The organism is Micromonospora sp. S-DT3-3-22, assembly GCF_015354745.1.
Classification (GTDB): domain Bacteria; phylum Actinomycetota; class Actinomycetes; order Mycobacteriales; family Micromonosporaceae; genus Micromonospora; species Micromonospora wenchangensis.
Genome location: NZ_JACGMO010000006.1, coordinates 1 through 57,671 on the forward strand (window position 1 = coordinate 1; position 57,671 = coordinate 57,671).

Annotated in this window: 50 protein-coding genes (1 of these 50 running past the window's edge); 11 read left to right on the top strand and 39 right to left on the bottom strand. The window is 73.5% G+C overall.

The features are described from left to right. Nucleotides 1-133: 133 nt before the first annotated feature. Entirely contained in the window at nucleotides 134-1,603 is a 1,470-nt protein-coding gene (locus H1A17_RS02730) for an aldehyde dehydrogenase (RefSeq protein ID WP_194820985.1), read from the bottom strand. Nucleotides 1,604-1,675: 72 nt separating this feature from the next. Here H1A17_RS02730 and H1A17_RS02735 point away from each other — a divergent pair, with 72 nt between their 5' ends. Further along, a complete protein-coding gene (locus H1A17_RS02735) occupies nucleotides 1,676-2,758 on the top strand; it encodes an NAD(P)-dependent alcohol dehydrogenase (RefSeq protein ID WP_145919451.1) in 1,083 nt (360 codons plus the stop codon). Nucleotides 2,759-2,934: 176 nt separating this feature from the next. After that, a complete protein-coding gene (locus H1A17_RS02740) occupies nucleotides 2,935-5,196 on the top strand; it encodes a cytochrome P450 (RefSeq protein ID WP_145919450.1) in 2,262 nt (753 codons plus the stop codon). A 67-nt stretch (nucleotides 5,197-5,263) separates the two neighbouring features. Here the strand turns inward: H1A17_RS02740 and H1A17_RS02745 are convergent, their stop codons facing one another. Beyond that, on the bottom strand, nucleotides 5,264-5,908 hold the full coding sequence (locus H1A17_RS02745; protein ID WP_145919449.1) for a TetR/AcrR family transcriptional regulator: 645 nt from the start codon (nucleotides 5,906-5,908) through the stop codon (nucleotides 5,264-5,266). A gap of 94 nt (nucleotides 5,909-6,002) precedes the next feature. Here H1A17_RS02745 and H1A17_RS02750 point away from each other — a divergent pair, with 94 nt between their 5' ends. After that, nucleotides 6,003-7,286 carry a DUF4386 family protein gene (locus tag H1A17_RS02750; protein WP_194820986.1) on the top strand — a complete coding sequence of 428 codons (1,284 nt, stop codon included), beginning with the start codon at nucleotides 6,003-6,005 and terminating at the stop codon, nucleotides 7,284-7,286. A 90-nt stretch (nucleotides 7,287-7,376) separates the two neighbouring features. Here H1A17_RS02750 and H1A17_RS02755 read toward each other — a convergent pair whose 3' ends face one another. From H1A17_RS02755 to H1A17_RS02805, 11 genes are all read right to left on the bottom strand, one after another. Beyond that, nucleotides 7,377-8,444, bottom strand: coding sequence for a TauD/TfdA family dioxygenase (locus H1A17_RS02755; RefSeq protein ID WP_145919447.1), 1,068 nt, complete (start codon nucleotides 8,442-8,444; stop codon nucleotides 7,377-7,379). 421 nt (nucleotides 8,445-8,865) lie between these two features. Continuing rightward, complete coding sequence (locus H1A17_RS02760; protein ID WP_194820987.1) at nucleotides 8,866-10,113, bottom strand: MFS transporter; 1,248 nt, start codon at nucleotides 10,111-10,113, stop codon at nucleotides 8,866-8,868. Nucleotides 10,114-10,216: 103 nt separating this feature from the next. Continuing rightward, entirely contained in the window at nucleotides 10,217-11,362 is a 1,146-nt protein-coding gene (locus H1A17_RS02765; RefSeq protein WP_194820988.1) for an RNA polymerase sigma factor, read from the bottom strand. A 2-nt stretch (nucleotides 11,363-11,364) separates the two neighbouring features. Further along, entirely contained in the window at nucleotides 11,365-11,772 is a 408-nt protein-coding gene (locus H1A17_RS02770; protein WP_194820989.1) for a YciI family protein, read from the bottom strand. A 129-nt stretch (nucleotides 11,773-11,901) separates the two neighbouring features. Further along, complete coding sequence (locus H1A17_RS02775) at nucleotides 11,902-13,182, bottom strand: HAMP domain-containing sensor histidine kinase (protein WP_145919443.1); 1,281 nt, start codon at nucleotides 13,180-13,182, stop codon at nucleotides 11,902-11,904. Further along, nucleotides 13,182-13,829, bottom strand: a complete 648-nt coding sequence (locus H1A17_RS02780; protein WP_228542815.1) for a response regulator transcription factor — start codon at nucleotides 13,827-13,829, stop codon at nucleotides 13,182-13,184. The genes H1A17_RS02775 and H1A17_RS02780 overlap by 1 nt, the downstream gene beginning before the upstream one ends. A 74-nt stretch (nucleotides 13,830-13,903) precedes the next feature. Further along, the gene (locus tag H1A17_RS02785; RefSeq protein ID WP_194820991.1) at nucleotides 13,904-15,169 is read right to left on the bottom strand and encodes a cation:proton antiporter; all 1,266 of its coding nucleotides are present in this window, start codon (nucleotides 15,167-15,169) and stop codon (nucleotides 13,904-13,906) included. Next, a complete protein-coding gene (locus H1A17_RS02790; protein ID WP_194820992.1) occupies nucleotides 15,166-16,503 on the bottom strand; it encodes a cytochrome P450 in 1,338 nt (445 codons plus the stop codon). Before H1A17_RS02790 ends, H1A17_RS02785 begins: the two co-directional genes overlap by 4 nt. Next, nucleotides 16,500-17,561 (bottom strand): alpha-hydroxy acid oxidase, encoded by a 1,062-nt coding sequence (locus H1A17_RS02795; RefSeq protein WP_309236684.1) that lies wholly within the window; start codon nucleotides 17,559-17,561, stop codon nucleotides 16,500-16,502. The genes H1A17_RS02790 and H1A17_RS02795 overlap by 4 nt, the downstream gene beginning before the upstream one ends. A 1-nt stretch (nucleotide 17,562) precedes the next feature. Further along, a complete protein-coding gene (locus H1A17_RS02800) occupies nucleotides 17,563-19,125 on the bottom strand; it encodes an NAD(P)-binding domain-containing protein (RefSeq protein WP_145919439.1) in 1,563 nt (520 codons plus the stop codon). Next, nucleotides 19,115-20,632, bottom strand: a complete 1,518-nt coding sequence (locus H1A17_RS02805; RefSeq protein WP_194820993.1) for an aromatic amino acid ammonia-lyase — start codon at nucleotides 20,630-20,632, stop codon at nucleotides 19,115-19,117. Before H1A17_RS02805 ends, H1A17_RS02800 begins: the two co-directional genes overlap by 11 nt. A 63-nt stretch (nucleotides 20,633-20,695) precedes the next feature. Here H1A17_RS02805 and H1A17_RS02810 point away from each other — a divergent pair, with 63 nt between their 5' ends. Both H1A17_RS02810 and H1A17_RS02815 read left to right on the top strand, forming a co-directional pair. Then, nucleotides 20,696-22,240, top strand: coding sequence for an NAD(P)-binding domain-containing protein (locus H1A17_RS02810; RefSeq protein WP_145919437.1), 1,545 nt, complete (start codon nucleotides 20,696-20,698; stop codon nucleotides 22,238-22,240). Further along, a complete protein-coding gene (locus tag H1A17_RS02815) occupies nucleotides 22,230-23,804 on the top strand; it encodes a class I adenylate-forming enzyme family protein (RefSeq protein WP_145919436.1) in 1,575 nt (524 codons plus the stop codon). The genes H1A17_RS02810 and H1A17_RS02815 overlap by 11 nt, the downstream gene beginning before the upstream one ends. A gap of 7 nt (nucleotides 23,805-23,811) precedes the next feature. Here H1A17_RS02815 and H1A17_RS02820 read toward each other — a convergent pair whose 3' ends face one another. The 17 genes from H1A17_RS02820 to H1A17_RS02900 all read right to left on the bottom strand — a co-directional run bounded on the left by H1A17_RS02820 (nucleotide 23,812) and on the right by H1A17_RS02900 (nucleotide 44,116). Further along, entirely contained in the window at nucleotides 23,812-24,483 is a 672-nt protein-coding gene (locus H1A17_RS02820) for a TRM11 family methyltransferase (protein WP_145919435.1), read from the bottom strand. Continuing rightward, nucleotides 24,483-25,868 carry an MFS transporter gene (locus tag H1A17_RS02825; protein WP_309236685.1) on the bottom strand — a complete coding sequence of 462 codons (1,386 nt, stop codon included), beginning with the start codon at nucleotides 25,866-25,868 and terminating at the stop codon, nucleotides 24,483-24,485. Before H1A17_RS02825 ends, H1A17_RS02820 begins: the two co-directional genes overlap by 1 nt. Next, nucleotides 25,865-27,127 (bottom strand): ATP-grasp domain-containing protein, encoded by a 1,263-nt coding sequence (locus tag H1A17_RS02830; protein ID WP_194820994.1) that lies wholly within the window; start codon nucleotides 27,125-27,127, stop codon nucleotides 25,865-25,867. Before H1A17_RS02830 ends, H1A17_RS02825 begins: the two co-directional genes overlap by 4 nt. Further along, on the bottom strand, nucleotides 27,128-28,417 hold the full coding sequence (locus tag H1A17_RS02835) for an ATP-grasp domain-containing protein (protein ID WP_145919433.1): 1,290 nt from the start codon (nucleotides 28,415-28,417) through the stop codon (nucleotides 27,128-27,130). It abuts the gene before it with no gap. 29 nt (nucleotides 28,418-28,446) lie between these two features. After that, nucleotides 28,447-29,409, bottom strand: coding sequence for a cysteine synthase A (cysK, locus tag H1A17_RS02840; protein WP_194820995.1), 963 nt, complete (start codon nucleotides 29,407-29,409; stop codon nucleotides 28,447-28,449). A gap of 32 nt (nucleotides 29,410-29,441) precedes the next feature. Then, on the bottom strand, nucleotides 29,442-29,666 hold the full coding sequence (locus H1A17_RS02845; protein ID WP_145919431.1) for a tautomerase family protein: 225 nt from the start codon (nucleotides 29,664-29,666) through the stop codon (nucleotides 29,442-29,444). Nucleotides 29,667-29,693: 27 nt separating this feature from the next. After that, nucleotides 29,694-30,752, bottom strand: coding sequence for a nitronate monooxygenase (locus H1A17_RS02850; protein WP_309236686.1), 1,059 nt, complete (start codon nucleotides 30,750-30,752; stop codon nucleotides 29,694-29,696). Next, complete coding sequence (pcaB, locus tag H1A17_RS02855; protein ID WP_194820997.1) at nucleotides 30,749-32,179, bottom strand: 3-carboxy-cis,cis-muconate cycloisomerase; 1,431 nt, start codon at nucleotides 32,177-32,179, stop codon at nucleotides 30,749-30,751. The genes H1A17_RS02850 and pcaB overlap by 4 nt, the downstream gene beginning before the upstream one ends. Beyond that, nucleotides 32,176-34,110, bottom strand: coding sequence for an FAD/NAD(P)-binding domain-containing protein (locus H1A17_RS02860; protein ID WP_194820998.1), 1,935 nt, complete (start codon nucleotides 34,108-34,110; stop codon nucleotides 32,176-32,178). The genes pcaB and H1A17_RS02860 overlap by 4 nt, the downstream gene beginning before the upstream one ends. Further along, a complete protein-coding gene (gene pabB, locus H1A17_RS02865) occupies nucleotides 34,097-36,178 on the bottom strand; it encodes an aminodeoxychorismate synthase component I (protein ID WP_145919428.1) in 2,082 nt (693 codons plus the stop codon). Before pabB ends, H1A17_RS02860 begins: the two co-directional genes overlap by 14 nt. Nucleotides 36,179-36,223: 45 nt before the next feature. Then, on the bottom strand, nucleotides 36,224-37,438 hold the full coding sequence (locus H1A17_RS02870; RefSeq protein ID WP_194820999.1) for a 3-deoxy-7-phosphoheptulonate synthase: 1,215 nt from the start codon (nucleotides 37,436-37,438) through the stop codon (nucleotides 36,224-36,226). A gap of 182 nt (nucleotides 37,439-37,620) precedes the next feature. Continuing rightward, complete coding sequence (locus H1A17_RS02875; RefSeq protein WP_145919426.1) at nucleotides 37,621-39,159, bottom strand: PLP-dependent aminotransferase family protein; 1,539 nt, start codon at nucleotides 39,157-39,159, stop codon at nucleotides 37,621-37,623. Between the two features lie 107 nt (nucleotides 39,160-39,266). Beyond that, nucleotides 39,267-40,109: a hypothetical protein gene (locus tag H1A17_RS02880; RefSeq protein WP_145919425.1), complete on the bottom strand. Its 843-nt coding sequence runs from the start codon at nucleotides 40,107-40,109 to the stop codon at nucleotides 39,267-39,269. Continuing rightward, nucleotides 40,096-41,469 (bottom strand): aldehyde dehydrogenase family protein, encoded by a 1,374-nt coding sequence (locus H1A17_RS02885; RefSeq protein WP_194821000.1) that lies wholly within the window; start codon nucleotides 41,467-41,469, stop codon nucleotides 40,096-40,098. The genes H1A17_RS02880 and H1A17_RS02885 overlap by 14 nt, the downstream gene beginning before the upstream one ends. Continuing rightward, nucleotides 41,470-42,549, bottom strand: a complete 1,080-nt coding sequence (locus tag H1A17_RS02890) for a hypothetical protein (RefSeq protein ID WP_228542816.1) — start codon at nucleotides 42,547-42,549, stop codon at nucleotides 41,470-41,472. A gap of 43 nt (nucleotides 42,550-42,592) precedes the next feature. Then, nucleotides 42,593-43,438, bottom strand: a complete 846-nt coding sequence (locus tag H1A17_RS02895) for an SDR family NAD(P)-dependent oxidoreductase (RefSeq protein WP_145919423.1) — start codon at nucleotides 43,436-43,438, stop codon at nucleotides 42,593-42,595. A 51-nt stretch (nucleotides 43,439-43,489) separates the two neighbouring features. After that, a complete protein-coding gene (locus H1A17_RS02900) occupies nucleotides 43,490-44,116 on the bottom strand; it encodes an FMN-dependent NADH-azoreductase (protein WP_168222463.1) in 627 nt (208 codons plus the stop codon). Between the two features lie 607 nt (nucleotides 44,117-44,723). Here H1A17_RS02900 and H1A17_RS02905 point away from each other — a divergent pair. Then, nucleotides 44,724-46,010 carry a cation:proton antiporter gene (locus tag H1A17_RS02905; RefSeq protein ID WP_145919421.1) on the top strand — a complete coding sequence of 429 codons (1,287 nt, stop codon included), beginning with the start codon at nucleotides 44,724-44,726 and terminating at the stop codon, nucleotides 46,008-46,010. Between the two features lie 63 nt (nucleotides 46,011-46,073). Here H1A17_RS02905 and H1A17_RS02910 read toward each other — a convergent pair whose 3' ends face one another. Next, complete coding sequence (locus tag H1A17_RS02910) at nucleotides 46,074-46,508, bottom strand: hypothetical protein (RefSeq protein ID WP_194821001.1); 435 nt, start codon at nucleotides 46,506-46,508, stop codon at nucleotides 46,074-46,076. A gap of 4 nt (nucleotides 46,509-46,512) precedes the next feature. Further along, nucleotides 46,513-46,872, bottom strand: coding sequence for an MmcQ/YjbR family DNA-binding protein (locus H1A17_RS02915; RefSeq protein WP_205789445.1), 360 nt, complete (start codon nucleotides 46,870-46,872; stop codon nucleotides 46,513-46,515). 402 nt (nucleotides 46,873-47,274) lie between these two features. Between H1A17_RS02915 and H1A17_RS02920 the strand changes: the two genes are divergently transcribed. Genes H1A17_RS02920 through H1A17_RS02940 form a run of 5 tightly spaced genes read left to right on the top strand, consistent with a single transcriptional unit; the run spans nucleotide 47,275 to nucleotide 51,795 of the window. After that, nucleotides 47,275-48,474 carry an ABC transporter substrate-binding protein gene (locus H1A17_RS02920; protein WP_168222462.1) on the top strand — a complete coding sequence of 400 codons (1,200 nt, stop codon included), beginning with the start codon at nucleotides 47,275-47,277 and terminating at the stop codon, nucleotides 48,472-48,474. 25 nt (nucleotides 48,475-48,499) lie between these two features. Continuing rightward, nucleotides 48,500-49,387, top strand: coding sequence for a branched-chain amino acid ABC transporter permease (locus H1A17_RS02925; RefSeq protein WP_145919418.1), 888 nt, complete (start codon nucleotides 48,500-48,502; stop codon nucleotides 49,385-49,387). After that, complete coding sequence (locus H1A17_RS02930; protein ID WP_145919417.1) at nucleotides 49,384-50,358, top strand: branched-chain amino acid ABC transporter permease; 975 nt, start codon at nucleotides 49,384-49,386, stop codon at nucleotides 50,356-50,358. Before H1A17_RS02925 ends, H1A17_RS02930 begins: the two co-directional genes overlap by 4 nt. Then, on the top strand, nucleotides 50,355-51,113 hold the full coding sequence (locus tag H1A17_RS02935; protein WP_194821016.1) for an ABC transporter ATP-binding protein: 759 nt from the start codon (nucleotides 50,355-50,357) through the stop codon (nucleotides 51,111-51,113). Before H1A17_RS02930 ends, H1A17_RS02935 begins: the two co-directional genes overlap by 4 nt. After that, nucleotides 51,094-51,795 carry an ABC transporter ATP-binding protein gene (locus H1A17_RS02940; protein ID WP_145919416.1) on the top strand — a complete coding sequence of 234 codons (702 nt, stop codon included), beginning with the start codon at nucleotides 51,094-51,096 and terminating at the stop codon, nucleotides 51,793-51,795. The genes H1A17_RS02935 and H1A17_RS02940 overlap by 20 nt, the downstream gene beginning before the upstream one ends. A 58-nt stretch (nucleotides 51,796-51,853) precedes the next feature. Here the strand turns inward: H1A17_RS02940 and H1A17_RS02945 are convergent, their stop codons facing one another. The 7 genes from H1A17_RS02945 to H1A17_RS02975 all read right to left on the bottom strand — a co-directional run. Further along, nucleotides 51,854-52,426 carry a DNA-3-methyladenine glycosylase I gene (locus H1A17_RS02945; protein ID WP_145919415.1) on the bottom strand — a complete coding sequence of 191 codons (573 nt, stop codon included), beginning with the start codon at nucleotides 52,424-52,426 and terminating at the stop codon, nucleotides 51,854-51,856. 25 nt (nucleotides 52,427-52,451) lie between these two features. Next, nucleotides 52,452-53,306, bottom strand: coding sequence for an arylamine N-acetyltransferase (locus H1A17_RS02950; RefSeq protein WP_145919414.1), 855 nt, complete (start codon nucleotides 53,304-53,306; stop codon nucleotides 52,452-52,454). A gap of 76 nt (nucleotides 53,307-53,382) precedes the next feature. Continuing rightward, a complete protein-coding gene (locus tag H1A17_RS02955) occupies nucleotides 53,383-53,985 on the bottom strand; it encodes a disulfide bond formation protein DsbA (RefSeq protein WP_145922746.1) in 603 nt (200 codons plus the stop codon). A 52-nt stretch (nucleotides 53,986-54,037) separates the two neighbouring features. After that, nucleotides 54,038-55,300: a sulfate adenylyltransferase subunit 1 gene (locus H1A17_RS02960; RefSeq protein WP_145919413.1), complete on the bottom strand. Its 1,263-nt coding sequence runs from the start codon at nucleotides 55,298-55,300 to the stop codon at nucleotides 54,038-54,040. Continuing rightward, nucleotides 55,300-56,232, bottom strand: coding sequence for a sulfate adenylyltransferase subunit CysD (gene cysD / locus H1A17_RS02965; RefSeq protein WP_145919412.1), 933 nt, complete (start codon nucleotides 56,230-56,232; stop codon nucleotides 55,300-55,302). Before cysD ends, H1A17_RS02960 begins: the two co-directional genes overlap by 1 nt. Before the next feature lie 38 nt (nucleotides 56,233-56,270). Continuing rightward, a complete protein-coding gene (locus H1A17_RS02970; RefSeq protein WP_168222461.1) occupies nucleotides 56,271-57,518 on the bottom strand; it encodes an ABC transporter substrate-binding protein in 1,248 nt (415 codons plus the stop codon). After that, nucleotides 57,515-57,671 carry the end of a sulfotransferase gene (locus H1A17_RS02975; protein ID WP_145919410.1) on the bottom strand. It continues 1,019 nt past the right edge of the window, so 157 of the gene's 1,176 nt are visible here — the last part of the coding sequence; the start codon falls outside the window, past its right edge; it ends in the stop codon at nucleotides 57,515-57,517. Before H1A17_RS02975 ends, H1A17_RS02970 begins: the two co-directional genes overlap by 4 nt.

The following is a 57,671-nucleotide window of genomic DNA, read 5'->3' on the forward strand; positions in this document are numbered from 1 at the left end:
ACCGCGGCCAGCAGTTCCGGCCAGCCGGCGCCGCCGAACGCGAGTTCGGCGAGCCACTGGGCGAACGCGGCCGGTGGGGGCGCGGCGGCGACGGCCAGCCGGGGGCGGGCCGCCGCCAGCTCACCCGATCGGCTCACGCCGACGGTCGGTCGAGCAGCCGGACCGCGACGGCCTTCTCCTGGGTGTACTCGCGCAGCGCCGCGTAGCCGCCGCCCCGGCTGAAGCCGCTCTCCTTCTGCATGTTGAACGGGAAGCCGATCACCCCGGCGTCGTGGAACTGGTTGACCGCGACCTGCCCGGCGCGGGCCTGCCCGGCCACCCGCAGCGCCCGCGACACGTCGGTGGTCCAGATGCAGGCCAGCAGGCCGAAGTCGGTGTCGTTCATCAGGGCCACCGCCTCGTCCACGCCCCGGAAGCCCTGCACCGCCAGCACCGGGCCGAAGACCTCCTCGCGGGCCAGCCGCATGTCCGATTCGACCTGGTCGAAGACGGTGGGGGCGACGTACCAGCCGTCGTCGAACGCGGCGGTGGCCGGCTCGCCGCCGACGACCAGCCGGGCCCCGGCGGCCGGGGCCTCGGCCAGGAAACCCCGGACCCGCTCGTACTGGGCCTGGCTGACCAGCGGGCCCATGTCCAGGTCCTGGTCCCAGGGGCCGGTCCGGACGGCCGCCATACCGGCGGCGACCCGCTCGACCACCTCGGCCCGGATGGATTCCTCGACCAGCAGCCGGGAGCCGGCGTAGCAGTTCTGCCCGGCGTTCTCGGTGATCGAGGCGATGATCGCCGGGATCGCCGCGTCCAGGTCGGCGTCGGCGAAGACCACGTTCGGGGACTTGCCGCCCAGCTCCAGCTTGACCGGGACGAGGTGCTGCGCGGCGGCGCGCATGACGGACCGGCCGGTCACCGTCGAGCCGACGAAGCTGATGTGGTCGATGTCGGCGTGGCCGGTGAGCGCCACCCCGGCCTCGGGACCGAGGCCGGTGACCACGTTGAGCACGCCCGGCGGCAGGCCGGCCCGGCGGCCCAGCTCGGCCAACGCGAACGGCGACAACGGCGCGACCTCGGAGGGCTTCAGCACCACCGTGTTGCCGGCGGCCAGCGCCGGGGCGACGTTGGCGGCGGTGAGCACGGCCGGCACGTTCCACGGGATGATCACCGCGCAGACGCCGTACGGCTCGGGCCGGGTGTAGCCGAAGTAGTCAGGCGTACGGGTGGGCAGGGTGACGCCGGTGAGCTTGTCGGCGGCCCCGGCGAAGTAGTCGACGATGCCCCGGGTGATGTACATGTTGAGCCGCCCGCCGGAGCGGGGTTTGCCCACGTCACGCGCCTCGTACGCGGCGAGTTCCTCGACGTGCTCGCCGATCAGCGCGGCCCAGCGCGAAAGGATCGCGCCGCGCTCGCTGGGCGAGGTGGCCGCCCAGCCGGGGGCGGCCCGGCGGGCGGCGGCGGCGGCGTGGTCGACGTCGACCGCGCGGGCGCGGGCCACCGACTGGATGGGCTCCCGGGTGGCGGGATCGAGCACCGGTAGCTCACCGCCGTCGGCGGCGGGGGTCCAGTCGCCGTCGACGAGCTGGCGGGCGGTGGGAATGTCCAGGTCAGCCATGTGCGAATCCTTGACCCTTCACGTTTCGCATGTCAAGATGCAATCTCGCTTTATGAGTCACTAGGAGGGCGCGTGCGGATCACAGCGGCGGTGCTGGAGAGCGCGGGAGGGCCGTTCACCCTCCAGCAGATCGACCTCGCCGACCCGGGACCGGACGAGGTGCTGGTCCGGGTGCACAGCGTCGGGATCTGCGCCACCGACCTGGAGTTCGCCAACTTCTTCCCCACCCCGGCGGTGCTCGGCCACGAGGGCAGCGGAGTGGTCGAGCAGGTCGGCGAGCGGGTCACCGGGATCTCCCCGGGCGACCATGTCGCGATGAGCTTCACCTCCTGCGGCGACTGCCCGCTGTGCCGGGGCGGAAACCCCGCCTACTGCCGCCAGTTCGACGCGGTCAACTTCACCGGCCGGCGACCGGACGGCAGCTCGGCGCTGTCCCGCGACGGGCAGCCGGTCAACGGCCACTTCCTGGGCCAGTCGTCGTTCGCCACTCACGTGGTCGCCCCGGCCCGCGCGGTGGTGCCGATCAGCAAGGAGATCGACCTGGGCGTGGTCGGCCCGTTCGGGTGCGGCTTCGGCACCGGCGCCGGCGCGGTGCTCAACGTGCTGCGCCCGGAGGTCGGCTCCTCGCTGGTGGTCTTCGGCGCGGGCGCGGTGGGCGTGGCGGCGATCCTGGCCGCCCGGGTGGCCGGCTGCGCCGTCGTCGCCGCCGTCGACGTCAACGCCGGCAAGCTGGACACGGCCCGGCTGCTCGGCGCGACCCACGGGGTGAACTCCACCGACGGCGACCCACGCGAACTGCTGACCGCGATCGCCCCGCACGGCTTCGACGTCGCGATCGACACCACCGGCCGGGAGGACGTGCTGCGGCTGGCCGTCGAGTCGCTCGGCCCGCTCGGCCGCTGCGGCGTGGTCGGGATCGGCCCGAGCGAGCAGATGAGCTTCGAGTGGCGCAGCGTGCTCAACGGCCGCAGCATCACCGGCATCATCGGCGGCAGCAGCCTGCCGCAGGTCTTCCTGCCCAAGCTGCTGGACCTGCACGCCGCCGGCAACTTCCCGGTGGACCGCCTGATCACCCGGTTCCCCTTCGCGCAGATCAACGAGGCGGTGGCGGCACTGCGCTCCGGCGAGGTCGGCAAGGCCGTGCTGACCCTCTGACCGGGGACGACGCCGGGTCCGGAGCATCCCGCCGGGCCACCCCATCGACATTTCTGTATCTCATCGCGAAACATTGTCTCGCAATGTGAGCGACATTACCCTTGGCGTCAGACCCACACCCAGTGGCGCGGCTGGGCAACACCGCGCAGCGTCCCGCACCTGTGGAGCACGTCCCGATGACCGAACAGCAGCGCACCGCCCCGGCCGCCACGCAGACCGCGACCGAAGACCGGCCCGCCGCGCCCTTCGACCACCACTCGGCCGAGTGCAACACCGACCCGGTGGGCTACTACCGCGAGTTCCGCCAGACCTGCCCGGTCGGTCGGACCGACGCGCACGGCGGATTCGTCTACACCACCCGGTACGCCGACGTGGTCCGGATCGCCCGCGACGACGACACCTTCTCCTCCGCCCGCGCCACCGCCGGCGGCGACGGCACCGCCATCGTCATCCCCCGGGGCCCCGGCCTGGAGCAGTACCCGATCGAGCTGGACCCGCCCGCCGCGACCGGCTACCGCGACCTGATCAACCCGCTGCTCACCCAGGACGCGGTCGCCGAGCTGGCCCCGATGGTCGCCCGGCACACCACCCGCGTGGTGGACGCGTTCATCGCCGAGGGGTCGGTGGACTTCGTCCGCGACCTGACCAACCCGCTGCCGGCCGCCGTCACCCTCGACTGGCTGGGATTCCCCGAATCCGACTGGGCCAAGCTGGCCGGCCCGATCCACGACATCTTCGCCGCGCTGCCCGGCAGCGAACGCGCCGTACGCGGGGCCGCCGGCCTGGCCTACCTCGACCAGCGCATCCGCGAACTGATCGTCGAGCGACGGGCCGCGCCGACCGGCGACGCGGTGAGCTACCTGGCCGCCCAGCGCCGCCCCGACGGGGAACTGTTCGCCGCCGACGAGCTGGTCTCGGTCATCGGGCTGCTGATCGCCGGCGGGGTGGACACCACCACCTCGCTGACCGGCTCCACCCTGGTGCACCTGAGCCGGCACCCCGAGGACCGGCAGCGCCTGATCGACTCCCCCGACCTGCTGCTCACCGCCACCGACGAGTTCCTGCGGGTGTTCGCCCCGTCGCAGTCGATGGCCCGTACCGTCCGGGCCGACACCGAGGTGGGCGGCTGCCCGGTCACCGCCGGCGAACGGGTGCTGATCCCCTGGGTCGCGGCCAACCACGACCCGGCGGTCTTCCCCGACCCCGAGCAGCTGCGGCTGGACCGCGACGCCGCCCGGCACCTGAGCTTCGGCATCGGCAGCCACCGCTGCGCCGGAGCGCACCTGGCCCGGCTGATGTTCCGCGAGATGATCACGCAGGTACTCACCCGGCTGCCCGACTTCCGGGTGGTGGAGGAGGGGCTCGTCGCCTACCCCACCCGGGGCAACCAGAGCGGTTGGGACGCGATCCCGGCCGTCTTCACCCCGGGTCCCCGCCGCGACGCCGACGCGGCGGGGACCCGGCCCACCGCCAGCCTGACCGGCGACCGGGAGCTGGTCATGGCGGCCACCGCCACCGCCACCGACGAGGTGCTGGAGCTCCGCCTGGCCGACCCGACCGGCGCGGAGCTGCCGCCCTGGGCGCCGGGCGCGCACCTGGAGGTGCGGCTGCCGTCCGGGCGGGTCCGGCAGTACTCGCTGTGCGGCGACCCGGACGACACCCGGCACTACCGGATCGCGGCCCTGCGCGAGCCCGCCGGCCGGGGCGGTTCGGTGGAGCTGCACGCGCTCGCCCGGGCGGGCGTCACCCTCTCGGTGCGCGGCCCGCGCAACCACTTCCCGCTCGTCGACGCCCCCGACTACCTCTTCCTCGCCGGGGGCATCGGGATCACCCCGATCCTGGCGATGGCCCGCGAGGCCGACCGCCGGGGCGTGCCGTTCCGGCTGGTGTACGGCGGTCGCAGCCGGGCCTCGATGGCCTTCGTCGACGAGGTGACCGCGCTCGCCGGTGACCGGGTGACCCTGCTGCCGCAGGACGAGGCCGGCCTGCCCGACCTGGAGGCGCTGCTCGACGCCACCGGGCCGGACACCGCCGTCTACTGCTGCGGGCCGACCGGCATGATCGACGCGCTGGAGCGGGTCTGCGCCGCGACCGGCCGGTCGGAGCGGCTGCACGTCGAGCGGTTCACCGCCGGGGACGACCTGGAGGTCGCCTTCGACCCGGCGACGAACACCGAGTTCGAGGTGCACCTGGCGCGTACCGGGGCGACCCTGCGGGTGCCGCCGGACCGGCGCATGATCGACGTGCTGCGCGAGGTCGTGCCGGGCCTGACCTACGACTGCGAGAAGGGCTACTGCGGAGCGTGCGAGACCCGGGTGCTCGCCGGCACGCCGGAGCACCGCGACTCACTGCTGACCGAGCAGGAGCGTACGGCCGGGCGCAGCATGATGATCTGCGTCGGGCGGTGCCGCTCGGAGCGGCTGGTGCTCGACCTGTAGGTCCTGTCCGGACGGGCCGGCCCGGGTCCCGGGGCCGGCCCGTCCGGACGTCCGTCCCCGGTGGTCGTCACGCCGCGTTCGCCAGCGCGTCGAGGATCAGGTCGAGGCCGAAGGTGAACTGCCCGCCGAAGTGGTAGCCGGGCTGGCCCACGTGCCGGGTGGCGAACTCGACCAGGTGCGGGTACTCCCCCGCCGCGAACCCCGCCATGATCGCGTCGGCGACCTCGGTGGCGGCGTCGCCGGTGTCGAACGGCAGCGACGCCTCCTGCAACACGAACCCGAAGACGTACGCGTCGACGATCGCGTACGCGTGGGCCGTCATCGGCAGCGAGAAGCCCCCGCCCCTTAGCACGCCCAGCATGGCGTCGTGGTGGCGCAGGGTGGCCGGGCCGGGGCTGGTCCGGGTCTCGATCAGGGTCAGCGCCCAGGGGTGCCGGGCGAGGACGGCACGGGCCGACAGGCACCGTCGGCGTACCTCGGCCCGCCAGTCGCCGCCCGGCACGGGCAGGTCGATCTCGGCGAACACCCCGTCGACGAGCGCGTCGAGCAGTTCCTCCTTGTTGCGGATGTAGTGGTAGAGCGACATCGGCTTGGCGTGCAGCGCGGCGGCGAGCGACCGCATGGTCAGCGCGCCGAGGCCGTCGGCGTCGGCGATGGCGACCGCCGCCCGCAGCACCCGTTCCCGGCTGAGCTGCCGCACCGGTTCGCCCACTGCGTCGCTCCCCTGACACTTCGTTGACCGCCTGCTCCGCCCACCGTACCGTACTAAGTAAGTCGTACTTAGTACGAAGATCCGGGAGGCGACGATGTCCCTGCGTGTGACCGGTCGGTGGGCCGGCGCGTTCTTCCTGTCGGCGTTCGTCGCCTACGGCGTCGGCAGCGCGCTCGCCGGGCGACCGGCCGGGGTGGCGCTGGTGCTGGCGAACTCCGTACTGGTGGCGGCCATCGGGGTGCTGGCCTTCCACGCGCTGCGCCGGCCGCACCCCGGCGTCGCCTGGCTCTACCTGGTGACCCGGGGCGCGGAGGCGTTCCTGCTCGCCGCCGGTCTCGTGCTGCGCGACCGGTACGGCGACGGCGCCGCCGACCTCGCCTACCAGCTCGCCATGCTGGCACTGGGACTGGGCAGCGTGCCGTTCTGCCTGGCGCTGGCCCGGCGGCGCTGGTTGCCCCGGTGGTTCGCCGGCTGGGGAACCGCCGGCTACGCGCTGCTCGCGGCCGGGGCGGTCGCCGCACTGGCCGGGGTGGAGGTAGGCGTCGCACCGGCCGTCCCGGGCGGGCTGTTCGAGGTCGCCTTCGGCGTGGTGCTGCTCGTCCGGGGCTTCGCGCCGGCCACCGCCGCCCCACCCGCCACCACCGGACCGGCCGTGGTGGGGCCGGACGACTCCCGCGCCCACCGGGCGGCGCTGGCCGCCGGGGCGGGGCTGCTGCTGATGGCGGTGCTCGCCGGGTGGGCCAACTTCGGCGTCGTGCAACCACTGCTCGCCACCGACGCGGCGGGCATCGTCACCCGGCTGCCGGCACAGCAGAGGGCGCTCACCCTGGCCGTCGTCGCCCTGTTCACGGTGGCCTGCCTGGACGTGCTGGTCGGCTGGGCGCTGGCCGCGCTCCTGCGCCGCACCCACCGTGCCGTCGCCCTGCTCGCGGCGTGGTGCCGCACCGGCTACGCGGTCATCCTCGCCGTGGCGGTCACCCACCTGACCGGTGTCGCCGGCCTGCTGCGCGACAGCGCCGGGGCCGACCGGCTCCGCGCCGACGGATACCCGGGGCTCGCCGACTTCCAGCAGGTCTGGGACCTGGGCCTGCTGCTCTTCGGCGGCCACCTGCTGCTGGTCGGCTGGCTGGCCTGGCGGTCGGACACCGTGCCGACCTGGGTGGCGGCGCTGGTGGCCGTCGCCGGCGCGGGCTACCTGGCCGACGCGGTCGGACCGCTGCTCTCCGCCGGATATCCGGTGCAGGTCTCCGGGGTCACCTTCGTCGGTGAGGTCGTCCTGATGGGCTGGCTGCTCGTCCACGCCGCCCGGCCCCGCCGGTCAGCAGCCCGCCGCATCGCTCCGGACGCCACCGCACGGCCACTCAGCGCCCTCCGGTGACCGGACGGCCGTGCGGGCGACCACACGCGGACGGCCCGCCGCGCCACGACACTGGGGCGCTGCGGGCCGTCCTGACGAGGGGCCGGTGGGTCAGTTGCCCCACTCGAAGTTGGGCTCGACCGCCTCGGCGATGCGGAACCGGCCGCCCGGCGCGATCTCGCTGCCGCGCTCGGTCACCACGTGCTTGCCGAACCCGCCGACCAGCGGCCGGCCGACGTCGCGCTTGAGCCACAGCCGCAGCAGGTGCCGGCGACGCTCCGGCTCCGGGAAGTCGACGTAACCGGTACGCGAGTGCAGGGCGGCGTAGTTCAGCAGCCACTGCACGTCACCGGGCTGGAAGTCCATGTCCAGGGCCAGGCCGGCGGACTGGGACACCTCGTCGTAGAGGTGCAGCAGCTCGATCTGCGCCTCGGTGAGGCGGGGCACCTCGGGGTAGTCCTGCGCCGAGAAGATCATCGAGCTGCCGGCGTAGGTGCTGAAGATGCCGTCGACGTAGCTGCAGATCGGCGAGGTGTAGGTGCGGGCCGGGGCGTCCGGGTCCTGCCGGTGCCAGTCCCAGTGCCACGGCTCGAACAGCAGCGGCGCGAGGTCCGGCCGGCGGCGCAGGATCTCGTTGTAGATCGTGGTGCCGCTGACCAGGCTGCTCGCCCCGCCGGCCTTGGCCGCCCGCAGGCACATCAGCGCGACCACGTCGGAGCTGTCGGAGTGGAACGGCAGCCGGTCGCGGACCCGCGACGGCAGGGCCGACGGGTCGTCGAGGGTCTTGTTGGAGGTGGCGATGACGTGGTCGAGCACGTCGCCCATCTGGTTCTGCCCCATCGGCACGCCGAGGTGCAGGCCCATCAGGTAGAAGATCGCCCCGGCGAGGGTGTCGCCGTACTCCTCCGTGCGCAGGCCCCGGACCAGGATGAAGCCGCGTCCGGAGTCGAGCTGGCGGGCGCACTCCTCGTTGAGGCCGGCGCAGGCCGGCAGCGGGTAGTCGGCGGCGGTCACCGTACGCAGGTCGGGGTTGTCGGCGACGAACCGGCGGCCGACGGTCTCCAGCTCGGCGCGCTCGGCGTCACTGAGCTGGTAGATCCACTCGGTCGAGGTACGCAGTTCGTCACCGCGCCAGGCGGACGGACCGGAGATGGGGGCGAGATCGATTGCGGTGGTCATGATGATGCGCTCCGAGGTTCGGTTCTGCGGAAAAGGTCGGCGTGCCGGGCGGGCGGTGTCGCCCACCGGGCTGATCAACGACGTGGGCACTCGCCGTGTCCGGGTCGGGAGACGGCGGGCCGATCCATCAGAACGGGGTCTGCGGGTCCCCGGCGGCGGTCCCGGGGCGCATGCCCTCCCGCGGCGGGTGGACCCGCAGCGGCTCCTCGTAACCGCGCACCAGCAATCCAGAGCCTTGCGGAACTCGGATCATGGCGTTCTCCTGCGGCTGGCGATGATCGGTCCAGGCTAACCAACCCCCACCGCAACGTCAACAGAGACACCGTCTCGCAATACGACCTGAGGGTATTCCCGGGGCGGGCGCTCCGTCCGGTCAGCGGACCCCCTCGACGTGAACCCCGGGGTCACCGCGTCCGCTCGGTCACCGGCCCACCATCCTCCCGGTTGCGGCGGCACCTGCCGGACCCGCCACCGGGGTGGCCCGCCGCGCCCCGCCGCCCCGGGCGATCAGCGGCTCGGCCAGCAGGACGACAAGCGCCGCCACGGCCACCAGGCCACCCGCCAACGCCGTGGCGCGCACCCCGAACCCGGACAGCACCACCGCGCCGAGCAGCGACCCGCCGGCGATGCCGACGTTGAAGGCGGCGGAGTTGCCGGCCGCCGCCAGGTCGGCGCTGCCCGGGGCCACCTCCAGCACCCGGTTCTGCACCGCGGGGGTCAGCGCGCCCATGGCGAACCCGGACACGGCCAGCAGCACCCCGGTCGCCACCGGCGACGCGGCCAGCAGGAACATCCCGAGCAGGGCCACCACCAGCAGCAGCACCGGGGTCACCATCGCCACCCGCTGGTGACGGTCGCTCGCGATCCCCCCGGCGGTGATGCCGGCGAAGTCCGCGAGGCCCCGGACCAGCAGCAGCAGCCCGAGGGCGCCCGGGGCGAACCCGGAGACGTCGGTCAGGAACACGGCGGTGTAGGTGAACGCCGTGAACAGGCCCCCCACCGACAGCGCGGTCGCCACCACGACGACCGCGTACCGGCGGGCGTCCGGGGCGGTGCCGGTCGACGCGTGCGTCGCCCCGACCGGCACCGGTGGCATCAGCGTCACGACCGCCACGAACGCGGCCAGCGCCAGGGCGGCCAGGGCCAGGAACGCCACCCGCCAGCCCCACTGCTGGCCGAGCCAGGTGCCCGCCGGCACACCGAGCATCGGCCCGAGCGACGCCCCGGCGAACACGACGGAGGTGACCCGTCCGCGTACCCGGACCGGGAACATGCCGGCGGCGGTCGGCGCGACCACCGCCCAGAACAGCGCCTGGGTGAGCGCGACGACCACCCGGGTCCCGAGCAGCACCTGGTAGTCGCGGGCGGCGGCCGACACCAGCGTGGCGAGCACCAGCACGCCCAGCAGGACACCGAGCAGCCGACGGCGCGGCACCCGCCGGGTGACGTGGGTCAGCGGCACCGAGACGACAGCGACGGTGATCGCGTAGCCGGTGACGAGCAGCCCCACGTGCGACACGGACACGTCCAGGTCGGTGGCGACCAGGGGCAGGATGCCGACCGGCAACGTCTCCACGGCGACGTAGCAGAACGCCGAGACGGACAGCGCGACCAGCGCCGCGACCGCCCGGGGCGCAACGGTCACCGCCGGGGTTCGACGGTCAGTCATCGCCCGGCCCCCGTCCCTGCGCCACCCGCACGGAGGCGGCCACCACGACAGGAGTCAAGAATAGCGATGCATCGAATCCCGGCCCGGCGGGCGCGCGCCGCGGTCAGCCAGGCTGGCGGGCGTTGAGGCGGGCGGCCTGACGGATCAGATGGTCGCGTTCGGCGAGGTGGGCGGCCCGGTGGGCGGCCTCGGCGTACCACCGGGCCGCCGTCGCCAGGTCGCCGGCCCGCTCGTGCAGGTACGCCGTCACCGCCGCGTGGCGGGGCACCGCCGGGTCCACCGCCGCCAGGGCCGCCAGCCCGGCCCGCGCCCCGTCGGCCTCCCCGACGGCCACCGCCCGGTTGAGCCGGACCACCGGGCTGTCGGTCAGCCGCACGAGTTCGTCGTACCACTCGACGATCTGCACCCAGTCGGTCTCGGCGGCGACGGGCGCGTCGGCGTGCAACGCCGCGATGGCGGCCTGGGCCTGGAACTCGCCCAGCCGGTCCCGGGCCAGCGCCGCCTGGAGGATGCCGACCCCCTCGACGATCGCGGCGGTGTCCCACCGGCTGCGGTCCTGCGCCGCGAGAGGCACCAGGCTGCCGTCGGGCGTGGTGCGGGCCGCGCGGCGGGCGTGGTGCAGCAGCATCAGGGCGAGCAGCCCGGCCACCTCGGGGTGGTCGACCATCGCGGCGAGCTGCCGGGTGAGCCGGACCGCCTCGGCCACGAGGTCCACATCGCCGGAGTAGCCCTCGTTGAAGACCAGGTAGAGCACCCGCAGCACGGTGGCGACGTCGCCGGGCCGGTCGAGGCGCACGCCGGCCACCGTGCGCTTGGCCCGGCTGATCCGCTGCGCCATGGTCGCCTCCGGCACCAGGTAGGCCCGGGCGATCTGGCGGGTGGTCAGCCCGCCGACGGCGCGCAGGGTCAACGCGACCGCCGACGACGGGCTCAGCGACGGGTGGGCGCACAGGAAGTACAGCCGGAGCGTGTCGTCCACCCCGGACGCCGGGCCGGACGCCGGTTCCTCGACGACGAGGTCCTCGCGCCGACGACGGGCGGCGTCCGCCCGGCCCGCGTCGAGGAACCGGTGCCAGGCCACGGTGACCAGCCAGCCCTTCGGGTCGCGGGGCGGGTCGGCCGGCCAGACGTCCAGCGCCCGGACCAGCGCGTCCTGCACGGCGTCCTCGGCCGCCGCGAAGTCGGCCCCGCGCCGGACGAGCACCCCGAGCACCTCCGGGATGAGCCGGCGCAGCAGGTCACCGTCCACCGTCAGTCCGTGACGGTCGGCGGGGCGGTCAGGAACGGACGCAGCTCCAGCCACTCGTGGATCGGCCGCCCGCCCGCCCCCGGCGCGGCCGACAGCTCACCGGCCAGCTCGACGGCGCGCTCGTAGCTGTCCACGTCGATCACCATCCAGCCGGCGACGAGGTCCTTGGTCTCGGCGAACGGCCCGTCGGTGACCGGCGGACGCCCCGGCCCGTCGTACCGGACGAACGTCCCCTCGGGGGCGAGGGCCTGACCGTCGACGAACTCGCCGGTGCCCTCCAGCCGGGCCGCGAAGTCGTGCATGTACCGCATGTGGGCGGTGATCTCCTCGGGCGTCCACTGGTCCATCGGGACGTCGTTGACCGCGGGTGGGGCACCCCGGTAGTGCTTGAGCAGCAGGTACTTCGCCATCGGGTCTCTCCTCGGTGCCGGCGCGACCCCCATTCTGGCCGCGTTCACCCGGGGGACGGAGCCGGCCTGCCGTTCTCGACATCGGTGGCGGAACTTTTTCTCCGGCCGGGTGTCGCGGCCCGGCGCGGCTCACCTGTCGACGAGTTGCCGGACCCGCAGGCGGCGGATACCCGAGGCCCGCTCCGGCACCTCGGGTGCCCGGGTGGCGGGCAGCCGGACGGTGAAGACCGCCCCCCGGTGCGGCCGGCCCTCGGCCTCGATCGTGCCCCGGTGGCTCGTCACGACCTCCTGGAGCAGGGCCAGCCCCAGCCCGAACCGGTGCTCCCCGGAGCCCCCGCCCTGGTGGAACCGGTCGAAGATGCGCCGCGCGTCGGCCTGGTCGAACCCGACCCCGGTGTCGGCGACCACGAACTCGACGTAGTCGCCGCCGGACCGCAGCGACACGTCGATCCGGCCGCCGGGCGGTGTGTGGGCGAGCGCGTTCGCCAACAGTTCGCCGGCCACCCGGCGCAGCGCCGATGCGACCCCCGGCACCGGCAGCGACCCGTCGGGCAGGTCGGCGGCGAGGGTGACCTGCCGTTCGGCGGCCCGTTCCGTCTCGGCGGCGACGGCCGCCCCGACGAGCGCGGTCAGGTCGACCGGAGGGTACGGCCGGCGGTCGGCGGGAGCGGCGGCGAGCTGGGCGGAGAGCAGCAGGTCGTCGACGATCTCGCCCAGCCGGCGGGTGCCGCCGATCAGCCGGTCGAGATCCTCCAGGCTGGTGGTGCTGCCCCCGGTCCGCGCCCGCCGCGCCATCAACTGGGCGCGGATGTGCACCTGGGCGATCGGGGTCCGCAGCTCGTGGCTGGCGTCGGCGATGAACCGCCGTTGCCGGGTCAGCGCCTCGGCCAGCGGCGCGACGGCCTGCCGCCCGACCAGCGCGCCGGTCAGCACGGCGACGAACAGCCCGACCGTCGCGGCGAGGCTGAACGCCAGCAGCAGGTGCCGGCGGTCGGACAGTTGGAACCGCGCGTCGAACACCGCCTGGACGACCATCCCGTCGCTGCGCGACTCGGTGCGGACGTGGTAGGTGGTGCCGTTTCGGGTGACGGTGGTGACCTCGGTGATCCCGGTGGCCGCCACCGACCTCAGCGCTCCGGTCAGCGGGAAACCCGCAGGTGGCGGGTTGAGGCCGGTGTCGGTGGTGAGCCCGTTGTAGCGAAACACCCAACTGCACGCGGGCGGGCCGGGGATGGTGGCGTGCTGAGTGCCCCAGGCCAACTCCCGGTGGATCTGCGCCTCCTGGCTGCGGACCAGGACCGCGTACGAGATGCCGCCGGCCAGCAGCAGCAGGGCGCTGATGGCCAGCCCCACCAGCAGCCCGATCCGCAGCCGGGCCCGGCGTACCATCGACTGCTCCACCAACTCCATCACAGCGCTCCGAGTCGGTAGCCGAGCCCGTGCACGGTACGGATCACCGGCCGGCCGAGTTTGCGGCGCAGGTAGTAGACGTAGGTGTCCACCAGCGACGTCGCGGCGGCCTCGTCGAAGACCCGGCGGCGCAGCTCACCCCGGGAGTGCACGGTGCTCGGCCGGGCCGCCAGCACCCGCAGCAGCTCGAACTCCCGGGCGGACAGCGCCACCCGGGTGCCGTCGGCCAGCACCGCGTCGTGCGAGGTCAGGTCGAGCCGCCCGGCGCCGATGCGCAGCACGGTGGTGGACTCCGTGCCGCGCCGGCACAACGCCCGGACCCGGGCGCTCAACTCGTCCAGGTCGAACGGCTTGCCCAGGTAGTCGTCGGCACCGGCGTCCAGCCCGGCGATCCGGTCGCCGACCCCACCGAGCGCGGTGAGCATCAGCGCCCGGGTCGGCACCGCCCGGGACCGCAGCCGGGCGACCAGGTCGAGACCGTCCAGCGCCGGCAGCATCCGGTCGACGACCAGCACGTCGTAGCTGCGGGTCAGCCCCAGGTGCAGGCCACGCTGGCCGTCGGCGGCCCGGTCGACGAGGAAACCCTCACAGCTCAGTGTCTCGGTGAGTAAGTCGGCCAGTTCCTCGTCGTCCTCGACCAACAGCAACCGGTTAGGTCCTCCCCCGCGCATGCCTCCACAATCGCACAGAGTGAGCCTAAAGAGTGATAGCTATCTTTTTATCATTTCACCGTGGCGAGTGTCCGGGGCCGGACGTCGTCGCCCCGCCGGGCCTCCCGGCGCTCGATCCAGCTCAGCAGCGGGGTCGTCATCATCGTGGTGACCAGCGCGACCAGCACCAGCACGGTGAACAACGACCGGTTCACGATGCCCGCCTCCAGGCCGACGTTGAGCGCGATGAGCTGCATCAGGCCCCGGGCGTTCATCAACGCGCCCACCCGCAGCGCCACGCCCTGCGACTCGCCCCGGAGCCGGGCCGCCGCCCAGCAGGCACCGAACTTGCCGACGATCGCCACCGCCACGCAGGCCACCGCGAACAGCAGCACCGGCGGGCTGCCGAGCAACCCGAACTCCGTCCGCAGCCCCGAATAGGTGAAGAACAGCGGCAGGAAGACCGTCGCGGCGACCGGGGTGAGGGTGTCCACCACCCGGTCGGTGTTGTCGGTACGGGGCATCACCACGCCGACCGCGAACGCGCCGAACACCGCGTACAGCCCGATCTCGTCGGTGTACCAGGCCACCAGGAAGAGCAGGGCCACCGTGCCGAGCACCCGGGCGGCGTCGTTGAGGCCGGGACTGGTCATCAGCGTGGTGGTCACCCGCCGCCCGCACAGCCAGAGCACCAGCGCGAACAGCACCGCCCCACCGGCGGTGACGACCGCCGGTCCGGCCCGGCCGGAGGCGAACGCCAGCACCACGGCCAGCATGATCCAGGCGACCATGTCGTCGAGCGCGCCACTGGCCAGCGACAACGTGCCGTGCCGGGTGCCGGCGTGGCCGCGTTCGGTGATGATCCGGGCCAGCATCGGGAACGCGGTGATCGCCAACGCCACCCCGACGAACGCCGCCGAGACCCCGATCGACGTCCCGTCGGCCCGCATCGGCACGGCGTCCGCGGTGACCAGGACCAGCCCCACCCCCAGGACCAGCGGCGCGGTCACCCCGGCCAGCGACACCAGCCCGGCGGTGCCGGCCAGGCCGGTGACCCGGTGGGCGCTGAAGGCGTACCCGGCCTGGAACATGAACAGCACCAGGCCGACCTGGCCCACCACGTACAGCACCGGCAGCAGCGCGGGCGGGAACAGGGCGTCCTTCACCTCCGGCAGGACGAGCCCGAGCAGCGACGGGCCCAACAGCACGCCGGCGAGCATCTCGCTGACCACGGCCGGCTGACCCACCCGGCCGAGCAGCCAGGCCACCGCCTTGCAGAAGATCAGGATCACCGCGACCGCGATGAAGAACCGCGGAGCCAACTGGGTGGGGGTCATCGGACCGCCTCCTCGAAGTAGTTGGTGCACAAGCGTTGCCGTCGCGCATCGACGACCATCCAGGCGCCGAACACCAGTTGCCGCAGGCTGCGCCCCACGTCGGCCCAGCGGTCCCGCCACCGCATAGCGGCCAGCCGCAGCCACCCCGGGCCGGCCACCCCGGCCGGGGTCAGGTACGCCGGGCCCCGGCTGGGCAGCGACCGGCTGTGCGCGGCCGAGGACGCCAGGGCGTACCGGCGCAGCACCTCACGGGTCGCGGCGCGCAGCATCACCGGCGCGACCCCGCGCGCCGGGCAGGCCCGGTTCGCGGTGACGCCGTACGGGATGAACCGGGCGTCGCGGCGGCGCAGCGTGCGCCACCGGTCCGGGTCGAACCGTTCGTCGCCGGCCGGTCCGCTGCGCTGGAACGCCAGGTAGTTGAAGAGCAGCACCGACCCGGCGGGCAGGGTCACCCCGGAGGGCAACCCGATCGGCGCGGACGTGATCCGGTGGGCGACGCCGAAGAGCGGGTGCAGCCGCAGCGTCTCGTCGATCACCCGGTCCAACGCGTCGTCGTCGTCCAGACCCCGTTGCAGGTCCGGACGGTTCGCCAGCGCCAGCAGCACGTGCGACATCGCCTCGGACATCTGCACCACCGCCGTGGTGCCGAACGCGCCGTGCAGGTACCAGGCCGTCTCCTCGGTGGTGAACGGCGGCGGCAACGTCACCGGGCAGGTGCCCGCCTCGACCCGCCCACGCAGGTACCGGGTCAACGGGTCACGCCGGTCCAGGTGCCGCAGGCCGGTGCACTTGAGGGCGGCGGCCACGTCGGCGGCGTTGGCGACGAACAGCGCCCGGACCTCCGGCGGGCACACCTCACCGAAGATCAGCTCGTGGTAGACCTCCGCCCACACCGGCATCATCAGGTCCCGCAGCCGCACATGGACCCGCCCGGCCGGCAGCTCGTCGAGCACCCGCCGGGTGGCGGCGGTGGCGAGCGCGTCGGCGCGCTGGGGGCGGATCGCGAGCACCTGCCGGGTCGCCCCGGCCACCGTGCGGTACCGCTCCCCCGGCTCCAGGTGCTCCTGGTGCATGTGCGGGCCGGGTGACAGCCAGTACCAGAACAGGTCGGACAGGCCGGCGCCCCGGCTGCGTCCGTCGGCCGCCGGGTCGGCGTACAGCCGCTCGAAGTCGTCGACGTCGACGAGCGGACCGGGCACCGGGATGCCCTCCCCGCCGTTGACCCGGGCGAAGACCCACTGCCGCAGCCGCACCACCGCCGCCGGCAGCCACCGGGGCAGGGTCCAGCCGACCCCGGCCACGACCAGCGCGCCCCACAGCACCGGCGCGCTCACGCCGGGGCTCCCGTGGTGACCAGGTCGGCGCTGAGGTCACCCGGGCGCGCGACGCCCACCAGCGCCAACGCCCGGTCGAGGTCGGCGCGCAGCAGGTCGAGCACGTGCCGGACCCCGGCCGCGCCGCCCACCGCCAGCCCCCACAGCACCGGGCGGCCGACCAGCACGGCCGTCGCGCCGAGCGCCAACGCGACCAGCACGTCGACCCCGCGCCGCAGGCCGCCGTCGACCAGCACCGGCAGCCGACCGCCGACGGCCGCCACGACGGCCGGCAACGCGTCCAGGGTGGCCGTCACCCCGTCGAGTTGCCGGCCGCCGTGGTTGGAGACCACCACCCCGTCCACCCCGTGCTCGACGGCCAGCCGGGCGTCCTCGGGGTGCAGCACCCCCTTGAGCAGGATGGGCACCGTGGTGAGCCGGCGCAGCTCGGCGACCAGCTCCCAGCCCACCCGGGCGTTCATCTCGACGTCCCGGACCCGGCCGTCCGCGTCACGCATGTTCTCGCAGACCAGGCCGGGTGGCAGGTCCACGAAACCGTGCCGCAGGTCGCGCTCGCGCCGACCGAACACGGGCGAGTCGACCGTGACGACCAGGGCCCGGCAGCCGGCGGCCACCGCCCGCCGGACCACGGTGGTGGTGAACTCCAGGTCGGTGTGCGGGTAGAGCTGGAACCACAGCGGCCCGCCGGCCGCCGCGATCTGCTCGACCGGCCGGGTGGCCGCCATGCTCACCACCATGACCGTCCCGGCGTCGGCGGCGGCACGGGCGGTGGCCACCTCGCCGTCGGGGTGGGCCAGCCGGTGGAACGCGGTCGGCGCGACCAGCACCGGCATCGAGACCTCGCTGCCGAGCAGGGCGATCCGCAGGTCCCGCTCGCCGGTGCCGCGCAGCACCCGGGGAAGCAGCCAGCGCCGGGCGAAGGCCGCCTCGTTGGCCCGCAGGGTCCGTTCGTCGCCGGCCCCGCCCGCGAAGAAGTCCCAGTGCACCGGGTCGAGACGGCGGCGGGCGGCGGCGGCCACGTCGGCCAGGTTCAGCGCCACCTCGTCGAGGGCCGGCACGTCAGTCCCCGGCCCGGCGCAGGCACCGGTCGACGAAGTCGGCCAACGGCGTCACGTGCACCTGCGGCCGGTCCCACCGGTTCTCCAGGTTCTCCGCCAGGTGATGGGTCGCGACGACCTGCCCCGCCCGGTGGTGGCGCACCACCGGATGCAGGTAGGCCGCGTCGTGGGCCTGACCGACGACGTCCTGGGCGACCCGTTTCACCGTCACGTCGAACGGGTCCACCTGGTCGTGCTCCGGGCCGTACTCCAGGGTGACCACGAACGCGTCGGAGTAGTCGTGGTCGGCGGTGCGCAGGCCGGTCTCGGTGAAGTAGTCCACCGGCACCTCCTCGTGGTAACGCGCGTCGGCGTCGGCGACGGTCACCACGTCGGCGAGGACGTCGAACTGCTGCCACAGCGCGGAGGTGCGGTTGACCCGGGCGATGACCGCGTCGGCGATCGACGCCCCGGTGGCGTCCAGCTTCTCCGCCGGCCACGGCGTGTCCCCGTACCGGCGTTCGAGGATCCGGTGCAGGGCCCGTACGGCGTAGCGGAAACCGTGGATGAACCCGTTGGTCGAGCGCTTGAAGTCCCGCTGCTGGGTGATGGTGCCGGCGAAGAACAGGTCGGGCACGTTCACCGACTCCCACTGCGCGGTCTGGGCCGGGAAGCGGTCCCGGATCGCCAGCTCCGGCCGGCACGACCCGTCGAAGATCGACGCGTCGAAGGCGAACCCGGTGCAGACGAGCACCCGGTCGTAGCGCAGTTCCTTGGTCACCTCGTCGGCGCGGGAGAACGCGAACGTCACCGTGTACCCGTCGGCGTCGCGGGTGATCCGCCGGACCGTGCCGTCCAGGATCGCGTTGGCCGACTTCAGCTGGTAGGTGTCGAGGAAGTTGTTGTTCACCGCCCGCAGGTGCCCGACGTAGTGGGTACGCCAGGCCATCCGCACCGAGCTGGGCCCGGCCAGGTGGATCAGGGTGGTGGTCTCCATCAGGTTGTCCGCCGTCTCGAACGCGGAGTTGCCCTTGCCGATGATCAGCACCTTCTGGTCGAGGTAGTCGCGCGGGTCGACGGGCATGTCCGCGTACTGCTCGGCCAGCTCCAGCCCCGGGATGTCCGGCAGGTACGGTCGGGACACGCCGGTGGCGACGACCACCCGGCGGGCCCGGAAGGTCTCCCCGGCGTGCACCTCGAACACCCCGTCCACCTTGGACACCGAGGTCACCCGCGCGCCGTAGCGCACCTTCACCCCGGTCTTCGCGGCGAAGTCGGCCAGGTAGCGGACCATCACGTCGGCGTCCGGGAAGTACCGCTCGGTGTACCTGGTGAACCGCAGCGCCGGGTCGTCGCCGAGCAGCGAGTTCCAGTCCAGCCGCAGGTTGAACTCCGGGTCGTCGGAGCCGGTGTGCGGCTTGTTGATGGAGATCAGTTGCCGGTGCCGGGGGTAGGTGGCGAAGAACGCGCCCGGGATGTCCGCGCCCTCCAGCACCAGGTAGTCGCGCCGGCCGTCGGCCTCGAGCAGGGCGGCCAGTTGCAGGCCGGCGGGGCCGGCTCCGATGATCAGACAGTCAAGCGTCACGACGGCCATCCAGGGTGAGAGGGGTCAACGGAAGTTCCAGTGCGTCCATCACGTCGGCGGCCCGCCGGACGTCGCCGTCGAGCGGCCGGTCCGGATCGACCGGGGGGATCGCCGCGACCAGCGCCGCCAGCGCCGCGCCGCAGCCCGGCGCGGTGGGCTTCCGGGCCCCCACGTACGCGGCCTGCCGCAGCCCCAGCGCCAGCGAGCCGACGATCAGCCGCAGCAGCCCGGCCTGGTCGAAGACCCGCAGGGCGGCCTGGGTGCCGAGCGGGATGACGTCCTGGTTGTGCAGGTTGGTCGGCAGGCTCTGCATGCTCGCCGGCATGGCGTCCCGGCGGATCTCGGCGATCAGCGCGGTGGAGGCCAACTGCACCCCCTGGAGCCCGTGCTGCTGTCCCGGGCCGGCGGCCAGCATCGGCGGCAGGCCACCGTTGCGGTGCGGGTCGACGAGCAGGTCGAGTTGCCGCTCGACGAGGTTGCCGACCTGCGCCACCACCATCGACAGCAGGTCGGCGGCGAACGCGGCCGGCTGGCCGAAGAAGTTGCCGCCGTGCACCACGAGGTCGTCGTCGGGGAAGAACAGCGGGTTGTCACTGACGCTGCCCAGGTCGACGGTGACCACCCCGTCGACGTGGCGCAGCGCGTCCTCGGCCGCGCCGAGCAACTGCGGCGCGCACCGGATGCTGTACGGCTCCTGCAACGGGCGCTTGCCCGACGCGACCAGCCCCGCGCCGACCTGCCGCATCCGCGCGCCCACGTCGATCGCCCCCGGATGCCCGTACGCGCGCAGCAGCCGGGCGTCGAGGAACTGCGGGTCGCAGCCGAGCAGGTCGGCCAGCAGGCAGGTGAGCACCTGCGCCGCCCGGTGCGCGGCACGCACGGCGGACAACGCCAGCGCCGTCGCCGCGGTGGTCAGCGAGGTGCCGTTGACCAGGGCCAGGGCGTCCCGGCCGTCCAGCGGCAACGGGGTCAGGCCGGCCTTCTCCAGCGCCTGCGCCGCCGGCAGGCGTACCCCGTCGAGGTAGGCGTGGCCGCGACCGCGCAGCGCCTGGGCCACCGCGCCCAACGGGATCAGGTCGCCGCTCGCGCCCACCGAACCCCACCGCGGCACCGCCGGCACGAAGGTGGTGCCGAGCATCGCCGCCAACGCGTCGACGACGTGCGGGGACACCCCCGACGCGCCCCGGGCCAGCGACCAGGCCCGGACCAGCACGGTCGCCCGGACGATCCCGGGGGCGAGATCCGGGCCCTGGCCCGCGCCGAGGTGGGCGAGGGTGTTGTCGGCCTGGTCGCGCAGGTCGGCGCGGCCGGCGTACCCGACGAGGGCGCCGAAGCCGGTGGTGCTGCCGTACACCGCGCGGTCCTCGCCGAGCACCTCGGACAGGAAGGTGCGGGTGCGGGTGACCCGGTCGCGGACCTGCGGCCCGACCACGACCCGGACCGGGTCACGGGCGGCGCTCAGGTCGGCGATCCGCAGCGGCGCCGCGAGATCAACCTCTGTCGTCATGCGACGGGACCCTAGAGAGCGATTCTCAGAACGCTTTGAAATCGGGCCGATACGGTGCGCCGCATGACGCTCGACTACGTGATCATCGGAGCCGGGCCGGCCGGGCTCCAACTCGCCGCCCTGCTGGAGCGCGACGGCCGCGACCATCTGGTGCTGGAGGCCGGACCGGCGCCGGGCACGTTCTTCGGCCGCTACCCGCGGCACCGCCAGTTGATCTCCATCAACAAGGTCTGGACCGGTTCCGACGATCCGGAGTTCAACCTGCGTTCCGACTGGAACTCGCTGCTCACCGACGATCCGGCGCTGCTGTTCCGGAACTTCAGCCGGCGCTACTTCCCCGACGCCGACGACATGGTGCGCTACCTCGCCGCCTTCGCCGACGGGCTACGGGTCCGCTACGACACCCGGGTCACCCGGATCGCCCGCGACGGCGACCTGTTCACCGTCGCGGCCGGCGACGACACCCTGACCGCCCGCCGGGTCGTCGTGGCCACCGGCGTCTCCCAGCTGTACGTCCCGCCGATCGAGGGCGTCGACCTCGCCGAACGCTACGACACCGTCAGCGTCGACCCGGACGACTTCACCAACCAGCGGGTCCTGATCATCGGCAAGGGCAACTCGGCCTTCGAGACCGCCGACGCCCTGGTCGAAACCGCCGCCGTCATCCACGTCGCCGGCCCGCACTCGATCCGGCTGGCCTGGCAGACGCACTACGTCGGGCACCTGCGCGCGGTGAACAACAACTTCCTCGACACCTACCAGCTCAAGTCGCAGAACGCGGTCCTCGACGGCACCGTCGAGCGGATCGCCCGCCGCGACGACGGCGGCTACCGGATCGACTTCCGGTACGCCCGCACCCGCGAGTCACTGCGGCAGCTCGACTACGACCGGATCATCCTGTGCACCGGCTTCCGGTTCGACGCGGACATCTTCGCCCCGTCGGCGCGGCCCAAGCTGGTCATCAACGACCGTTTCCCCGAGCAGACCTCCGGCTTCGAGTCGGTGAACGTGCCCGGCCTGTACTTCGCCGGCACCCTCACCCAGCAGCGCGACTTCAAGCGCTCCACCAACGGCTTCATCCACGGCTTCCGGTACGGCGTACGCGCCCTGCACCGGATGCTGAACGCCCGGCACCACGGCACGCCGTGGCCGTCCACCACACTGGACGTCACCCCCGAGGCGATCACCGACGCGATCATCGCCCGGATCAACCGCACCTCCGCGCTGTGGCAGCAGTTCGGCGTCCTCGGCGACGTCGTCGTGATCGCCGACGGCGTCGCGCGCTACCACGAGGAGGTGCCGGTGGCCCACCTGCACGACGGGGGCCTGGGCCCCGCGCCGTTCGCCGTGGTGACCACCCTGGAGTACGGCCCGGACCACGACCAGGTCGACCCGTTCGACATCACCGTCCCCCGGATCGCCGAGAACGACGCCGAGCGTGCCCACGACGCCAGCTACCTGCACCCCGTCGTCCGGGTGCACCGGGGTGGGCAGGTCGTCGCCACCCACCACCTCGCCGAGAACCTGGAGAACAACTGGGACCTGCCCGGCGTGCACCAGCAGCCGCTGGCGCTGTTCCTCAAGGGCGTCCTGTCCGATGCGGGCTGAGCACGACGACGGCCGTCGCGCGGCGGAGCACCACCACGCCGACCGCCGCGCGACGGAGCCCGGCCGGCACGGCGGGCACGACCGGACCGGTCGCGGGTCGGCGGACCGCGACCGGTCCGGGGCCGCCGCCGGTGGTGAGCTGTGGCCGCAGCCCGTGCTGCGGTTGCTCACCACCGGTGGCGACCGGCCGGTCTTCGAGGACGGCGACCGGATCGTCGGCGCTGCCGAGCTGGCGGACCTGGTCCGGCGGACCGCCAGCGGCCTGCGCGCCGCCGGCATCGGACCGGGCAGCGGGGTGGCGTTGCGGATCGGGGTCACCCCGGAGGCGCTCGCCGGCGTCCTCGCCGCGTTCACCGTCGGCGCGCGGGTGTCCGGCATCCGGCCGGAGCTGACCCCGGCGCAACTCGACCGGCTGCTCGCCAGCGACGACGTGCTGCTCGTCGACGACGCCCGGCTCGCCACCCTGGCCGGGACCCGCGACGACGGTAGCCCGCTGGTCGCCGCCGGCCGGCCCGGCGACGTCGCCCGGATCACCTGGACCAGCGGCAGCACCGGCAACCCCAAGGGCTGCGCCCAGACGTACGCGGCGATGAGCGCGGCCTGGGCGGCCCACCCCGACCGGTGGCCACCGGCGATCGCCGAGCTCGCCCCCCGGCTGGGGCGCTACCTGGTCTTCGGCTCGCTGGCCAGCCAGGTGATGCTGGAGTACGGCATCCTCACCCTGGCCGCCGGGGGCACCCTGGTCGCCGCCCGCCCGCCCGGTTTCCCCGGCATGATCGCCCGGCACCGGGCCACCGCGAGCGTGATCACCGTCGGCAAGCTGCACCAGCTCGTCCGCGACCAGCGCGCCGACCCGGTCGACCTGGGCAGCCTGCGGGCGCTCGTGGTCTCCGGTTCCCCGCTCACCGCGTCCCGGCTCGCCGAGGCGCTCGACGTGCTCGGCCCGGTCGTCTTCCACGGCTACGGCCAGACCGAGACCGGGATGATCTCGATGGTCACCCCGGCCGAGCTGCTGGCCGACCCGGGCCGGCTCGCCTCGGTCGGGCGTGCGCCCGAGGTGGTCGACCTGTCCGTCCGGGACGCCGACGGCCGGCCGGCGACCGAGGGCGAACTCTTCGTCCGGACCCCGGCGCAGGCCGGCGCCTACTGGGGCGACCCGGCCGAGACCGCCGAGGTGTTCACCGACGGCTGGGTACGCACCCGCGACCTGGCCCGGTTGGACACCGACGGCTACCTGCACCTGTCCGGCCGGGTGCGGGACGTGATCATCGTCAACGCCAACCTGGTGTACGCCGGCCCGATCGAGCGGGTGCTCGCCGCCGACCCCGCCGTCGCCGAGGCGTACGTGGTCAGCCGTCCCGACGACGTCACCGGCGAGGCGGTGCACGCGTACGTGGTGCCGGCGGCCGGGTGCCCGGTGGACGTCGGGCGGTTGCGCGCCCGGGTCGCGGCGGCCCTGGGCGCGGCCGCCGTCCCGACGACCGTCGAGGTGATCGCCGGGGTGCCGGTGGGGCCGAGCGGCAAGCCGGACAAGCGTGCCCTGGGCGTGGGCGTCGGTTCCTGAGCGGCGGCTACCGTTTCCGCGCGACGAGCAGGTACTCGTGCGCCCGGTTGTTGACCATCGGGTCCCCGTCGGTGACCGGGCGCGGGTAGAGGTGGATGCGCTCGTCGCCGAGGGTGAGGTGACCGCCCAGCACCCGGCCGACGTCCCACGCCAGCGGCACGAACCGGTCGGCGACCCGCCGGTTCTGCACCGCGACGACCGCGTACGCGCCCCGCTTGAGCACCCGGGCCAGCGCGTGGAAGGCGTGGTCGAGGGCGGTCAGGTAGGCGGAGTAGTCGCGCAGCGCGTAGAACTGGCCGTCGACCGGGGAGTCGGCGTCGAGCGCGGTGCCGAAGTAGGGCAGGTCGGTGACGAGGAAGTCGACGCTGCGGTCGGGCACCGGGGGCCGGCGCGCGTCGCCGCAGATCATCACCTGGTCGGGGTACGCCTCCAGGCGGTGCGCCGCCTGCTTGGCCCGGTCCGGGGAGATCTCCAGGCCGATGCCGCGCCGGCCGGTGACCGAGGCCGCCACGAGGCTGGTCCCCCAGCCGGCGAACGGGTCGAACACCAGGTCCCCCGGCCTGCTGAACTCGGTGATCAGGGGGGCGATCTGACTCACCCAGCCGCACTGGCCGGCGGCGGCCGGCGGCGCGTGCCGCGGATCGTCGCCGGTGAGGACCACCCAGCTGGCAACTCCCATCAGTGACTCTCCCTGACTCGTACGAGGTCGGCGTCGCGACCGTCGGAGGAACCGGCGGCGGGTGCGCCACCGGGCGGGTCGGCGGCGGTCGGACCGCCGGGCGGGTCGGTGGCGGGGTCGCCGTGGGGTCCGGTGTCCCCGAACGACGGCGGGGTGGGCCCGGTCGCCTCCGGCGGGGGCGACGGTCGGACCGCCGCCGGGGGCAGGTGGGGTTCGAGGCGCAGCACGCCGACCGCCGACACCACCACACCGGCCGCCAGCACGAGCCACATCCCGGTCGGCGACAGCGACAGCAGCGCGGTCAGCACCGCCGGCGCCAACGCGCCCGGCACCGCCCAGGACAGCTGGTAGACGGCGAGGTGCCGGCCCCGGGTCTGCTCGGGGGCCGCGTTGACCACCAGCGCGGACGCGGTCGCCCCGTGCAGGAGTTCCCCGACGGTGAACAGCGCGGTCGCGGCGAACACACCGGCCAGCAGGACCGCGCCGCCGGCCGTCGCGCCGAGCACCGCGAACGACACGAACGACAGCCCGAACACGCCGGCCCCGGCCGCCACGGCCCGCGACCGGCGGAACCGGGTCAACGCCCGGGTGACCGGGATCTGCGCCACCGCGATGCCGATGGTGTTCACCGCGTAGAGCGCGCCGACGAGCGAGGCCGGCTGCCCCAGGTGCAGGGTGACGTAGACGGGCAGGCTCACCGCCAGCACCATGTAGCCGAACGCGGTCGGCACGTTGAGCAGGGTGAGGGCGAGGAACGGGCGGTTACGGGCCACCAGCCGGTAGCCCCGGCCCCGCGCCGCCCGGGGGGTGCCGCCGCCGGGCCGGCGGTGCACGGGGATCGCGCGGATCAGCCCGGCCGCGACGGTGAAGGCGACGGCGCTGGTCAGCACGATCACGGTGAACGCCTGGTCGGCCCGCACCGTGAGGGCCGCCCCGGCGAGCAGGCCGCCCGCGCCGAGGCCGGCGTTGCGCAGGCTCCGTTGCGCGGCGATCAGCTTGTCCCGGGCGCTGCCGCTGGCGATCTCGGCGACCAGCGAGTGCACCGACGGGGAGAACGACACGTCGCCGAACGCCACCACCAGCACCGCCAGGAACAGCGGCCCCGCCGAGTCGACCAGCGGATAGCAGGCGAAGGCGGCGGCGCGCAGCAGGTAGCCGCCCACCACCACGGCCCGCGCGCCGAACCGGTCGACGAGCACCCCGGTCAGCGGGTTGGCGATCAGGCCGAGCACCGCCGCCGCGCTGACGATCGCGCCGACCCGTCCCACGGACAGGCCGGTGCTGTGCTGGAAGTAGATCAGCGACAGCGGCAGGTACATGCCGCTGCCGGTGGCGTCGATCACCATCGCCGCCATGTAGCGGGCCTGGACTCCCCGGCCGGTCACGACGCCTCCCCGATCTGGATCTGCGCGGCGACCCGGTCGCCGAGCCGGCGTAGCCGCGCCTCGCACTCGGCCCGGGTCGGGGCGGCGGCGACGGCGGCGGTGAGGAAGTCGGCCGACCCGGCGGCCGGGGGGATCACCTGCCCGGGTCGGGCCCAGCACCAGAACCGGCGGACCCAGGGCTCGGTCGGCGGGGTGGGCACCGTACGGACCAGTCCGGGACGTTTCATCATCAGTAGCTGGCCGGACATGCTGCGCGGTCGCGGGCGGGCGTCGCCGGCGGGCCGGTCCAGCGCCGGTACGGGCAGCCCCAACTGGGTACGCAGCTCCGCCTCCGCCAGGTTGACACCGAACATCACCTCGAACACCTCGCGGATCTTCGCCCCGCCGCTGCGGCAGGCGATCTCGCAGAGCACGAGCCGGTCGTCGGGGGTGTGGAACACCTCCGCGTGGAAGGCGTGGTCGGTGAGCCCGCCGGGTGAGCGGGTGAGGGCGGCCAGCACCCGGTCGACGAGGTCGAGCAGCCGCCCGGTGAGCGGGTCGTCCGGGTCGAGGGTGACGTCGATACGCGGGCCGGGGTCGCTGCCGAACGAGGCGAGGTCGTACTGGTACTGCGACGGCCAGGCCAGCACGGTGCGGCCGGCCCGGACGAACCCGTCGACGTGGCACATCCGGCCGGGCACGAACCGCTCGACGAGGAGGTCGTCGCGGTCGCCGTCCCGGTACAGCTCGTCCAGGTGGGTGCGCAGCTCCCCGGCGGAGCGGACGATGCGCAACCCGATGGAGTTGTAGCCGGCCCGCTGCTTGAGCACCACCGGGTACCCGTGGTCGGCCGCGAACGCCCGTACCTGCTCCGCCGTGGCCGCCAGGGTGTGCGGAGCCACCTCGATGCCGGCGGCAGCCGCCCGGCGCTTCATCAGCAGCTTGTCGCGGAACGGCCGGATGTCGGCGGGCCGGGGGCCCGGCAGCCCCCAGCGTGCCCGCAGGTCGGCGGCGAGTTCCAGGTCCGCCTCGTGCAGGGCGACGACGTGCCGGGGCCGGTGGCGGGCGGCGAGCGCGGTGGCGCGGGCCGCCACGTCCCGGTCGTAGTGGTCGAGCACCTCCAGGTGGGCCAGGCCCAGGGTGTCGGTCGGGACCTGCTCGCCGAAGGACTCGATCTTGTCGCGGGCGGCGAGCACCACCGCCGGCTGGTCGTGGTCGGCCAGCCAGTCCCGGTACGGGAACGGCTCCAGCGGATTGCGGTGCAGGATCAGCACGCTCACCTACCCCACCGCCCCGGTCAGCTGGTGCACCTCGGCGACCCGGGCGAGGTGCACCGCACCCCGGTCGTCGCGGATGCGGATGCGGATGAACTCGTCGACGATCCGGGCGCCCCGCTCGGCGGCGGCGGCGACGGTGGGGCCGGTGACGGCGACCAGGCCGAGCCGGTCCCAGTTGTCCCGCAGCGGGCGCACCTCGTCGCCGGGCCGGGCGCTGATCCGGACCGCCAGCACGTCGGGCTGGCCGGCCGCCTCCTGCACCCCCTCGACGGACAGCACCCGGCCGGGCGGGCCGACGACGGCACGCACGCAGCCCGCACCCCGGGGCGCGGGGCTGTCCGGCAACGGGTCGACCAAGCGGAACGGCCAGCCGACGGCGAGCCGGTCCAGGTCGATGCCGTAGACCGCGCGGACCAGTTCGGGGATGGCGTCGCCACCGTAGCGGTGGTGGCTCTCGATGATGCGGGCCCGGGTGCCGCTGAGGCGGACCTCGGTGTGGCAGGGGCCGTCGGTGAAGCCCAGGTGGTCGAGGAAGGTGCCGACGCACTCGCCGACCCGGTCCCAGGCGTCCTCGGTCAGCCGGGCCGGCACGGCGTGGCCGAGTTCGGCGAAGTGGCCCGGGTCGGTCATCTTCTCGGTGATCGTGACGACCACGTGCCGGCCGGCGAAGCTGAACGTCTCGACGCTGAACTCCCGGCCGTGGACGTACTCCTCCATCAGGAAGTCGTCGAGCACCAGCAGGGTGGACACCCGGTCGGTGCGGGTGCCCCGCAACCGGCACACCTGCTCCCACACGGCCTCGTGCCCGGACGGGTCGTCGACCCGGAACACCCCGATGCTGGCGGTGGCGGCGGTCGGCTTCACCACGAACGGGTACCCGTGCCGCAGGCCGAAGGCGTGCAGGTCGTCGAAGTCGCGCAGGGGCGCCGCCGCGACCGCCTCGGCGTCGCGGCGTACCAGGTGGCGGCGCATGGCCAGCTTGTCCCGGAACCGGCGGGACACCGGGTACGTGGTGCCGTCGAGGCCGAGCAGGTCACGGGCGCGGGCCGCGATGTCCAGGCCCGGCTCGGTCAGCGACACCACCTGGTCGATGCGCCACCGCTGGTGCAGCCGGGTCACGACCGGCGCGGTCAGCGTCCAGTCGGTGTAGTCCAGCACCTCCACGACGTCGGCCACCTGCCGCTGCCGTTCGGTGATCTTGGTGGGGTGCTGGAGCAGCAGCACCCGCAGACCGAGTTCCTTCGCCGCGACGGCGGTGTCGTCGACGCCACCGACGACAAGCAGTGTCCTCACGGGACCGTCCCCTCCGAATCTCCGGCGTCTCACGGACGCTCCGACCACATGCTCAGGTAGCGCTCCCCGGTGTCGGGGAGGATGACGACGATCCGCTTGTCGACGCTGCTGCGCCGGCGGGCCACCCGCAGCGCCACGTGCGTCGCCGCCCCGGAGGACACCCCGGCGAGGACCCCGACACGGCGGGCCAGCCAGCGGCTCGTGTCCGCCGCCTCGTCGTCGGTGACGGTGACGACCTCGTCGATCAGGTCCAGATCGGTGGTGGGCGCGACGAACCCGCCGTTGAAGCCGGGGATGGCGTGGGTCCCGGCCGTACCCCCGGACAGCAGCGGCGAACCCGCCGGCTCCACCGCGACCGCCAGCAGCGCCGGGTTGCGGTCCTTGAGATAGCCGGCGGTGCCGCTGAGCGTGCCGCCGGTGCCGACCCCGCAGACCAGGACGTCGACCTGACCGCCGGTGTCGGCCCAGATCTCCGGGCCGGTGGTCTCCCGGTGGGCCCGGGGATTGTCGTCGTTGTCGTGCTGCCGGACGAACCACGCGCCCGGCGTCATCGCGCAGATCTCCTCGGCCTTGTCGACCGCGCCCTGGTAGCGTGCCTCGCGTGGGGTCAGCACCACGTCGGCGCCGAAGCGGCGCAGCAGGCCGATCCGCTCCGGGGTGGCGTTGTCCGGCAGCACGATGATGCACCGGTGCCCGCGCGCCGCACACAACGCGGCCAACGCGATCCCGGTGTTGCCCGACGTCGCCTCCACGACGACGCCGCCGGGGCGCAGCCGCCCGTCGGCCTCCGCCGCGCGGAGCATGTAGAGCGCCGCGCGGTCCTTCACGCTGGCGGCCGGGTTGGCGCACTCCAGCTTCGCCAGCACGTCGGCGCCGGGCGCCCGGTGCGCGACGGGCAGGCGCAGCAGCGGTGTGTTGCCGACGAGATCGTCGATGCCGTCGGCGATGCTGGGTAACGGTCTCGGTGCGAGGGTACGGGTCGGCTGCGCCATGACGGTCTCCACCTCCTCAAGGGGCCGGGGCGTCAGTAGTTCGGCACCTTGCGCAGCAGGTGCTGCCGTTCGACGATCTCCGGCTGGTAGACCTGCGCCTGCCAGCGCTGCTCCTCCACCGGTTCCAGGGCGATGGACACCACGTTCGGGCTGCACCCGAAGGCGGCGGTGACCGCCTCGGTCAGCTCGTCGACGAGTTGCTGCTCGGTGTCCCGGTGCAGGTCGACCGGGAAAAACTTGATGTTGATGTGCGGCATCGGGTCCTCCTGGGGGGAATTGACGGGTCAACGGGGTACGGGACGCGGCGGGGTCGCGGCGGCCACGGCGGCGGCGAGGCGGGTGACCACCCGCCCGGCGGGTTCCGGCCGGGCGGACCGGTAGCCCGTGCCGGCCCAGAGCGCCATCTGCTCGGCGTCGCCGCGTGCCGCCGCCGCCACCCGCAACGGTTTGGTCAGGTGGTGGACCTGCGGGTAGGCGGCGGGGGCCAGCGCGTCGAAGGCGTCGACGAACCGGTTGCGCAGCCCCCGCGCCGGTCGGCCCGAGAAGGCCCGGGTGACGACGGTGCCGGGCCGGCCGGGGTCGGTCAGCGCGGCCCGGTACGCCGGATGGGTGCCGGCCTGCGGGGTCAGCAGCAGGGCGGTGCCGACCTGCACCGCCGACGCGCCGGCCGCGACCACCGCGTCGACCTGCGCCGGGCCGGTGATCCCCCCGGCGGCGATCAGCGGCACCGCGACGGCCCGCCGGACCGTCCCGACCAGTTCGGCCGTGCCCGGCTGCGGGTCGGGACGGAGGTCCGGGGTGAAGCTCGCCCGGTGCCCGCCGGCGTCGGCGCTCTGCACGCAGAGCGCGTCGGCCCCGGCCGCGACGGCCACCAGCGCCTCCGTGACATCGGTGACCGTGACGACGACCTGCGACCCGGCGGCGTGCAGCCGGTCGACGACCGCCCGGGACGGGCAGCCGAAGGTGAAGCTGACCACCGGCACCCGCGCGGCGAGCAGCACCTCGATCTTGTCGGTGAAGTGGTCGGTGTCCCGCTCGGGCGGCTCGGGCAGGGTCACCCCCCACCGGGTGGCCCCGGGCAGCAACGCCTGCCGGAACCGGGCGACGGCGGCCCGGTCCACCGGCCGGGACTCCGGCACGAAGACGTTGACCCCGAACGGTGCGGTGGTGCTGCGACGGACCTGGTCGATGTCGGCGGCCAGGTCCGCCGGCCGGAGGTAACCGGCGGCCAGGAAACCGAGCCCCCCGGCGTCGCCGACGGCCGCGACGAGGGCGGGCGTGCTGACTCCCCCCGCCATCGGCGCGCCGACCACCGGACGCGCCAGGGGGCCCGGCCCGCTCACGGCCGCCGGCCCTCGGTCGCGAAGGCCGACCGCGCGCCGACCGTGCGGTGCCGGTGCAGCACCCGGTCCACCAGCAGGTCGGCGGCGCCGACGTAGTGGGCCGGGTCGAGCAGGCTGGCGACCTCGGCCGGGTCGAGGACGGCGGTGACCCGGGGATCGGCCGCCACCAGGTCGCGCAGCGGCTGCCCGGTCTGCACCGCCCGGCCGGTCAGGGTGGTCAGCAGCTCCTTCGCCACCGCCTTGCCGAGCAGCGGGGCGAGCCGCACGGCCAACCGCTCCGAGGCCATGAACTCCCCGGCGAGGTCGAGGTTGGCGCGCATCCGGCCGGGGAACACCGTCAGCCCGGCGGCCAGCTCGGCCGCCGCGTCGGCGGCCCCGCCGGCCAGCCGCAACGCCTCCCGGAACGGCTGCCACTCGGCGTGCCAGGCGCCGCCGGGGCGTTCGTCCTCGGCGACGAGGCAGTGCGCGACGGTCGCGGCGAGCAGCGGCAACTGGGTGGCCGCCGCCCGGATCCGGGTCGCCAGCACCGGGTTGCGTTTGTGCGGCATCGCCGAGGACACCCCGCGTCCCGGGCCGGTCGGCTCGGCCAGCTCCCCGATCTCGGTACGCGCCATGACCTGCACGTCCGCCGCCATCGCGCCGAGCACGCCGGTGGTGAGGCCCAGCACGCCCGCGACGGCGTGCAGGGGCGTACGCACGGTGTGCCAGGGCGCGTGCGGCTCGGCCAGGGACAGTTCGGCGGCGAAGGCGTGGATCAGCTTCTCGGCGTAGCCGTCGTCGGTGTCCCCGGCCAGCCGGGCGAACTCCAGGTATGCGCCGAGGGTGCCGGCGGCCCCGCCGAGCTGCACCGGCAGCCCCTCGGCGAGCAGGGCGTGGATCGCCTGCCGCGCGTCGAGGACGCCGGAGAGCCAGGTCGCCGCCTTCAGGCCGAACGTGGTCGGCACGGCGTGCTGGGTCAGGGTCCGGCCGGCGAGCGGCGTGCCCCGGTGCCGGTCGGCGAGGGTGGCCAGCGCGTCGGCGGTGGCGGCCAGGTCCGCGTCGATGACCCGCAACGCCCGCTCCGCCACCAGGATCAGCGCGGTGTCCAGGATGTCCTGGCTGGTGGAGCCGCGGTGCACGTACTCCGCGGCGGCCGGGTCCAGCGCCGTTACCAGGTCGGTGAGCGCGGCGACCACCGCGACCACCGGGTTGGCCGTCTCGGTCGCCCGGCGGGCCACCGCGTCGAGGTCGATCCGGCGGGCGTCGGCGACGGCGGTGATGGTGTCCGCGTGTTCCCGGGGCACCACCCCCAGCCGGGCCTGGGCCCGCACCAGGGCGGCCTCCGCGTCGAGCATCGCCTGTAGGACCGCCCGGTCCCGGACGGCGTTCTCGATGCTCCGGTCGGCGCTGCTGGGGCTGAGCAGCCCGTGGTCGAAGCCTTCGGTCATGTCGTCACCGCTCCCGTCGTGGTGGCCGCCTGCGCGGTGAGGGCGAGCACCGACAGGCTGATCGCGTCCGCGTCGCCGAGCATCACCGAGTTGACGCCCGGCCGCGCGCCCGCCGCGGTGGCCCAGTGTGCGCCCTCGGTGGGCACCCCGAACACGAACCGCCGGGCGTGTCGCTCGCCGGCGGCCGACACCGGGTGGAACGGCCGGCCGGTCACCGCCAGGCCGCCGGTGACGTGCGGCTCGGCCTCCCGGTCGGGCACCACGTGCGGCGCGCAGGACCGGTGCGCGAGCATCCAGCCGAGCAACGGATCGGCGGTACGCCGCAGGTCCACCTCCGGCAGCCGCGCCTCGATCATGGCGGTCACCACGTCCCGGCTCCCCGGCGTCCGGGGCGACTCGACGAGGAACCCGGCCCGCTCGGGGTACGGCGTCACCCGCATCTCGGCCCCGACGACCCGCAGCACCCCGGCGCGGATGAGCGCGGCCAGCTGCTCGACCCGGTGGGCCGGCGGTCCGATGCTGAGGAAGGCGTTCATCGGGGTGTACCAGCGGTCCAGGTGCTCGCGGTGCGAGGCGCCCCGCAGACCGCCGTGGTCGACGGCGAGTCGGACCTCGTTGCGCAGGTCGCGCAGGACGTCCATGGCCGCCTTGAGCGGGCCGCTGACGTTCCCCTCGTCCGCCGTGCGGGCGTCCTCGTCGAGGTAGCGCAGCATCCACTCCTGCAACGCCGCCGACCCGGTGAAGGTCTCCTCGCGGGCCGGGTCCAGCACCGTGTCCCAGTCCCACCGCTCGGTGATCCCGTAGCGCTGGCGGATCTCCTCCTCCCGCGCGTCGCGCCGGGGCGTCTGGAGGTACTCGGCCTCGAACCGGCGGGCCTTGCCGCGGCAGCCGGCCCGGCGCAGCACCGCCACGTAGAAGGCGGTCTCCACCTCCTTGGCGATCAGCGGCCACAGGTCGGTCATGAAGTCCATCGCGACGCCGTCCCGGGCCGCGCGCAGCCGCTCGACCAGCGCGACGGTGAGCACCCGCGGCTCGTGCCGCCCGTGTGCGCCCTTCTCGTTGCGGCCCCGGGCCCGGTACGGGATGCCGCGCCGGGAGCCGGCCAGCAGCTGCGGCTCCAACCCGGACGGCAGGTAGGTCAACCGGCCGTCGTCGGCGCGGACGTAGCGGCCGGCGCGGCCCTCGGTGAGCAGCGCCAGGTAGTCGAAGAAGCAGAGCCCGAGCCCGCGCAGCAGGGTGGGTTCGCCGGGCCGCACCATCGACAGGTCCACGTCGGCCGGGTTGGCCGGCAGGATGTACGTCAGCCCCCGCTCGACGGCGAACTCGGCGAGCGTCTGCTCCTGCGCGGTCGGGGTGACCGGGTAGTGGCCCTGCGCCAGCACCACCGCGTCCAGGCCGGGGAGCCGGTCGCCGGTCTGCAACTGCACGCACTGCCGGCCGTCGGACTCGTCCCACAGCGCGACGGCGACCGTGGCGTGGGCGCGGACGCTGACGTTCGCCGGCGCGGTGCCGACCACCCGCCGGTAGACCCAGGCGAGGTAGTGGCCGAACAGCCGGCGGGTGGAGTAGGTGTCGGGCCCCACCGCGCGCAGCTCCTCGGCGACGTCGGCCGGGAACTGGCCGAGGTCGCCCATCAGCACCTGGAACCGGGCCCACTCGTAGAGGCTGGGGCCCTCGCTGAGGCGGCCGGCCATCTCCACGGTCGGGTCGGTGAACACGGTCACCTGGGAGGCCACGGTGTTCATCAGCAGCCGGTCGGACTGGTCGGCCCGCCACACCCGGCCCGCCCCCGGCGGGTACGGGTCGACGACGTCGATGCGTACCCGCCGGTCGGGGTCGGCGGCGGCGTTGCTGACCAGGCGCTCCAGCACACAGAGCCCACGCGGCCCCATGCCGACGATGCACACCGACAGCGGATCACTGGTAGACATCGACGTCCTCCCGGTAGCCGCCGCTGAGCAGCGCGCGCAACGGGGCGGCGGCCTTCAGCAGCATCTCGTCGAACTCCCCCTCCGGATCGGAGTCGAGGATGATGGCCCCGCCCGCGCCGACCCGCATGCCGTCGCCGGACAGCACCGCGGTGCGGATCACGATGTTCAGGTCGGCGGTGCCGTTGCAGCTCAGGAAGCCCAGCGAGCCGGAGTAGATGCCCCGGGCGGTGGTCTCCAGCCCGTCGATGATCTCCAGCGTCCGCAGCTTCGGCGCCCCGGTCATCGAGCCGCCGGGGAAGCACGCCTCGACGCAGTCGACGGCGCTGGCCTCGGCCCGCAGCCGGCCCCGGATGGTCGAGACGAGCTGGTGCACGCTCGCGTACGACTCGGTCTGCATCAGCTTGGGGACGGTGACGCTGCCGACCTCGCACACCCGGCCGAGGTCGTTGCGGAGCAGGTCGACGATCATCAGGTTCTCGGCGCGGGTCTTGTCGCTGGTGGTCAGCTCGTCGCGCAGCGCCGCGTCGACCGTCGGGTCGGGGTGCCGGGGAGCGGTGCCCTTGATCGGCTTGGTCTCCACCACCCGGTCGGCGGTCAGCCGCAGGAAGCGCTCCGGGGAGGAGCAGGCCACCTCGATGTCGCCCAGCCGCAGGTAGGCCGAGTAGGGCGCGGGGTTGTACCGGCGCATGGCCCGGTAGAAGGCGAACCCGTCGCGGGGGCGCGGCAGGCGCAGCCCGTTGGTCAGGCAGATCTCGTAGCTCTCCCCGGCGACCAGTTCCCGCTTGCAGGCGGCGATGTCGGCCAGGTACTGCTCCCGGTCCCGTTCCAGCGACGCGACCAGCGAGGTGGTGTCGACCGGCGGCGGGGTGAGCGGGGTGACCGGTCCCGCCTCGGGGATGGCGGTGAGCTGCTCGGCGACGGTCTCGACCCAGTCCTGCGCCGCCTCGTCGCTGCCTTCGCTGCCGTCGGAGAGGGCCACCAGGTAGGTCTGCCGGTCCCGGTGGTCGACCGCGACGAACCGGTCGGCGAAGATCCAGTACGCGTCCGGGGTGTCGGCGCGGTGCGGCCCGGCGGCACCCAGGTCGCCCTTCAGCTCGTAGCCGAAGTAGCCGACGTAGCCGCAGGTCAGGTCGGTGGGCAGGGCCGACGAGTCGAGGTGGATGCCGGCCAGCCGCTGCTGGAGGTAGGACAGGATGGTGCCGGGCACCCGGGTCGGGGCGTCGGCCGCCGTGGCGACCTCGACCGCGCCGGTGCCGACGTCGTAGCGGACCACCTCGGACAGCGGCCCGGAGGCGTCGCCGAGGTAGGAGAAGCGGGACAGTCCCTCCTCGACCCGGGCGCTGTCCAGCCAGAAGGCGTGGGTCGAGTCCCGGAACAGCCGGGTGAACGCCTGCTCGGCGTCGGTCTCCCAGCCGAGGGTGCGCACGTGCAGCCGGTGCGTCGGCGCGGCGATGGGCGGCGGGGCGGCCACCTGGATGCTCTCCCGGGCCTGGTGGGCCCGGGTCAGGTCGCGGAAGTTGCCGAGCAGGGTCTGCCCGTACTCGGTGCAGATCGACTCGGGGTGGAACTGGAGCCCCCACATCGGCCGGTCCACGTGCCGCAGCCCCATGATCACCCCGTCCTCGGCCCAGGCGGTGGCGACCAGTTCCGGGGGCAGGTCCGACACGCACAGCGAGTGGTAGCGCACGGCGGTGAAGCGCTGCGGGATGCCGGTGAACAGGCCGTCCCCGTCGTGCGTGATCGACGCCAGGTGCCCGTGCCGGGGTACGGGCGCGGAGTGCACGGCCGCGCCGTGCCCCGAGGCGATGCCCTGGTGGCCCAGGCAGACGCCGAGCACCGGCACCGGGGATTCCGCGATGACCTGTGCGGAGAAGCCGAAGTCCTTCTCCCGGTCGGGCCGGCCGGGTCCGGGCGAGATGACCACGTTGTCGAACCGGCGCAGATCCAGGGTGGCCACGGCCGGGTCGTCGTGGCGGACGACGGTGGGCTCGACGCCGTTGACCACGGCGATGAGCTGGAACAGGTTGTAGGTGTAGGAGTCGTAGTTGTCGACCAGCAGGGTACGCACTGATGCCTCCTCCGCTCGGGTCACGAGGTGTGTGGGGACTGGTGTTCAGCGGTGCATCGCGGTGACGAGCGCGTCGACGACCGCGTCGGCCTGCTCGTGGTTGAGCCGCGGGTCGCACAGCGACCGGTAGGCGCGGCCGAGCTGGCTCTCGTCGACCACGCCCGCGCCGACGCACTCGGTGACGTCGTCCGCGGCGATCTCCAGGTGCAGGCCCGCCGGCTCCCGGCCGTGGCTGCGCAGCACCTCGACGAACGTGGTCAACTCGCCCACGATGGTGTCCAGGTGGCGGGTCTTCACCCCACCGGCACCGCGGACGGTGTTGCCGTGCATGGCGTCGCACATCCAGGCGACCGGGTGCCCGGCGTCGGCCACCGCCCGGACCAGGGCCGGCAGGTGGTCGGCGATCTGCCGGTGGCCCATCCGGCTGATCAGGGTGAGCCGGCCGGGCCGGCGGTGCGGGTCGAGCAGGGCGCAGATCCGCAGCACCTCGTCGACCGTGGCGCTGGGACCGACCTTGACCGCGACCGGGTTGCCGAGCCCCGCCAGGAAGTGCAGGTGGGCGCCGTCCACCGCGCGGGTGCGCTCACCCACCCAGGGCAGGTGCGTCGAGCGCAGGAACCACTCGCCGCTGGCCTCGTCGAGGCGGGTCAGCGCCTGCTCGTACTCGAGGATCAGCACCTCGTGGCTGGTCCGCACGCCGCCGCCGGAGCGGGCCAGCTCCGCCACCACCTGGCGGGCGGTGTAGTAGCAGGACAGCAGCCGGTACGGGTCGGCCTGGCGGGCGGTGGCGGTGGCCTCCGGCTCGTTGACCATCAGGCCGCGGAACACCGGCAGCAGTTGGCCGTCGACCGCTTCGAAGGGCTCCGAGCGGGGCTTGGCGAACTGGCCGGCGAGCCGTCCCACGCCGATGGTCGGGCGGCGCAGCTCACGGGCCAGGCGCTCGCCGAGGGCCGTGATGGCCCGGTGTTTGGCCCGTGCCGAGGTGGTGGCGGCCATGCCGAGCGGCTCGGCGCAGTCGCCGGCCTGGAGCACGAACGCCTCACCCACGCTGGCGCGGGCGATGTCCTCCCTCAGCCGCCTGATCTCCGCGACCTCGGTCAGCGCGGGCAGGCCGGACAGGTAGTCGGCGACAGCGTCGAGTTCGTCCCGGTCCGGCCAGGTCGGCTGCTGCGCGATGGGCAGCGTACGCCAACCGGCGGGGCTCCAGCTGTCGATGGTGGGCGCCTCGGGGCGCCGTACGAGAAGCCGTGGTGATGGCATGAAGTCTCTCCCCCTGTATTCTTCGGGGCGGCCCGGTCACCGAAGAAGGCGCCGCGATCCGGTACGGACCGTATAGGCGCAAGAGACGATTGGCACAGGGCCATGTTTGCCATCTCGCTAGTACCACTGGGATTGGCACCTGACTATTTGGCTACATGGACCTTTGGCCCCCGGCGAACGACTTATACGCTCTTCCTCAATGCCGCCCGGCTGTTCGAATGCGAACGACCGGTAAACTGCTCGACAACCGTCGTCAGGCGGGTCACGCCGGAGAGGATCTTCTCGGGTGGGGTGGCCGCGTAACCGAGGACCAGGCCCCGCCCGATGCCTTCGAGTTCGTCGCCGAACGACGACAGCGGATAGACCCGCAACCGCGCCTCCCGACCCAGCCGGGCCAGGCGTTGTTCGTCGGCGGTGTCGGGCAGGCTGGCGACCAGATGGGTGCCCCGTGGCGCGGTGTCGATCGTGACGAACCCGTCGAGCCGGCCCCGCAGCGCGCCGACGAGAATGTCGCCGCGTTCCCGGTAGACGTCACGCATTCGGCGTACGTGCCGGGCGAGGTGATTCGCCTCGATGAACTCCGCGAGCGCCGCCTGGGTGAGGATGTTGAGCGAGTTGACCGTCGCCCGCTGCACCTCGGTGACGATGTCGACCAGATCCGGCGGGACCACCAGATAGGCCAGGCACAGCCCGGGGAACAGCACCTTGCTGAAGGTCCCGACATAGATGACGCGCCCGTACTCGTCGCCCTGGTGCAGCGGCGGGCCGGGATTCTCCGCCCAGAACTCGCCGTCGTAGTCGTCCTCGATGATCCAGGCGTCGCGGTCCCGGGCCCAGGCGAGCACCTCGGCCCGACGGGCGGCGGACATCCGCACCGACAGGGGGAACTGGTTGTTGGGCGTCACCACGGCCATCCGCGCGTCCGGGTGGCGGGCCTGGCCCACGGCCACGCACATGCCCTCGGCGTCGACCGGGACGGGGCAGGTGTCCGCGCCGGCGGAGTGCAGGGCGCCCCGGATGGCCTGCAGGCCCGGGTCCTCGACCAGCACCTTCTCCCCCGGTTCGAGCAGGGTCAGGGCCATCACGTGCACGGCGATCTGGGCGCTCGGCTGGATGATCACCTGTTCCGGGGTGCACCGGACGCCCCGCATCAGCCCCAGCATGGCCGCGATGCCCTTGCGCAGCGGCCAGTAGCCGGCCGGGTCGCGGTGGGTGTAGAGGGCGCTGGTGAGCTGGTGCGACTTGCTGAACATGATCTGGCCCCAGACCTTCGACGGGAAGAGGTCCAGGGCGGGCATGCCGAGGGTGAACGGCCGGTCCGGGTAGCGCAGCTGGTCGTGCGCCGGGGTGAAGTAGGCCGCCGCCTCGGCCATCCGGCGGGCGGCCCGGGTGATCCGCAGGGGGGTCTTGGCGGCCGGCCGGGGCAGTTGGGACTCCATCTCCCGCACGCTCTGCCGGGTGGCCACCCGGGTGCCGGAACCCACCCGGCCGTCGAGGTAGCCCTCGGCGAGCAGCCGGTCGTAGGCCACCAGCACGGTGTTGCGGGAAACCCCCAACTCCTTGGCCAGGGTACGGGTGGCCGGCAGTCGGGTGCCCGGGGTGAGTTGACCCGCCTCGATGCTCCACCGTAACTGTTCGTACAACTGTTGGTAGAGCGGCGCCGATGAATGACGGTCGATGAGGAAACCGCTTCCCGGCAGGGCGGGAGACTCACGTGGCATGCATTTGTCCTTGCCCGATCGGGCGCGGCCGGGATTGCATGTGTGCCCGGCCGCGCTGACGATCCATCTCCCGACCGAGGCGGCTCAAGAAACGGAAATGACCATGCCTACAACTTAGCTACTGACGGAAGCGCGACGGACCCGGCCGGTAGGACGATTCCCGACACAAGTTTGTCCAACTGGGCCGCGTTGTCCACGATGTACGGAAAGGTGGTGCTGGAGTCGGCCGTCCGGCCCTCCGGCCGGCGCGGCAGGGTCACCGGCATCGCCGCGTCCAGAATGGACCGTCCCGCCGGACGCGAGGTGGTCAGGTCGACGACGCCACCCGCGGCCAGCGTCCGGTAGCTGGCCAGTTGGCCGGTGAGGCTGCCGAGCCCACCCGCCGCCACCACCGGCCGGCGTTCCGGCTGCCGGACGGCGGAGTCCAGCGCGAACCCGGTCAGCCCCACCACCAGCGGCGAGCGGCCCGGGTCCAGATAGGCGATCTTGCAGACGTCGTCCTGGTCGGCGCAGATGTCCGGCCGGACGCTGGCCTTGGCCGGTTCGGTCAGGTCGACGCCGAGCACCCGGTAGCGCGGACGTGCCCCGGTCAGCCGCTCGTGACACTGCAACACCGCCGCGCCCGTCGCGTCGGTCAGCACCACGTCCGGATCGCCCAGCAGGTCCGCCGACCAGGGGCTCGGCGTCTGGATGGGCGTCGAGATCACCACCGCGCCGACGATCAGCCCGGCGATCAGCGCGACCAGCCCCTCCGCGCTGCCCATGGTCAGGATGGCCAGCCGGGTCTGCGCGCCGTCACCCGGCTCGCCGATCCGGCCGGCCAGCGTCGCCGCCTGGCGCAGCAGGTCGCCGTAGGTGATCGACGACTCGCTCTGGTTGGGCAGCTGGAACCGCACCGCCTGGCCGGTGGCCCACCAGCCGTCGGAGAGCAACTCCTCAAGCCAACGCATGATCCCTCGCTCCGGTCGAGACGACGCCCTTGGACTTCAGCAGGAACAGCGACAGGTTGCCCTCGTGCGGAATCCCGGGCGTGCTGTCCCAGGGTAGGGTCAGCCCGCACGTGACCTTGCGGACGCTCGGATCGGCCACCACGGCGGCCCGCAGGTCGGCGTCGTCGGTCAGCAGGTTGAGCACCAGCGCGTCACCGAGGGCGGCGGTGCCGTCCGTACGCCGCCAGGGCGCCACCACGACGAACGGGAACGGCAGCTCCACACCCACCGCCGGATGCCGCACGTCGTCCGTGGACAGCACGGTGGGCAGCGGCCGGTGCGACCCGTCCGGCAGCCGCACCAGCGGGTCCACGCCGGCCGCCGTGTGCACCACCGCCCCGCCCGAGGTCAGCCCGGCGAGCTGCCGGCGCAGGCCCTCGGCGCGGGCGGCGTCGACGACGGGCAGGGTGGCGTCGGGGGCCGACACCTCCGGGCTGGCCAACGCGTCGAAGCGGGCGGCGAGCGCGGCGGCCACCTGCCGGGGATCGCCGGTGGTCAGCACCAGGGAGATGTTGTTGCACCGGGTTCCGCCGTCGTGCGCCGCGCTGACGGTGAGATGGTCGAGAACCTCGTCGGTCAGCGGCCGGTCGAGCAGGACCCGGCTGCGCCCCGGCCCCCGGGTGGTGACCGTCGCGCTGTCGGCCCACCGCCGTACGGCGTCGCTGCCGCCGTACACGATGCCCCGGTCGGCGGCCTCCAGGAGGTACTCCCCCACCGCGCGCTCGCACGGCAGGAAGGAGATCCGGTGCTCCGCCAGGCCGGCGGCGAGCAGGGCGAGGGTCAACCGGCGGGCGGTGAAGGGCTCCCGGGTGCCGGGGCGCACCAGCACGCTGTAGCCCAACGCCAGCGCGTGCAGCCACGAGTCGTTGGGGGCCGGGTGGTTGCTGGCCATCACGGCCGTGAAGAGCCGACCGGCCGGCACCCAGGCCGTGTCGTAGCCGTCGCCGAGCCGGGTGCCGGGCAGCTCGGCCCGGGTGGTGGCGGGCAGGTGGGTGAGGCTGCGCACGATGTCGGCCACGGCGTTGCGGACGGTCACCCGGGGCAGGCCGGCGGCGAGCGCGACCCGCCGCTCGTACTCCTGCGGGGTCTCCCCGTCGAGGTCGGCGGTGGCGAACAGGTCGGCGGCCCGCAGCAGCAGGTCGTGCCCGACCGGAGCGCCGTCGGCCGCCCGCCGGGCCCGGGTCACCGCCCCGACGGCCATCAACCGGGGCGCCGTCCCCACCTCGCCCAGCAGGTCGCCCCGGACGTCGGCGAGCGGGGCCCGGTCGAGGCTGCGCACCGGCCGGCCGCAGACGATCGGCTCCACCACGATGCCGTCCACTCAGTACACCCCCTCGATCACCCGGACGTCGCCCACCTCGGCCACGGTGCCGACCTCGGCCAGGCCGTCGACCGTGGCGTCGCCGACGGGCTCCACCCGCACGGCGGTGTCCCGCTCGATGACGTTGGGCAGGAACATCTCGTCGCTGACCAGACTCAGCCGGACCCGGCCACGCTGACCGTAGTCGACCACCGCGCCGTCGTCGTCGACCACGTCGATCCAGACCGCCTCGGCGTACGGCTCGAACACGCACAGGTGCCGGTCGTCGGGCTGCCGGGGCCGCTGCGGGGCCACCCCCATCAGGGTGTTGCCGTAGATGCCCACGATCGTCGTGTCCGGGAAGAACACCTCCTCCACCTGACGCAGGCTCTCCGGGCTGAACGAGGTGCCGGCCCAGATGATCGTCTCGACGGTCCGCTCGACGGCCGCGTGCAGCTCCGGGTCGGCGCAGATCGCCTCGATCAGCGGGGGCGTCGTGCTGAGCACCTTGACCGGTTGCGACCGCAGCACCTCGGCCGCCTGGTCCAGCAGGTGCCGTACGTACCGCTTGACCGTGTCGGCCTCCCCCGCCGCCACCAGCTTCTTGACCCAGCGCGGGTCGAAGTCGACCGTGTGGAACAGGCCGTTGCCCAGGGCGGCGTAGCGGGCGCAGTCGTAGGCGAAGACGTGCGGCCCGCTCGGGCCGAGGTGCAGCCAGTGCGCCGGGTCGGCGATGTGGTGCGCCCGCAGCCGCTGCATCGCCCAGGTGAGCAGCCGACGCCGGTAGTCGCGGTCGATGATGCGCTTGGGCGCGCCGCTGGTCCCGCCCGACTCGTACACCCGGAAGCCGGTGCCGGTCAGGCCGCGCGGGATCAGGTCGCCGACCGGGACGTGCCGCAACTGGTCGGTGAGATCCGGGAACCGCACCAGGTCGGCGGCCCCGTCGATGTCGCGTAGCGGATCGAAGTCGAGCAGCCCGCGCTGGCGCAGCCAGAACGGCGAGCCGGTCTGAGGGTCGAAGTGCCATCGCAGCAGCCGCCGGAGCCGCTCGTCGAAGGTCTCGACGCGGCTCGACGCCACCGCCGTGGTCATCGTGTTCATGCTCGCTCCTCGCCGATCGTCTGGTGGATGGGCCCGGACCGCCTCAGTGGGCGGCGACCGCGGGCTCCGGGTAGGACATCGACAGCCCGATCTCGCGGGTGGCCGCGAGCTCCTGCGACACCTCGGTCAGCTTCTCGCCGACGCGCTGCACGGAGTCCACCCCGAGCGGGAGCCGGAACGGCGGCTGCGGGTTGCCGCCGAGGTCGATGATGGCCGCCGCCGCCCGCGCGGGGTCGCCGGCCTGCGCGTGGTTGTGCCCGACCGACCAGGCGCGGACCCGCCCGGAGGTCTCGGCGTACTCCGGGAACTCGCGGCCGGCGAAGCGCAACGACGAGGGGTCGAGGAAGTCGGTCCGGAACAGGCCGGGCTCCACCAGGCACACCTGGACGCCGACCGGCTCCAGCTCCACCCGCAGGGCCTCGCTGAGCCCCTCCACCGCGAACTTCGTCGCCGCGTAGACGCCCCAGCCCATCTTGGCGCTGAAGCCGAGGACCGAGCTGATGTTGATGATCCGGCCCCGGCGCTGACGCCGCAGCACGGGCAGCACGCTGCGGGTGACGTTCAGCAGGCCGAAGACGTTGGTGTCGAACACCGCCCGGGTCTCGGCGTCGGTGGCCTCCTCGACGGCGCCGAGCAGGCCCCGGCCGGCGTTGTTGACCAGCACGTCGATGCCGCCGAAGCTCTCCACCGCGGCGAGCACCGCCCGGTCGGCCTGGGACTGGTCGGTGACGTCGAGCGGGACCACGAGCAGCCGGTCGGGGTAGGACAGCTCGGCCAGGCTGCTGGTGTTGCGCGCCGTGGCGACGACCTGCTCGCCGCGCTCCAGCAACTGCCGGACGATCTCCAGGCCGAAGCCCCGCGAGGCGCCGGTGACGAACCAGACGGACATGCTTCTTCCCTCCTGTGGCACGGGCCGACGGGTCGTCGGCCGGTGGTGTGGTCAGATGGTGTGGGCGGCCTTGCGCGCGTCCTCGCGGGCGCGGTCGAGGTCCGCGGCCAGGGAACGGGTGAAGTCGGTGGGCCGCAGCGCGACCTCGATCACCGGGTCGACGCCGATGGTGCGCAGCCAGTAGTTGAGGTACGTCGACTGGAAGTCGACGCCGAACTCCGGCGGACACCCGGGGGTGTAGACGCCGCTGGTGTAGACGACACAGGCCCGGCGGCCGGTGAGCAGGCCCTGGTAACCGTGTCGCGGATCGAGGCGGAACGTCAGCCCCGGCTGGGTGACGATATCGATGAAGTGCTTGAGCAGGTAGGGGATTCCGAAGTTCCACATCGGCACGGAAAACAGATAGTGGTCAGCATCGGTGAACCGGCGTACGAGTTCCCGGGTCTGTTGCCACGACATCGCCTCATCGGCGGAGCCGGTGGCACCGGAGATGGCGTTTTTCTTGGCCGCCACCGCGACCGCCCCCACCGGGGGCAGGGTGGTCGCGGAAAGGTCCAGCACGTCGACTGCCGCCTGCGGGTGGCACTCGAGGAATGCGTCGACAAACGCCTCGGCGACGGCGGCCGAGCGGCTTCGCGGGCCGGTCGGAGTGGCCTTGACATGCAGCAGTCTGGTCACCTCTCGGCCCGCCCCCGCTGGCTGCCGGACAGGACCGCCCCGGACCGACCGCAATGACCGCCGAGGGCTGACGAACGTGTCATGGTTGCACTCTCTGTGTCGCCGGAGGGACGGAACGTCAGGAAGGCTAACCCACCGGTTGCGGGGCAACCAGAGCCATTTTTTGCCCGCAGACAGTGCCACTGGACAGGCCGCTGTCCAGCATTGATGTCATGCGGTGATCATACCGTCACGGCAGGTGACCAAATGGCCTCGAAAAGGCCCCGCTATAGACACCCATCATCGGGAACCGATCGCTGGAATGCACCATTTCGCGTTAACCAGCCGGTGTCGGCAACCTGACCGGCCAGTTACGAGTCAGCTTTCCGCATTTAACCCGGTGACCGCCAGGAGAGCCGGCCGTAAACGGCGGTGACACACCCGCCGGTCGCGTTTCCCACCAACCCCCCGCGCACCGCGACCGGGCCGGCAAATGGCACCCCTGATCCGTCGGACATGGACATGTCGGGCGGCAGAATCCGCTGCTACGGTCGGTGACCCGCGCGGGCCCCGCATTAACGGCGCCGGCCGGCGGACCAGCCCTCTCCCGCTCAGATCCGGAGATCTCATGAAGTCCGTAGCCACCCCGGCCGAACTCACCGTGGCAATCGTGATGGCCGACATCGCCCTCGTCCTGCTGGTAGCCCACCTGTTCGGCGGAATCGCCCGGCGGCTCGGGCAGCCCGTGGTGATCGGCGAGATCGTCGCCGGCATCGCGCTGGGCCCCAGCCTGCTCGGCCTGCTCCCCGGCGACCTGACCGCACTGCTCTTCCCCGCCGCCGCCCGGCCGTACCTGTCGGCCATCTCGCAGGTCGGCCTCCTGCTGTTCATGTTCCTCATCGGGTGGGAGTTCGACCGGCGCATGGTCTCCCGGCGCAAGAGCCTCACCCTGTCGGTGTCGGTGTGCTCCATCGCCCTCGCCTTCACCCTCGGCGTCGGCCTGGCCGGCCTCATCTACCCCCGACACGCCACCATCGCCGGCAAGTCCGTGCCGTTCCTGGCGTTCGCCCTCTTCCTCGGCGCCGCCATGGCCATCACCGCGTTCCCCGTCCTGGCCCGCATCCTGCGCGACCGCCGCCTCACCCACACCCAGGTCGGCGTGCTGGCACTGGCCAGCGCCGCCATCGACGACGTGCTGGCCTGGTGCATCCTGGCGGTGGTCGCCGCGGTCGCCACCGCCCGGGACGCCACCGACCTCGCCCAGGTGGTCCTCATGTCCGCCGGGTACGTCGCGGTGATGGCCTTCGCCGTCCGCCCCGGCCTGGCCGCCCTGATCCGCCGGGTCGGCCCGAACACCTACCAGCTCGCGGCCATCACCGCCGCCGGCGTCTTCCTGTCCTCCTACGCGACCACCTGGATCGGCATCCACGCCATCTTCGGGGCCTTCGCGTTCGGGTTCGTCATGCCCCGCCAGCCCGCGGAGGCGCTGATCAAGCACGTCCGGGTGCCCTTCGAGAACATCGGCCTGGTCCTGCTGCCGGTCTTCTTCATCGTCACCGGGCTGAGCGTCGACATCGCCGCGCTGAGCCTGACCAACCTGCTCGAACTCACCGCCATCATCCTGGTCGCCTGCGTCGGCAAGATGGCCGGCGCCACCCTGCCCGCCCGCGCCTTCGGCCTGTCCTGGCCGCAGGCACGCCGGTTGGGCGTGCTCATGAACACCCGGGGACTGACCGAGCTGATCGTGCTCAACATCGGCGTCTCCCTCGGCGTCCTCGACGGACAGATGTTCACCATGATGGTCATCATGGCCCTGGTGACCACCGCGATGGCCGGACCGCTGCTGGCCACCCGCGCCGCGTCGGGCGACGAGACGCTGACGCCGGCCGCCGAACCCGTGCCGGTCGGCCGCTGAACACCGTGGGGGCCGGCCCGGTGGCACGCCGTGCGCGTGCCGCCGGGGCCGGCCCCCCACGGATCAGTCCAGGGCGTGCCGCTGCCAGAGCTGGTGGACCTGCGCCTCGGCGGCGGCCGGCACCCCGGTGCCCGAGCTGAACACATAGCCCCAGGCGACCCCGAACGCCTCCATCATCAGCACCTCCGGGACGATCCGCCGCGCCACCGGCAGCAGCCCGTCCCAGGCGACGTCCACGTAGTTCGTCGTCGCCGACGGGTCCCGGTCGTGCGGGCCGGGATACGGGGCGCGGGTCACCACGCCGTGCCCGACCAGGCCCCGGTGGCGGCCCTGCATCAACAGCCAGGCGTCCGCACCCACCGGGATGTTCACCCGGCGGCCCACCGTCCACGACCCGGCCAACGTGCGCTGCGCGGAGACCGACGGCGTCAGCTCCTCGTAGCTCGGCGTCCACCCGTTCCACCGCTGCGGGTTCCAGCCCAGGATGATCGCGGCCACCCGGTCACCGCCCCGGGGTCCGGGCGGGCCCGCCGTCGTACCGCGCCACCAGCCGCTTCGGCGCCGCCCGCCGCCAGCCCTCCACCACCAGCTCCCGGATCTCGTCCGGGTCGGCCGAGGCGAGCTGGGCGCGGACCCAGCCGTACCGGCCGAAGTAGTCCGCCGGGTCGTAGGTGTCCGGGTCGGCCGCCATCAGCTCGGCCTGGTCCTCCTTGGAGGCCCGGATGATCGCCACCACGCCGTCGGCGGAGGTGCTGGCGAAGATGCGGTCGCGCACCCGGAACGTGGGATGGCCCCACGTCTCCTGTTCCACCGCCTCCGGCATCGCGAGAGCGAACTCCCGTACCTGCTCGGGTGTCAGCATTGTCGGTTCCCTCCGGGTCAGCGGGCACGACGCCCGCGGCGGGGCGCACCGCCCATTAGACGGTCGACGCCGGGTGCCGTCCGGGCGGACGCGCCGACCGGCACCCGGGAAGGCCGGAGCCCGGGTGCGCGCCGTCGGCGGAACCGTCCCGCCGGCCGTACGCGCGCACGCCGGCTCCCCACCTGTCCGGACCGGACGGCGTCCAGCAGCGTGCCACGGCCCGGCGGCGCGGAAAACGGCCACTTGACGTCGCCCGACGGGGCCAATCGCCGCCGCCCGGGAACGGGTCCGGCCGGCGGCGGAGTGGTTCCGGACCGGGCGGCGATGTGGCACTGGCCGCCCCCGACGGCCGGCCATACCTTCAGGCCACCAATCCTGCTCGATACGTTCGGGAGTCAAGCCATGACCGGAATCAACCGCAGGACATTCCTCGGCATCACCGCCGGCCTCGGCGTCGCCGGCCTCACCGGCTGCGGCAGCAGCCTCGGCGCCACCGCCGCCAGCGGCGGCGACAGCAACACCGTCAAGGTGGGCCTCGTCATCCCCCAGGCCGGGGTCTACACCCCGCTGGGCGTGGACATCCAACGGGGCTGGGACCTCTGGCTGCGCCAGCACGACGGCCGGCTCGGCGGTCGCCGGGTCACCACCGTCGTCGCCGACGAGGGCGAGGGCCCGCAGACCGGCGTGCCGGCGGTGCAGAAGCTGCTCCAGAACGACCGGGTCGACGTGCTGGTCGGCATCGTCAGCTCGGCCACCGCGCTCGGCGTCCGGGACCTCGTCACCAGCGCCCGCCGGCTGCTGGTCATCGCCAACGCGGGCGCGGGGGCCATCACCGGCGCCAACCGCAGCCCCTACATCTGGCGTACCTCGTTCACCAACGCCCAGGTCGCCGCCGCGATGGGACGCCACCTGGCCGCCAGCGGCGTACGCCGGGTCTACGCCATCGCCCCCGACTACGTCGCCGGCACCGAGGCGATCAAGGGGTTCAGCGACGCCTACCGGGCCGGTGGGGGCACCATCGTCGGCCGGAGCCAGCCGCCGTTCGGCAAGACCCAGGACTACCAGCCGTTCCTCAGCCGCATCCAGTCCTCCGGCGCCCAGGGCACGTTCTGCTTCTTCGGCGGGGCCGAGTCGGTGGCCTTCGTCAAGCAGTACGCCCAGTTCGGGCTCTCCCGCACCATCCCGCTGTACGCCTCCGGGTTCCTCGTCGAGGGCGGGGTGCTCACCGCGCAGGGCGCGGCGGCCGACGGGGTGCTGTCGACGCTGCACTACACCTCCGAACTGGACAACCCCGCCAACACGGCGTTCGGGCAGGCGTTCCGCGCCGCCTACGACGCCGCCCCCACCGCCTACGCGGTGCAGGCGTGGGACGCCGCCGAGGTGCTCTCCCGCGCCGTCGCGCAGGCCGGGGCCGTCGACGGCGACAGCCTCGCCGGGGCGCTCGGCTCGGTCGGCGTCATCACCGACAGCCCGCGCGGCCCGTGGTCGTTCGTGGAGCAGTCGCCCCGGCAGAACTTCTACCTGCGCCGGGTGCAGACCCGGGGCGGCGCACCGGTCAACGGCGTGGTCGAGGACCTCGGTCCGCTCGACCCGCAGGCCTGACCGGGCCAGCGGACGGAGCATCACGATGCCCACCGCGCAGATCGCGCTGACCGCGATGGTGAACGGGCTGGCCATCGGGCTGCTGCTGTTCATCACCGCCGCCGGCCTGTCCCTGATCTTCGGCATGATGGACGTGCTGAACCTCGCCCACGGGGCGCTGTTCCTCACCGGCGCCTACCTGGCCTGGTGGATCGGCGGTGAGCAGCAGACCTGGCCGTCGCTGGGCCGGGCGGTCGTCGCCGTCGTCGTGTTCGGGGCCGCCGCCGGTGGCCTGCTGTCCCTGCTGACCGCGCCGCTGTCCCGCCGCTCCCACCTCGAACAGGCGCTGCTCACCCTCGGCATCGCCCTGGTGGCCGCCGACATCCTGTCCGCGCTGTTCGGCGACGACGTCCGCGCCACCGAACCACCGGCCGGTCTGGCCGGCACCGTGACCGTCGCCGGCTGGAGCTACCCCAGCTACCGGCTCGCCCTGGTCGGGGTCGCCGCCCTGCTCGCCGCCGCCGTGTACTGGACCGTGGAGCGCACCTCGCTCGGCGCGCTGTTCCGCGCCACCGTCGGCGACCGGGACATGGTCGCCGCCGTCGGGGTGGACCCGCGCCTGGTCCGGGGCGGCGTATTCGTGCTGGGTTCGGTGCTGGCCACCCTCGCCGGGCTGCTCGGCGCACCCATCTACCACGCCCGTCCGGGGCTGGACACCACCATCCTGGTGCTCGCCCTGGTGGTCGTGGTGGTCGGCGGGCTCGGCTCCATCCGGGGGCCGCTGATCGCCGCGCTGCTGTTCGGCCAGGTCGAGTCCGTCGGCCGGGCGGTGCTGCCCGGCCTGGCCTCCTTCCTGCTCTTCGGCACGCTCGCGGCGGTGCTCGTCGTCCGGCCGCGCGGCCTGTTCACCCTCGCCCCGGGAGGACGACGATGACAACCCTGGCCCCGGCCCGCACCGCCACCGGTCCCCGGCTGCGTCCCGCCGTCCGGACGACGGCCGGCGTGGCCGCCGGCACCCTGCTGCTGGCCGCCGCCCCGCTCTACCTCGCCCCGTACGCGACGACGACGCTGACCCGCATCCTCGTCTTCGGGCTGCTCGCGGCGAGCCTCAACCTGCTGGTCGGCGTCGTCGGGCTGCCGTCGCTCGGGCACGCCGCGTTCTTCGGCGTCGGCGCGTACGCGGCGGCCTGGAGCGCCCTGCACGTGACGTCGGGCGTGCCGGCGCTCCTGGTCGGGATGGCCGCCGCCGCCCTGGTGGCGCTGGTCGCCGGGGCGGTCGCCGTCCGGGCGGGCGGGGTCTTCTTCCTCATGCTGACCCTGGCGGTCGGGGAGCTGACCCAGCAGGCGGCCGACAGTTGGGAGTCGGTCACCGGCGGCTCCAACGGCCTGTACGGCGTACCGGCGCCGACGCTGTCGGGCCTGGTCCTCGACCAGCCCGCGACGACCTACTGGTACGTGCTGGCCTTCTTCCTCGTCGGGCTGCTCGCCCTGCGCCTGGCGGCCACCTCCGCCACCGGGGTGGCGCTGCGGGGCATCCGCGACAGCGAGGACCGGATGCGGGCGCTGGGGTACCGGACCACGCTGATCAAGCTCGGGGCGTTCGTCTTCGCCGGTGCCGTCGCCGGGCTGGCCGGCGGGCTCCTCGCCGCCCAGCAGCGGCTGGTCACCCCCGCCGACGCCGGCTTCGAGACCTCCGCGCTCGCCCTGCTGGCCGTGGTGATCGGCGGCACCGGCTCCTGGTGGGGGCCCTGCCTCGGCGCGGCCCTGGTCATCGTCGTCCGGGACTCGCTGGGCGCGACCCTCGACGGGCACGGCCCGCTGGCCCTGGGGCTGCTGTTCGTGCTCGTCGTCTACCTGCTGCCCACGGGGATCGCCCGGATCCGGCTGAGGAGGGCCGCGTCATGATCGACGTGCTCCGCTGCCACGACGTGCACCACCGTTACGGCGCGCTGAGCGTCCTGCGGGGGGTGCGGTTGACGGTGGCCGCCGGGGAGCGGCACGCGCTCATCGGGCCCAACGGCGCCGGCAAGAGCACCCTGCTCAAGCTGATCGCCGGGGAGGAACGCCCGTCCGACGGCACCGTCCACTACCGGGGCCGCGACGTCACCCGGGACCCGGTCCACCGACGGGCCCGCGCGGGCATCGGGCGCAGCTTCCAGCACTCCACCCTGCTGGGTTCGCTGACCGCCGCGCAGAACGTGGCCCTGGCGTTGACCGGTGGCCGGGTGCTGGCCCGGCACACCGACCGGCACCGCCGCGCCGAGGTGGCCGCCGCGCTCGCCCCGGTCGGCCTGGCCGACCAGGCGGACGTGCCGGTGGCGGCGCTGTCGTACAGCCAGTGCCGGCGGTTGGAGATCGCGGTGGCGCTCGCGGCGAGGCCGCAGCTGCTGCTGCTGGACGAGCCGGCGGCCGGCATGTCCGGCGAGGAACGGGGTGGGCTGGTGGAGCTGCTGCGCGGCGTGCCACCCACCGTGACGATCGTGTTCGTCGAGCACGACCTGGACGTCGTCTTCGACGTCGCGACCCGGGTCAGCGTCCTGCACCTCGGCACCGTGCTGCACAGCGGCACGCCCGAGCAGGTGCGGCGCAGCCCCGAGGTGCAGCAGGCGTACCTCGGCGGCCGGATGGAGGAGGTGCACGGTGAACCTGGCGGTGCGTGAGTTGTCCGCCGGCTACGGGCAGGGGCAGGTGCTGCACGGGCTGGATCTCGACCTGCCCGCCGGGCGGGCGTTGGCCCTGCTGGGCCGCAACGGGGTCGGCAAGACCACCCTCGTGTCCACTCTCGCCGGGCTGCTGCGGCCCACCGGTGGCCGGGTGCTGCTGGACGGTAGGGACGTCACCGGCTGGCGGGCCGACCGGCTCGCCCGCGCCGGGGTGGCGCTGGTGCCGCAGGGACGGCGGGTGTGGCCGACGCTGACGGTGCACGAGCATCTGGCCCTGGCCACCCGGCACGGCGGCCGGACCTGGCCGACTGGGCGGGTCTACGAGTTGTTCCCCCGCCTGGCGCAACGCCGACGGCACCTCGCCGGGCAGCTCTCCGGTGGGGAGCAGCAGATGCTCGTCATCGGCCGGGCCCTGGCCACCGACCCACGGCTGGTCCTGATGGACGAGCCGTCCGAGGGGCTGGCGCCGATCGTCGTCGACCAGGTGGCCGAGGCGCTGCGGGTGGTGGTGCGGGAAGGGTTGACGCTGCTGCTCGTGGAGCACGACCTGCACCTGGCCCTCGGGGTGACCGAGGAGGCGGCGGTGATGGTCCGGGGCCGGATCGTCCACCGGTGCCCCACCCAGGACCTGCGCGGGGACCTGCCGACGATGCAGCGGTTGCTGGGCGTCGCGGCGTGAGGACACGGCCGGGTGCGGCCCCACCGTCGCCGACGGTGGGGCCGCACCCGCAGCGGGTTCAGCCGTCCACGGCCAGGTGGCAGCCCGCCAGGTGGTCGTCGACCATCCCGGTCGACTGCATCATCGCGTACGCGCCGACCGGGCCGATGAACCGGAACCCGCGCCGCTTCAGCTCCCGCGCCATCGCCGTCGACTCGGCGGTCCGGGCCGGCACCTCCGAGGTGGAGCGGGGCCGGGGCCGGACCGCGTCCGGCGCGTACGACCACAGCAGGGCGTCGAGGCCGCCGGCCAGCGCGACGACGAGCCGGGCGTTGCCGATCGTCGCCTCGATCTTGGCCCGGTTGCGCACGATCCCATCGGTGGCGAGCAGCCGGTCCACGTCGGCGTCGCCGTAGCCGGCGACCGTCTCCGGGTCGAAGCCGTCGAAGGCCGACCGGAAGGCCTCCCGCTTGTGCAGGATCGTCGACCACGACAACCCCGCCTGGAACGCCTCCAGCGCCAGGTGTTCGAAGAGCGGGGCGTCGCCGTGCACGGGACGCCCCCACTCGTCGTCGTGGTACGCGACGTAGACGGGGGTGCCGGTGCACCAACCGCAGCGCGGCACGCCGTCGGGGCCGGTGCTGATCTGCATGTCGTCTCCTGTCCGGGGAGCGGGGTCAACCCGTGGGGATGCCGGGGTGCTGCGGCAACCGCTGCCACAGCAGCCGCAGCCCGGCGGTGTGCCGGTCGTCGAGCCGCAGGAGGAACGTCTCCTCCAACTCCCGACGCCACTGGTCGAAGGTGGTCAGCGCCCGCCGGTGCACGCCGTCGCCGTCGATGCGGGTCAGCAGGCGGTCGACGAGCGACCACACCACCTCACCCGGGCCCCGGTTGGTGACGATGAACCGGCGGACGAAGGTGGACGTCGACGCCGTCGAGAGCAGCTGGTGGGCGGCGACGAAGTCCTGCGGCCGGGCCGGCCGGTCCTCCCAGTCCATCACCGTGAACGACCCGCGGGGGTCGTGGGTGAACCGCCACCCCCACGCCGCCTCGGCGAAGGCGAAGGTCAGCGGCGGGTGCCGGACCACGCCGGGACGTAACGGCACCGGACCCAGCAGCCCGTCACCGAGGCCGACGTCGACGAACCAGCGCCGGCCCTCCAGCAGGACGGTCATGGTCAGGTGGTTGGCGAACTGCACGCCGTCGGGCAGCGACGGCGCCTTCTTCACCTGGCCCCGGTGCAGGGTCACGTCGAACCCCAGCGCGGCCAGCAGGGCGGCGAACGCGCCGTTGAGGTGGAAGCAGTAGCCGGCGTCGCCGCCGGCCAGCCGCGCGGCGTTGCCGGCCGGGTCGACGTCGGTGGGCAGCCCCAACTGGATGTCGAGATTGTGGTACGGAACCCGCCGGACGTGACGCTCGTGCAACCGGACCAGCGTCGCCAGGTTCACCCTGGGCCGGCCGGGCTCGTCCAGGCGGGCGAGGTAGCGGCGGACCACCTCGTCACCGATCCTGGGCACAGACGGCTCCTGCATGTCGGAACGGTCACCTTCTCTGCGGAAAACGCCGGGGCGGTGCCATCGGTGGAGATGGCACCGCCCCGGCCGGTCGTCAGCGGGTCTGCGGGCCACTCGTGCGGCTGCGCTTGAGCTCGTAGAACCCGGGCGTCTGGGCGACCAGCAGGAAGCCGTCCCAGAGTCGGGCGGCGTCCTCGCCACGCGGGGCGGGGGTGACCACCGGGCCGAACAGCGCCACCGGGTCGCCGCCGGGGACGTGCACGTGGATCGTCGGGGTGCCGACGTCCAGCCCGACCGGCTGCATCCCCGCCTGGTGGCTCTTGCGTACCGCGTCGTCGAACCCGGCGTCGTCCGCCGCGTCGGCCAGTTCGGCGGGCAGCCCGCACTCGGTGAGCGCCGCCTTGTACAGGGCCGGCCCGTACGACTGGCCCTTGACGTGCCGGCGGGTGCCCATGGCGTCGTAGAGCGACCGGACGGCGTCCGGCCCGTGCTGCTGCTCGGCCGCCATCAGCACCCGCACCGGCCGCCGCCACGGTCCGATGTTGCGCTGGTAGAACGCGTCGATGTCGGCCCGTCCCTCGTTGAGCGCGGACAGGCTCATGATCTTGAACCGTACGTCGATCGGGCGCTGCCGCTCGGCGTCGAGCAGCCACCGGGACGTCAGCCACGCCCACGGGCAGACCGGGTCGACGAACATGTCCACCAGGATTCGGTTCACTTCGGGCACCGTCGTACATCCTTCGGTTGATTCATCGGAAAGCCGGACCCACCAGGCCGGCACTGAGGGTCGCCCCGTCGGCGGGGTCGATGAGCAGCAGCGACCCGGTGCCCCGGATGAGGCGGTACGGGTCCGCGGCGATCGGCTCGTCGAGGTCCAGCACCACGGTCGCGATGTCGTTGACCGCCAGCGGGTCGGAGTTCGGGGTGTGCTCCAGGGTGGCCAGGTCGAGGCGGTCGACGATCGACGTCACCGTCGCATCGACCACCCGGGTCTGGTGCTGGACGAGGACCCGGGCGCCCTCGCCGAGCCGACGCTCGGCGACGTGGCACAGCGTCGCGGTGACCTGCCGGGTCGTCGTCGGGATCCGGTCCGCCGCGACGATCATGTCGCCGCGTCCCACCTCGCCCTCCCCGTCGAGCTTCACGCTGACCGACATGCCGGCGCGGGCGTACTCGATCGGCGTGCCGAGCCGCTGGATGGCGGTGACCACCGCCGGCCGGCCGGCCGGCGTCACCAGGACCTGCTGCCCCAGGCGGAGCTGACCGGCGACGAGCTGACCGGCGAGCGACCCGTCGGGCAGCACGTACTGCACCGGCAGCCGGGCCGGCAGGGCGGTCAGGTCCTCGTCGAGGTCCACCCGCTCCAGGTGTTGCAGGAAGGTCGGCCCGGTGTACCAGGGCATCTCGGTCGAGGCGTCGACGACGTTGTCACCGCGCAGCGCCGACAACGGGATGGACCGCACGTCGGGGACCCCGAGCGAACCCGCCAGGCGGCGGAACTCGTCGTCGATCTCGGCGAACCGGTCCTCGGCGAAGCCGACCAGGTCCATCTTGTTGACCGCCAGCACCACGTGCGGGGTGCGCAGCAGCGCGGCCACCGCGGTGTGCCGCCGGGTCTGGGTCACCACGCCGTGCCGGGCGTCGACCAGGATCACGGCCAGGTGCGCGGTGGACGCGCCGGTGACCATGTTCCGGGTGTACTGCACGTGCCCGGGGGTGTCGGCCAGGATGAACCGGCGGTTGCCGGTGGCGAAGTAGCGGTAGGCGACATCGATGGTGATGCCCTGCTCGCGTTCGGCCCGCAGCCCGTCGGTCAGCAGGGCGAGATCGGCCTGGCCGTAGCCGCGGGCGCGGCTGGCGGACTCGACCGCCTCCAACTGGTCGGCCAGCACCGACTTGGAGTCGTAGAGCAGGCGGCCCACCAGGGTGGACTTTCCGTCGTCGACGCTGCCCGCGGTGGCGAGCCGCAGCAGCTCGCCGTCGCGCGTGGTGTCGAGGCTGAGTGTGGTCACTAGAAGTACCCCTCCCGCTTGCGGTCCTCCATGGCGGTGTCGGACATCCGGTCGTCGGCCCGGCTCGAACCGCGCTCGGTGATCCGGGACAGACTGATCTCGGCGATCACCTCGTCGATGGTCGCGGCCCCGGACTCCAGGGCGCCCGTGCAGGACATGTCCCCGACGGTGCGGTACCGCACGGTGCGTTCCTGCACCTGCTCGTCGCGGCGCGGACCACCCCACTCCCCCGGCGCCAGCCACATCCCGTTGCGCAGGAAGACCTGACGCTGGTGGGCGAAGTAGATGGCCGGCAGGGGGATCTCCTCCCGGGCGATGTAGTGCCACACGTCGAGCTCGGTCCAGTTCGACAGCGGGAAGACCCGCACGTGCCCGCCCGGATCGTGCCGGCCGTTGTACAGGTTCCACAGCTCGGGGCGCTGCTGGCGGGGGTCCCACTGCCCGAACTCGTCGCGCAGCGAGAACACCCGCTCCTTGGCCCGCGCCTTCTCCTCGTCGCGCCGCCCGCCGCCGAACACGGCGTCGAAGCGGTGCTGGGTGATGGCGTCGAGCAGCGGGACGGTCTGCAACGGGTTGCGGCTGCCGTCGGGCCGCTCGGTGAGCCGGCCGTCGTCGATGTAGTCCTGCACGTGCGCCACCCGCAGCGTGAGCTGGTGCTCCGCCACGACCTTGTCGCGGTACTCGATGACCTCGGGGAAGTTGTGCCCGGTGTCGACGTGCATGACGGGGAAGGGCAGCAGGCCCGGCAGGAACGCCTTGCGGGCCAGGTGGAGCATGACGGCGGAGTCCTTGCCGCCGCTGAACAGCAGGACGGGACGCTCCAGCGTGCCCGCCACCTCACGGATGATGTGCACCGCCTCGGCCTCAAGCACGTCGAGGTAGGACATCCGCAGGTCGGATGAGGTTTCGGATGCGGTCGAAGTGAACGCCATGGCGTTGTCTCCCCACAGGTGTCGGCCGGTCGGGCCGGTCAGGTCGAGGAGCCCGGCCGTACGTACCCGGCGGTACGCAGCTCGGGCGGGTAGACGATCGGCACGGTGGAGATGTCCTGGTCGATCTCCTGGTACTGCTGGAGCACCACCGGGGGTGGGCTGTGGTGCCAGTGGGTCTCGCCCCGGGTGAAGCTGACCGGGCCGCGCCAGGTGTCGAAGGTGCCCTTCTCCAGCGCGTCGATCAGTTCCGCCCGGCCGACCCGGTCCGCCTGCCGCAGGGCCTGCGCGATGATCGTGATGTCGGTGAAGGCGTTGAGGGCGGTGTCCGGCGGCATCGTGCCGTACGTGTCGCGGTAGCGGTCCACGAACCACCTGCCGATCGGGGTCAGCCCCGACCAGTTCGGGCTGAACTGGGTGGCCGGCCAGACCAGGTGCAGGCCGTGCGCGCCGAGCGCCTTCCAGTAGTCGGGCGCCCGCAGCGGCCACTGGAACGGGGCCAGCATGGGCACCTCCGGCAGCAGCCCGATCTCCGCCGCCTGCTGCACGATCAGGTGGTTGGTGCGCACCACCCCGACGTTGATCACCACGTCCGGCCCCCACTGCTGGATCTCGCGCAGCTGGGGACGCAGGTCCGTCGTCGACTCCTGGTCGAACTCCACGGAGTACAGCTCCATGGGCTCCTCGGCCGCCTGCAACTCGGCGGTGAGCAGCGCGGCGGCGCTGCGCCCGAAGACCGTGTCGGCGTGGATCAGGCCGACCCGCCGGAAGCCCTGGTCGGCGGCGAACCGGATCAGCACCGGGGCGCGTTCGGCCATCGAGGTGAACGTGCGGAAGACCGCCCGCCGCTTCTGCGCGGTGACCCCGGGGTGGGCGTTCTCGATGAACAGCGGCACCCCGATCCGGTCGGCGAGGTCGGCGACCTCCTCGGTGTAGCGCAGGTGCCACGGCCCCAGGACGGCCAGCGCCCGGTCGACGATCGCGACCTTCGCCAGCGCGCCGACCGCGGAGCGGGGCATCGTGCCCCCGTCGAGGGTGACGGTCTCCTGGTCGTCGCGGACGACGAAGTCGAACTGGAGGCCGTCGCGGATGCCGCCGTGGTCGCGGACGTACTCCGCGCCGATCAGGGCACCGCGCGCGGTGAGGGTGCCGGCCGTCGGGTCGCCCGGCAGGGACAGCGGGGTCACGATGCCGACGGTGACCGTGGGCGCGCCGTCCACCGTACGGGCGAAGGCGCGGACCTGCTCGGTGACCGTCTCCAGCACCGTGGGCTCCGACGTGGTGCTCACGCCCGTCCTCCGATCTGGTACTTCGTCAGGTACGCGGAGAAGCGCTCGTCCAGCTCGTCGGCGTCCAGGCCGTAGTCCTCGGCCCGGTAGACGTGCTTGCCGAGCTTGTCCTTGCGGTTCGCGGCGAGGTAGTCGCGGAACGCCTTCTCGACC

Coding starts and splice junctions, on each gene's coding strand:
- H1A17_RS02730 (WP_194820985.1), bottom strand. CDS start 1,603: ATGGCTGACCTGGACATTCCCACCGCCCGCCAGCTCGTCGACGGCGAC.
- H1A17_RS02740 (WP_145919450.1), top strand. CDS start 2,935: ATGACCGAACAGCAGCGCACCGCCCCGGCCGCCACGCAGACCGCGACC.
- H1A17_RS02750 (WP_194820986.1), top strand. CDS start 6,003: ATGTCCCTGCGTGTGACCGGTCGGTGGGCCGGCGCGTTCTTCCTGTCG.
- H1A17_RS02755 (WP_145919447.1), bottom strand. CDS start 8,444: ATGACCACCGCAATCGATCTCGCCCCCATCTCCGGTCCGTCCGCCTGG.
- H1A17_RS02760 (WP_194820987.1), bottom strand. CDS start 10,113: ATGACTGACCGTCGAACCCCGGCGGTGACCGTTGCGCCCCGGGCGGTC.
- H1A17_RS02770 (WP_194820989.1), bottom strand. CDS start 11,772: ATGGCGAAGTACCTGCTGCTCAAGCACTACCGGGGTGCCCCACCCGCG.
- H1A17_RS02775 (WP_145919443.1), bottom strand. CDS start 13,182: ATGGAGTTGGTGGAGCAGTCGATGGTACGCCGGGCCCGGCTGCGGATC.
- H1A17_RS02785 (WP_194820991.1), bottom strand. CDS start 15,169: ATGACCCCCACCCAGTTGGCTCCGCGGTTCTTCATCGCGGTCGCGGTG.
- H1A17_RS02805 (WP_194820993.1), bottom strand. CDS start 20,632: ATGACGACAGAGGTTGATCTCGCGGCGCCGCTGCGGATCGCCGACCTG.
- H1A17_RS02810 (WP_145919437.1), top strand. CDS start 20,696: ATGACGCTCGACTACGTGATCATCGGAGCCGGGCCGGCCGGGCTCCAA.
- H1A17_RS02815 (WP_145919436.1), top strand. CDS start 22,230: ATGCGGGCTGAGCACGACGACGGCCGTCGCGCGGCGGAGCACCACCAC.
- H1A17_RS02820 (WP_145919435.1), bottom strand. CDS start 24,483: ATGGGAGTTGCCAGCTGGGTGGTCCTCACCGGCGACGATCCGCGGCAC.
- cysK (WP_194820995.1), bottom strand. CDS start 29,409: ATGGCGCAGCCGACCCGTACCCTCGCACCGAGACCGTTACCCAGCATC.
- H1A17_RS02845 (WP_145919431.1), bottom strand. CDS start 29,666: ATGCCGCACATCAACATCAAGTTTTTCCCGGTCGACCTGCACCGGGAC.
- pcaB (WP_194820997.1), bottom strand. CDS start 32,179: ATGACCGAAGGCTTCGACCACGGGCTGCTCAGCCCCAGCAGCGCCGAC.
- H1A17_RS02860 (WP_194820998.1), bottom strand. CDS start 34,110: ATGTCTACCAGTGATCCGCTGTCGGTGTGCATCGTCGGCATGGGGCCG.
- H1A17_RS02870 (WP_194820999.1), bottom strand. CDS start 37,438: ATGCCATCACCACGGCTTCTCGTACGGCGCCCCGAGGCGCCCACCATC.
- H1A17_RS02875 (WP_145919426.1), bottom strand. CDS start 39,159: ATGCCACGTGAGTCTCCCGCCCTGCCGGGAAGCGGTTTCCTCATCGAC.
- H1A17_RS02880 (WP_145919425.1), bottom strand. CDS start 40,109: ATGCGTTGGCTTGAGGAGTTGCTCTCCGACGGCTGGTGGGCCACCGGC.
- H1A17_RS02890 (WP_228542816.1), bottom strand. CDS start 42,549: ATGAACACGATGACCACGGCGGTGGCGTCGAGCCGCGTCGAGACCTTC.
- H1A17_RS02895 (WP_145919423.1), bottom strand. CDS start 43,438: ATGTCCGTCTGGTTCGTCACCGGCGCCTCGCGGGGCTTCGGCCTGGAG.
- H1A17_RS02905 (WP_145919421.1), top strand. CDS start 44,724: ATGAAGTCCGTAGCCACCCCGGCCGAACTCACCGTGGCAATCGTGATG.
- H1A17_RS02915 (WP_205789445.1), bottom strand. CDS start 46,872: ATGCTGACACCCGAGCAGGTACGGGAGTTCGCTCTCGCGATGCCGGAG.
- H1A17_RS02920 (WP_168222462.1), top strand. CDS start 47,275: ATGACCGGAATCAACCGCAGGACATTCCTCGGCATCACCGCCGGCCTC.
- H1A17_RS02925 (WP_145919418.1), top strand. CDS start 48,500: ATGCCCACCGCGCAGATCGCGCTGACCGCGATGGTGAACGGGCTGGCC.
- H1A17_RS02930 (WP_145919417.1), top strand. CDS start 49,384: ATGACAACCCTGGCCCCGGCCCGCACCGCCACCGGTCCCCGGCTGCGT.
- H1A17_RS02935 (WP_194821016.1), top strand. CDS start 50,355: ATGATCGACGTGCTCCGCTGCCACGACGTGCACCACCGTTACGGCGCG.
- H1A17_RS02945 (WP_145919415.1), bottom strand. CDS start 52,426: ATGCAGATCAGCACCGGCCCCGACGGCGTGCCGCGCTGCGGTTGGTGC.
- H1A17_RS02950 (WP_145919414.1), bottom strand. CDS start 53,306: ATGCAGGAGCCGTCTGTGCCCAGGATCGGTGACGAGGTGGTCCGCCGC.
- H1A17_RS02955 (WP_145922746.1), bottom strand. CDS start 53,985: ATGTTCGTCGACCCGGTCTGCCCGTGGGCGTGGCTGACGTCCCGGTGG.
- cysD (WP_145919412.1), bottom strand. CDS start 56,232: ATGGCGTTCACTTCGACCGCATCCGAAACCTCATCCGACCTGCGGATG.